Below are 57435 nucleotides of genomic sequence, written 5' to 3' on the forward strand. Positions count from 1 at the left end.
GTCTTTACAAGGGGTTCGAAGGATTTTAAGTCCATGCCACTAATCTATTTTAGTGGCAAATCTTTTACAATTCCCCTATTTTTTAAAGAATGATACAAAGGACAAAGGTTAATTGTCAAGGATTTTTTGCCACAACTCTCTGATTTCATTGGGAAATTTTGTATATTAGGGCTATTTTTGATTAAACGGAAACAGATTAATGGTTGATGTCGTTAAGATCTGGGCGCTGGAAGGCCTCGGCCAATCTTTTCTGGTTCATCACCTCTTTGGCTTTTTTATAGCCCATATCGACCATCTTTCTCATCCGGTCTGGGTCGAATTCGAGGGAGGATTCTAAGAGCTCTTTTTCTGGCCGGATCGTTACGATTTCTACAATCCTTCTGCCTTCGAAGGGGTTTTCGAGCCCTGTGAAAAGTCTTCGGATCTGTTTGTCGGACAAACCGAGTGCCTCTTTGGCATTCCTTCTGATTCGATCGAGATATCGGATGGCCTCGCTGTAGAGGTTGGCGACTTTTAGGTCGTTATCAACCACTTCGTCGGTCAGAAGCTCAAGGGTCCTTTTTAGAATATCCATTGAACTTTTGAATTCTTTCCGGGAAGGTGCCCGGTGTCTCGCATCGGGGGATAGGATGACCGAGAGGATATGCGTGGCCCCTTCCTCGATCGCCTTGCGGAACGGCGCGATCTCCTTGACCCCGCCGTCCACGTATTGATACCTCCCGATCTTGACCGGAGGCATCATCACCGGAACGCAGGCCGAGGCGAGGATCTTCTTGAGGAGGACGGGCTTGGGGTCCTGATGTGGGTTTCCGTATTCGACCTCTCCTGTCTGCATGTTGACGACGGTGACGAACATCTCGGTCGGTGAGTGGAGGAGCTTCTCGTAGCGGGTTCGGTCGCCGAAGAAATTCTGGATGAGCCTTTCGAGGGGTCGGGTATCGTTCAGGGCATCGGAGAAGAGGAAGGCCAGGAGATCGGGCCGGTCGGTGAGGATGTCCTGTTGCTCCACGTTCTCATAGAAATGGACGAGGTTGGCGATGTCACCCATTGCCACCAAGGGCGCGATCAGGGCGCCCGTGCTCGTCCCGACGACGAGATCGAACCTCAGGCCGAGCTCTATCATCAGGTATTTTACCGCGCCTGCGGCAAAGGCGCCTTTCGCTCCTCCGCCGCTCAGGACCAGGGCGAGCTTATCTGGCATCCCTTCCCCCTTTGACCTGGTCGAGGGCCCTCTTCATTCCTCCGAGGATGGCCGAGACGATCTGGCGCTGGATCTCTGGGGAGTTGAAATGGACTCTTTCGTAATGGTGTTCTGGTTTCTGAAGCTCGAACATCACATCGGTCTCGATGAGGTAGGCAAGGTCTCTGAGAAGACCGGTACCTTTCAGGATTTCCGTCAATTCGTTCATGGTCGAACCCTGTTCGAGGGCTGGAAGGAGGGCGCTGAGAAGTTGCTGTCTGGGAGGATGGTCTCGGAGCTGTCCCCTGACGGTGGTCGTCGTGAGGGCGGTGACCTTCTCGTAAAATCCCAACAGAGGTTGGGGGCTCAGGTCAGGGGAGTGCTCACAGGCTCCCCAATGGAGAAGGAGGCTAAAAAGGAGCAGACCCTTTATAAGAGATGGGGTCGCCTTTCCTGGGTTCATTTCAATCTCTAACGATTCGACCTTCCCCGGAGATGGAAGTCACCCTATCAAAACGGGAAAGGATTGTCAATGGATGGTTTTAGGAGGGCAAGGGGTTTTTATCGGAGGCGGGGAAATGAGGAGATAAATTAAAAAAGGGCTGGGCGGGCTCTTAACCTTACCCCCCAGCCCTTCTCCTTTACTTCCGGAAGGTTTCGATCACGTTTCCTTTTGAATCGACGATGGTGAGCTCGATTGCAAGACCGCCGTCCAGGCGGTGAATGGCGCAGCTGAGTCAGGGGTCGTAGGCACGTATGGCCATTTCTACCCTGTTGAGAATCCCCTGATCGTATTTCCCATCCTTGATGAAGGTTTTGGCGGTCTGGTTGACCGAAAGATTCATCGGAGCGTTGTTATGGGTCGTCCCGACGATCAGGTTCACCTTGGTCACGAAGCCATTTTCATCGCACGTATAATCATGGATCAGGGTGCCTCGCGGGGCCTCCACACATCCCACTCCCCTGCCCGCCTTGGGCGTGACCGGTGTCCTGACATTGGGATTGGTGATCTCGGGGTCGTTCAGGAGTTCCACCATGGTCTCGGCCACCTGAAGGAGCTCGATCAGCCGGGCGTAGTGGTAGAGGAGGGTGTAATGGGCGGGCCGGCCGAAGGCTGCCCGGAACTCCTCCAGTTCGGCCTGGGCGAGCGGGGTGGCCATCTTGTCGGCCACGTTGATCCGCGCCAGGGTGTTGGACCGATAGACGCCGACAGGATTGTCCAGGGAGAGGTTGAATTTGCCCCACTTCTTGGCATAGGGAAACTTCTGATAGGTCCAGGGCATGACCGCCTCGCCGATGTGGTCGAGGTACTGGTCGTAGGTGAAGTCGTCATAGGAGCCATCCGGTTTCATCAGACGGATCTTGCCGTCGTAAAACTCCAGCGCTCCGTCGTCCCTTACGGTGCCGATGTATCCCACCTTGATGACGCCGAGGGTCTTGATGGCGTCCATATACTTCGGAAAGACGTTCTCCTTGGCGAACTTCATCGTAAACTTCGAGAACTCCAAGAGCTCCTGGGCGGGGCCGAGGAGCTTCTTTCGCTCCGCTTCGGTCATGGGCTTGCTCACCCCGCCTGGCACCGAGAAGGTGGGATGGATGGCCCTTCCGGCAAAGCCTTCCAGCATCTGGGCGCCGAGGTGTCGCATATGGACGACCTGTTTGGCCAGATCGGGTGCGGCCTTGACGATCCCGACCACGTTCCTGACCGAGGGATCGGCATCTGGACCGAGGACGAAGTCCGGGGCGGCCAGGAAGTAGAAGTGGAGGATCTTGTCGCTGACATAGGCGATGCTCTGCATCAGGCGGCGAAGTTTGATGGCCGTGGGCGGCGGGGTGACGCCGAAACAGCCATCGGTCGCCTTGCTCGATGCGAGGTGGTGGGCCCAGGGGCAGATGCCGCAGATATGGCAGACGATCCGGGGCATCTCCTCGACGGGCCTGCCTTCGCAGAACTTTTCAAAACCTCTAAGGTTCTGACCATGGACTTTGGTATCGACCACGTTTCCTGTATCGTCCAGGGTGATCGTAACCCGCGTGTGACCTTCGATCCGTGTGATCGGCTGGAGATTGATGACTTTGCCCATAGATTCTACCTCCTCATTTGGCAGGACGCGGGGGGAGGACCTTCAGGACCCCGTGCGCCCCGATATAGCGATTCAAGGTGGCCCGTCTATCCACCACGGAGTTCGGATCCATGCCGACCGATGCGAGCGCCCCCATCATATCCATCAGGGGGTTGGTATCCTTCCGGATGGGTCCGAAGCAGCCCCGGCAGGGGGTTCTGGCCTGGATGCAGCGGGGAACTCCGCTTTTGCCGGCACAACCCGCAAGGGTGACCGGTCCCTGGCAGAGGAAGCCCATCTCGTTGATGCATCGCATCTTGTCGAGCCCCTCTTCGGGGTTGAAATCGAGATTCTGGAGAAAGCGTTTCACCGCCCCACCGCCGGATTTCTTCTCTCGGATCGTCGGACAGGTGTCGCAGACGCTCCGTTCCGGTAGGCTCCAGGACGTTGCGCCGCCGAGGAGGGCCAGAACCGCATCGGCGATCCAGTCGGGGTGGGGAGGGCAGCCTGGGATGTAGACATCCACCGGGACGAATTCGTCCAAGGCCTTACACGACGGGATGAGCTCAGGGACGTTGGGATCTTTGGGAGGGGGAGAAGGCTCTGTGGAGGGGCAATCGCGATAGACCTTCTCCAAGAGCTCCTCTTTCTTCCACATATTGGCCTGTGCCGGGATCCCACCGTGGCAGGCACAGGTGCCCAGGGCGACGAGAAACTTCGACTTCTTTCGAATCTCCTTCAATTCGTGGACCATCTCGTCGGTCCGGATGCCTCCCGAAATGATGGCCACGGGCGCCTCCGGGACCTCCATATCCTGTTTCTCCCCTAACTGGCCGAAGAGTTTGTTGTCGACCAGCGGAGGGATGTGGACAAAGTTGATGTGAGGCAGGAGGTCCACCAGGGGGTCTCCGATGTTGAGGATGGAGATTTCGCAACCTGAACATGCATTCAACCAGTCTTCAAAGACATTGACGGCCATATTAACCTCCTTTTGAGTCGGTATGCCGTGGCCCCATCCGATGCTTTCATCATCCATCCCCGGCATACCCCCAGTTTACCTGATCTATCGTTTCAAGAGGGCGCTGGAAATCCTTCTCAGGGATGGGCGTGGATTTCGGGCACCTCTTGGGAAATCGTTTTATAGGGGTTCGGTCCCAGCTTCTTGATCTGTTCGGTGAACTCGGTCACGATCTGGGCGAATCGGGGACCCTCGGCCGAGGAGACCCACTCCACCCGGAACCGTTCCTGTTCGATCCCGATGTCGTCGAGGACCAGGCGAATGGCCTCTGCTCTCTTTCCGGCGATCACATTACCATCCTGGTAATGGCAGTCGCCGATGTGTCAGCCACCCACCAGGACGCCATCTGCCCCTTTGGTCAGGGCATCGATGACCAACCGTGGGTGGATCATCCCGGAACACATGACCCGGATGATCCTCAGGCTGGGGGGATATTGCAACCTCGAGACGCCTGCAAGATCGGCGCCGGCGTAGGCGCACCAGTTACAGCAGAATCCGATGATCAGGGGTTCAAAGGTATCCTTCATACGGCGACCTCCAATGCAGCATTGAGTTGGGCTGCGATCTGTTTCAGTTTGAAACCGCGCACCACGATCCCCTCTTTCGGGCAGGTGGCCATGCAGACGCCACATCCTTTACAGAGGACTTCGTTGACCTCCACGAACTTCTTGATGGAATCTCCCCTCACATACTCCACCAGGTTGATGGCCTCGTATGGGCAGGGGCTCACGCAGTAGGCGCAACCGTCGCAGTTCTCGTCGATGACCCTCGAGATCGTCCCTTCCAGTTCGATCGAGTCTTTGGCCAGAACCGTAGCGGCCCTCGAGGATGCGGCCTGAGCCTGGGAGATGCTTTCTTCGACCGCCTTGGGGAAGTGGGCCATGCCGGCCAGGAAGACACCGTCGGTGGCAAAGTCGATCGGACGGAGCTTCATATGGGCCTCGAGGAAGAACCCATCCTTGTTGAGAGGAACCTTGAAGAGTTGACCCAGTTCCTTGTTGTCCTCGTTCGGAACCACTCCCGCGGAGAGGACCACCAGGTCGGCGTTCATGGTGAGGGGGATCCCCAGGGTCTGATCGAAGACGTTCACCTTCAGGCCGTTACCGCTTCGCACCACCTCAGGCTTCCGATCCTTCTCGAACCGGATGAAGGCAACGCCCTTCTGCCTCGCCTGGGTGTAGTACTGTTCTTTGAAACCGTAGGTCCTCACATCCCGATACAGGACGTAGACGTTGGTCTCGGGTGAGAGCTCCTTGATCTTCAGGGCATTTTTGACCGCCTCGTTACAGCAGAGCCTCGAACAGTAGGGTCTTTCCTCGTCGCGAGAGCCCACGCACTGGATCATCACGACGTTCTTGACCTCCCGGCCAAGGCCGCCCTGGGCCAGTTTCTGCTCGAGCTCCAATTGGGTCAGGACCCTCTGGTCCGAGCCATAGAGATACTCTTTGGGCTGGTACTCCTTCGAGCCGGTGGCGATGACGACGATCCCATGCTCCAGCTCTTTGGAGGTCCCATTGGAGGAGACGGTGGTCTTGAAATTCCCCACGAACCCGTCCACCTTTTCGATCTTCGCCTGGGTGAAGAGCTGAATGTTTTTGTGCTCCTTCACCTTCTTGATCAAGGATTGGAGTTCGTTCTGGGTTCGGGTCCCGTCGATGAGATAATGGATCTTCTTGAGGTTTCCTCCCAGTTCCTTCTCCTTCTCCAGGAGATAGACCTGGAAGCCCTGTTCCGCCAGATCGAGGGCGGAAGTCATCCCGGACAGACCGCCACCGATGACCATGGCGGCCTTGTTGACCGGGACCTTCATCATTTCGAGAGGCTCCAGGAGCCTCGCCTTGGCTACCGCCATCCGGACGAGGTCCTTGGCCTTTTGGGTGGCCTTTTCGCGCTCATTCATGTGCACCCAGGAGCATTGGTCGCGGATGTTGGCCATCTCGAAGAGATAGGGATTGAGCCCTGCCTTTCGGACCGTGCTCCTGAAGAGGGGTTCGTGCGTCCTCGGCGTGCAGGCCGAGACCACCACCCGGTTCAGGTCGTACTCTTTGATCTTCTCCCGGATCTTATCCTGGGTGTCGTTGGAGCAGGTATAGAGGTTGTCCTCCACATAGACGACGTTGGGAAGGGTCTTCGCATACTCCCTGACCTCGGGGACGTTGAGAAAGCCTCCGATATTCGATCCGCAGTTGCAGACGAAGACCCCGATGCGGGGTTCCTGGCCGAGGACATCCTTTTCGGGCGGGAACTCCTCTTTCTTGATCAGGGTGCCCCTGGCCTCCTTCAAAAGGGAGAGGACCCTTGAGGCTGCGCCGGAGGCCTCCATCACCGTTTCGGGGATGTCCTTGGGCTGGGTGAAGGCACCGGCCAGATAGATTCCTTCCCGTTTCGACTCGAGGGGCCGGAAGGGCGAGGTCTTGCAGAACTTGAACTCGTTCAGCTCGATGCCGAAGGTCTGGGCCAGGCGCTCCACGTCCTTGGGAGGCTGGGTGCCGATGGAAAGGACCACCATGTCGTACTCGCGGGAGGCTTTGACATCGCCATCCGTGAGATATTTAATGATCAGGTTCCGGGTCCCGGGCACCTCCTCGATGGAGGCCGGTCTGGACCGGATATAGTTGACTCCTAACTGTTTGGCCCTCTCATAATATTCATCGAACCCTTTGCTGAAGGCCCGCATATCCATGAAGAAGATGTCGCATTGGAGATCGGGCCCAAGGTGCTCCTTGGCGATGATCGCCTCTTTGGTGGCGAACATGCAGCAGAACGAGGAGCAGTAATCGTTCTCATGATCCCTCGAACCGACGCACTGGACGAAGGCGATCCGTTTCGGTTCCTTGTGATCCGAGGGCCGGACCACATGGCCCCCAAACGGTCCGGAGGCCGAGAGGATCCGCTCGAACTCGAGCGCTCCGATCACGTTGGGATACCGCCCGTAGCCGTATTCGGGTTTGCCCGTGGCATCGTAGAGCTGATATCCGGGCGAGAGGATGATGGAGCCGACGTTGAGCTCCACCCGCTCTTCCTTCTGGGTGTAGACCACGGCCTGGGCCTCGCAGCGCTTCATGCACTCTTCGCATTCGATACAGCCCTCGATCTGTCCCGCGAGGCACCTGGAGGCCTCTTTGACGGCCTGTTCGGGGGTGAATCCCAGGGCCACCTCCTTGAAATTCTTCACCCGTTCCGCCACGGGCAGTTCGTTCATGTGGACGCGGCTTGCGGCCGGGAAGCGTTGTTTCAGTTCCACGACCTTCTGGTCGCCCATCTTCTCGGGCTTCTTCACCTCTTTTTCGACCTTGATGGGCTGGCCCTTGAGGTAGCGGTCGATGGCCGCGGCGGCCTTCTTTCCCGCAGCGATCGCATCGATGACGTAGGCCGCTCCGGTGACCACATCGCCACCCGCAAAGACGCCTTCCACGTTGGTCGCCCCTGTTTCGGGATCGACCAGGATGGTCCCGTTCTTGGCGGTGTTGACGTTCAGCTCCTTTAAAAACCCGACATCGGTCACCTGACCGAGGGCGGCGATGACCGTATCGACGGGGACCCTGAACTCCGACCCTTTGATCGGGATGGGACGCCTTCGGCCGCTGGCATCGGGCTCCCCGAGCTCCATCTTGATGCACTCCATCTCGGCCAGTTTTCCGTTTTTGGCAAAGAACTTCTGTGGAAGGGTGAGGAAATCGAGCTTGACCCCTTCGGCCAGCATCGCCTCGATCTCCTCTTTGGCCGCAGGCATCTCAGCCCGGGTCCGTCGATAGACGACCCGAACCTCCTCGGCTCCCAATCGCAAGGCGGTCCGGGCACAGTCGATGGCCGTATTGCCTCCTCCGACCACGGCCACCTTCTTTCCCAACTCGACCTTCTTTCCGAGGTTGACGGCCTGGAGGAATTTGATCCCGTCGGTGACCCCGGGCAGATCGGCCCCTTCGCCCTCCAGTTTCATCCCACCCGGAGCGCCCATCCCGAGGAAGATGGCCTGATAATCCTTCTTCAGGGCGCTGATGGGGATATCCTTGCCGACCGCAACGCCGGTCTTGATCTCCACGCCCAATCTCTTGATGTAGTTGATCTCCTGGGCGAGGACCTTTTTGGGCAGACGGTATTCGGGAATGGCATAGCGCAACATCCCGCCCGGCTCGGGCAGGGCCTCGAAGATCGTGACCTCGTGACCCTTCAGGGCCAGGTCATTGGCCGCCGCAAGCCCGGCCGGCCCCGCCCCGATCACCGCCACCTTCTTCCCTGTTTTCGTGATCTGAGGAACGGGAAGCTCGTCGGGATTGACCTGGTCGGCCACGAACATCTTGAGCTCCCGGATGGCGATGGGCTCATCGAGCTCTCCCCGGTTGCAGTTGGCCTCACAGGGCGCGTAACAGACCTTTCCGCAGACGGAGGGGAGGGGGTTGACGGCCCGGTTGAGCTCGTAGGCCTCCTTGAACTTCCCCTGGGCGATCAATTTAATATATCCCAGGGCATTAGTATTGATCGGACAGGCATACATGCAGGCCGCCTTGCAGGGCCGTTCCTCGCGCTTGTCGATCGTCGCCTTGTTGGGGATGGATTGGGGAAAGAGGATATAGACGGCCTTTCGGTCCGAGAGCCCGACCTCGAACTCGTTCTTCATGAAGACCGGGCAGCCCGCAAAGCAGAGGCCGCAACCGGTACATTTGGTGATGTCGATATAGCGGGGCTTCTTTCGGATGGTGACCTGGAAGTTTCCTGGTTCTCCTTTGACACTCTCGATCTCACTTAACGTGATCAACTCGATATCTTTATGCCGGCCGACCTCGACCAGTCTGGGCGCGATCGTTCACATCGCGCAGTCATTCGTGGGAAAGGTCTTGTCGAGCTGGGCCATCACCCCGCCGATCGAAGGTTTGCTGTCGGCCAGATAGACCTTGATGCCCGCTGCGGCCAGATCGAGCGCAGCGGCCATCCCGCCAATCCCGCCGCCGACGATTAGGGCGGCACCTACTTTCTTACCGTTCGTCTTAGGCTGTTGCATATTTGGAAACCTCCTTCTGGGACCATTGGGGTTGTATCGTCCCCTTTTTGGGTTGTAAGGCGATGGCCAGTGGCCGATAGATCATATGGGTCCATTTGCCGAAAGGCATTTCGATGACGAGCATGGGCACGGCGATCAACAGGTGAATGGCATAAAAGTAACAGGTGGCCAGTTCGAGTCCGGAGATCCTGCAGATATGGAGGATGATCCCGCTCAGGGCCGTCCCGAAGAGGAGGAGCAGAAAGGTCCAATCCTGAAGCTCGGACGATTTATAGACCTCTTTCTCCTTCTTCATCCGGTCGATGAGGATGCTGCCGGTGCCATAGAGGAGGAAGAAGGTGGCCAGATACCCGATCCATCTCTGGGGATGGAAGATGGGGTGGATCTCCTCGGTCTGGAACCACCTCAGGGCAAAGACCTTGACGAAGAGCATCATCAGGCAGCCCAGGCCGATGAAGAGGTGTTCCACCCACCGGCTCTTCCCCGTCGGACACTCGGCCATCTTTTTATAGGTGAAGAAGTGGACGAAGAAGGTCGCGACGCGGGAGAGAAAGGAAGGGGCTTCTCCTCGGACCTGTTCGGCCCCTGATGAGACCATCCCGTACATCCGTAAGGCATTGGTCAAAAGGATCAGGAACGGAAGGAGAATCACCACCCATGTAAAATAGGTGATCATCGGAAACATATGGCCCACCCCCAGCCCCGTAGAGGCCAGTTCCGAGAGGCTCATCTTCGCCCCATAGATGTGGTAGAGGACGATGAGCAGAAAGACGATGGCCGCGACGATGGCGAGAGAACCGATGTACCACCCTTTGGAGCGGTTGATCAGGGAGGCGATGCCGGTCCAGTCGTAGGCCGAGACCAGATACCGTCGCAGGGTCATCATCGATTCCTGGGGTTTGGTCTCCCGGGGGCAGGTCGTGGAGCAGTCGCCACAGTCGTGGCAGACCCAGGGATCGATGCTCTGAAGGAGGGCCTGCTTGACGCCCGTGATGACCATACGCATCGGCCTTCTCGGGAAGGTAGCCTGGTCCTGCGAGAGTTCACAGGCCAGGGTGCAGCTGCCACAGTTGAAACATCCCTCCGCATCGAATTTCCCGTATTTGCGGACTTCGGACATCAGTTTCAAATCTGCTTCGTAGTAATTCATTCCCGCCACTCCTTTCTGAAGTTCTTGACCTCCGGGTTCATCCTCGACACGCCTTCAATACCTCCTGCGCAGCCAGGGGCAGGCTTTCTTGTAAGGGATCGGAGAGCCCTGGCTTCACCTCTTCGGGAAGGTGCGCGATCTGTCCGGCGATGATGAGGACCTCTATGTCGCAAAATTCCTTGAGCTCTTTGAGAAGATTGGAGGTTGGCATTTCGTGGAGGGTGAAGTCATCGATTTTATTCAGTGGCATCTCATCGATGTCGATCGGGAAGACCGTCCCGGGTTCCCTCCCGAGGTCGACGGCGTCTACGACGATGATCTTTTTGGGCCGATGGGACGAGAGGAGGATATCGAAGAGGATCCCTCGAACGCTGGTTCCTACATTGAGGAGGGAGACATTTTCCGGGACCCTTTCATGTTTCTGGAGATACTCGATCACGCAGGGGCCGAACCCGTCGTCTCCAAAGAGGATATTGCCACATCCCAAAACGAGGATGTCTCGATACTGGGTCTCGCTTTCGTTCCGATATTCGACCTTCAGGATGCTTTCGTGGAAGTTGGGGGCTGACTTCATGCCAGCTGGTTTTCCTCGTCCTTCAATCGGCGACGAAGTCCGTATGGATCTGCCAAAAGGCAATGGGGTGAGTTCCCCTTTTCAAAGGGCATTCATCCTTAACTCAAAAGGACCTCTCTCGCAACCCTCCGGGTATAGAGATAAAGTTTTCCGCCCTCTTCGAGGGTTTCTACCTCAAATCCTTCGCTCTTGTATTTTTTGGCCTTTTCGAGAGCGGTCTCCTTGTCCGGATATTCCATCCCATCCCAGACATACTTTTTATCTTTTTTCAAAACCTGAACTGGCATGACCGGCCCCCCCTACTATTATGAGGTAAAATCAATCAGGTGATATCGAGCTTTAATCTTTCAATGGTTCTATCAAAGCAGGTTCATTCTAAGAATTCACTTTCGAGGCAATGAGCAGAAGATGATGGCCAAGTTCACGAGATTTGTGAATAAATCCACGTGAAATGTAACACAAGCAAATTTTTTGTCAAGTCAAAAATGAGTACGTTGAAATCCATTGAGATATTAACGTGTTACCGATTTTTGGGGATTTCCCGAAGGGGCAAATTTTCTGACAAAGGATGTCCCGATTTTTATTTTGGGATCGTTTTGGTTATAATGTTGCACCAAATTTTCTGAAGAAAGGAAGAGAGGATGAAAGTCGTTAGACCGAGAGGTCCGGAAATTTTCGACATCGAGCTGGAGAAGGATCTGCTGGACAAAAATAGGCGCCTTGCAAGAGAGAACAGGAAAAGATTCGATCGGTACAAAATCACCGCCATCGACGTCATGGGCTCCATCGGTTCGGGAAAGACCTCCTTGATCAAAGCCCTTTTGAAGAAGCTGAAGATGGGCGAGGCGGTCGGCGTGATCGCCGGAGACCTCACGACCACGATCGATGCCGAGAGAATCCAGGAGGAAGGCGCACGGGTCATCCAGATCAACACCGGAAAGGAGTGCCACCTCGACGCCCATCTGGTTGGCCATGCCCTCGAGAAGATGGATCTCGACGGGATCCGGATCCTCTTCATCGAAAATGTGGGCAATCTCATCTGTCCTGGAGAATTTCCCCTGGGCACCCATAAGCGCATCGTCGTGACCTCGGTCACCGAAGGGCCCTACATGATCATCAAACATCCCTATATCTTCAAACAGGCCGATGTCATCGTCCTCAATAAGATCGACCTCGCCAAGGCGATGAACGTGAGCCCCGCTCAGTTGAAGGCCGATGCGGAAAGGGTCAATCCCCGGGCGGCCTTCGTCAAGGTCAATGCCCTCAGAGGGACGGGGATCGCCGAAGTGATCCGTCACCTGAATCTCTCTTGAAGCTCGAGGACATCGCCCCGATGGGATTCGAAACGGACCGATGCACGAATTTTCGGTCGCCTCCGACATCGTCGATCAAGTTCTCGAGGCAGCCCGAAAGAGAGGGGGAAAGCGGGTCCTCTCCGTCCGCCTCGACATCGGAGAGCTGACCCTCCTCAACGCGGAACAACTCCTCTTCTGGGTGAAGGAGCTCTTCAAAGGTTCGATCGCCGAGAATGCTGAGATTGCGGTCAAGATCATCAAGGCCAGGATCTCCTGCGCGGAGTGCGGCTACCGAGGAGGCACCCGAGAGGATCAATGCGATGCGATCGGCCACCAAATCCTTCCCCTATGCCCTCGGTGTGGTTCCCTCCAAGTCGAGATCGAAAGGGGAAGGGAGTGTCTCCTCAGAGGGATTCGGGCCGAGAGGTAAAGGCAGAGGTCTCGTTCCCTCAGCAGATCCTCGGATACTGGGTGCCAGTGAGCATATCGAGGATGCGGTGGCCTCCGATGAGGGTATGGAGGACGACCTTCCCGGGGTGGTCCGCCACGACCCTCCCGATGATCCGGCTCTCCCTGCCCAGAGGATGGGCTCTCATCGCCTCAAGGAGGCGCTCCGCATCTGATCTCGGGCAGAGGGCAATCAGTTTCCCCTCGTTCGCGAGATAGAGCGGATCGAGCCCCAGCAGTTCGCAGATCCCTTTTACGGATTCCCTCACAGGGATCTCTCTCTCCTCGAGGACGATCCCGACATTAGACTTTGAGGCGATCTCGTTCAGCGTCGTCGCCAGCCCGCCCCGGGTGGGGTCGCGCATACATCGGATCGACGGGCAGGCCCCGAGCATCATTTGGACCAGGTCGTTCAAGGGAGCACAATCGCTCTTCAGATCACCCTCGAAGCGAAATCCCTCCCTCTGGGAGAGGATGGCAAGTTCGTGGTCTCCGAGGAAGCCGCTGAGCAGGATCGCATCTCCGGGTCTGGCCTTCATCCCCGAGAGTTCGAGGCCGGGTTTAACCCATCCAATTCCTGCCGTATTGATGAAAAGCTTATCTGCCGCGCCATGCTCGACCACCTTGGTGTCGCCGGTAACGATCTCGACCTTCGCCTCTTCCGCGGTCTGGCGGATGGAAGAGAGGATCCTTTTCAGGTCGGAGAGAGGAAAACCCTCCTCGATGATGAAGGAGAGGCTGAGAAAGGCGGGGATGGCCCCGAGCATGGAGAGGTCGTTGACCGTGCCACAGACCGCAAGCCTTCCGATGTCTCCTCCCGGGAAAAAGAGGGGGTTGACCACATAGGAGTCGGTCGTAAAGGCGATCGGTCCGCTTCGGGGGTCGATCCTTGCGCTGTCATCGAGGAGACGGAGCATGGGATTGGAGAACTCCGGCAGGAAGAGCTGTTCGATGAGATCGTGCGCAAGCTTTCCGCCACTTCCGTGGGCAAGGAGGATCTTCTCATCGGACATAGGGCTTCCTCATTGGCTCCTTTCCGGAGGAAAGCGATAGTAGGTATGGCAGGTGCCTTCGAAGGAAACCATACATGGGCCAACAGGCTCCTCAGGATGGCAGACCGTCCCAAAGAGACGGCACTCCAGAGGAGAACGGACCCCCTGAATCACCTCTCCACAGAGGCACTCGGGATGCTCGATCGAGGGTTCCACTTCAATGTCGAAGCTTCGGGCATCCAGATCGGCATAGGCCTCTTTGAACCGATACCCGCTCTCCGGTATCGGTCCGAGACCCCGCCAGAGGGCGCCGTCCACCTCGAAGACCTCGGCGATCGCCTCCCTCGCCCGGGCGTTTCCGTCCTCCTCGACGACCCTCCGGTATTGGATCTCGACCTCCGGCCTCTCCTCCTCGATCTGGCGGAGGAGCATATAGATCCCCTGGAGGATGTCGAGGGGTTCGAAGCCCGCGATGACGCAGGCCTTGCCGAACTCCTTTACAATGAACCGATAGGGGTTGACCCCAAGGATGGTGGAGACATGGCCGGGAAGGAGGAACCCGTCGACCTTCACCCGGTTCGATTTTAGGAGGGCCGAAAGGGCAGGGGGAATCCGCTTCTGGCTGTTGAGGATAAAGAGGTTTCGGATCCCCTCCTCCTTGGCCTTCCGGATCGCCACCGAGATCGTAGGGGTCGTGGTCTCGAATCCGATGGCGAAAAAGACCACCCTTCGCGTCGGGTTCTCCCGGGCGATCCGGATGAGGTCGAGGGACGAGTAGATCATCCGGATGTCCCTTCCCTCGGCCTTCTCCTTCTGGAGGCTCGACCGCGAGCCCGGGACCTTCATCATGTCGCCGAAGGTGAGGAGGATCGTCCCGTTCTGCCGGGCCAGGGCGAGGCCGAGATCGATATCCTGATTGGGGGTGACGCAGACCGGGCAGCCCGGACCCGAAAGGAGCCTCACCTGCTCCGGCAAAAGGTTCCTCAGCCCCGAACGGAAGATGGAAACGGTATGGGTCCCGCAGACCTCCATGAGTTGTACAGGCCGTTTGGAGGTCTTCTCGATCCTCTTCAGGATTCCCCTGGCCAGGTCCCCATCCCGAAATTCATCGATGAACTTCATGCCGACTCTGCAAGCTCGTTCAGAATCCTTAAGGTCTCCTGCGCCTCGGCCTCGTCCACTTTATGGATGGCAAATCCGGAGTGGATGAGGACATAATCTCCGACCGAGACATCGGGGCAGAGCTCGATGGAGATCTCCCGGGTCACGCCTCCCACGTCAACCTTGGCCACATCCTTTTCGATTTCGACGATCTGTCCGGGGATGCCTAAACACATGAGAACAACCTCGCCTGGGCGATGACCGCCTGGCCGAGCGAGAGGCCTCCGTCGTTGGCCGGGACCTGATGGTGGAGGAAGGTCTCGAATCCTTCCTTTTTTAGGGCTTCTGTGGTCAGGCTGAGGAGGAAGATGTTCTGGAAGACCCCTCCGCTCAGGACGACCCGATGAAGCCCCTCCTGGGCTCGAAGGGCCTTGCAGGTTTCGACGATCATCCGGCCCACCGTTCGATGGAATTTGCCCGAGATTTTAGATGGGGAAATCCCCTCTGTCAAATCGGCCACCACCCCCCGGATCACGGGAGAGGGATCGATCACAAAGGGCCGCTCCTCTCCCAAAAGATGGAAGGGGTAATCCTCCTCGACCTCTTGGTCCGCCATCGACTCCAGTTCGATGGCCGCCTGGCCTTCGTAGTTGACCTCGTCCCTCACCGAAAGGAGCGAGGCGATGGCATCGAAGAACCTTCCCATGCTCGAGGTCAGGGGGGTATTGACCTTTTTGTGGATGGCCTCTTGCAGAATGGCCCACTTCCCAAGGTCGACCCTGTCCATCAGATCGATCTTCAAGGAGGCCCACTCCTGGCCGAAGGCCTCCGAAAGGTAGACCATGGCCATCCTCCAGGGCTGTCGGATCGCCTTCGACCCTCCGGGCAAGGGGACCTTCTTCAGATGGGCCAGCCTTTTGAATTCCTTCGGACTGACCTTCAGGAATTCGCCTCCCCAGATCGTGCCGTCAGTTCCGAATCCGGTCCCGTCGAAGGCCACGCCGATCACCTCTCCCTCGATCCCATTTTCGGCCATGCAGCTGACGATGTGGGCGTGGTGGTGTTGGACTCCCACTTTGGGAAGGTCCGGGATGGCAAGGGCGTATTTCGTGGAGAGGTAGTCGGGATGGAGGTCGTAGGCCACGGCCTTCGGCTCGATGTTGAAGAGCCGTTTGAAATGCTCGATCCCCTCTTCGAAGGAGGAGAGGGTTTCGAGGTTTTCGAGGTCTCCGATGTGGTGGCTTAAGAAGGCGTAGGGCCCACGGGTGAGGCAGAAGGTGTTCTTCAGCTCTCCGCCGCAGGCCAGGATCATCTCGAGAGAGAAAGGGAGCTTGATGGGAAAGGGGACATATCCCCTCGATCGTCTAAGGAAGTAGGGCCTCTTGCCGAAGACCCTCAGGACCGAATCGTCACACCGGATATGGATCTCCCTGTCGTGAAGAAGGAAAAAGTCCGCGATCTCCCTGAGCCGGTTTATCGCCTCCTCGTTTTTGTAGGCGATCGGCTCTTCGCTCTTGTTTCCGCTCGTCATGACAAGGGTCCTAAGGTTCCCGCGGAGGAGGAGATGGTGAAGGGGGGAATAAGGGAGCATCACCCCCAGGGTGTTCTGATAGGGGGCCACAGAGGGAGCAATCGGAATGTTCCTTTTTCTCTTTAAAATCACGATAGGCCTTTCCGTCCCCTTAAGGAGCCTCTCCTCCTCGGGGTCGACCTCGCAATACCTTTTGACCTCTTCGAGATCCCGGCACATGAGGGCGAAGGGTTTGTCTTCTCGAAACTTTCTGGATCGGAGGGTGGAGACCGCCTCTTCGTTGGTCGCATCGCAGGCCAGGTGGAAACCTCCGATCCCTTTGACGGCAAGGATGGCCCCTTTCTCGAGAAGGTCGAGGGCTGTCTCTATCGGATCGCCCGGGAGTTGGTGACCCTGTCGATCCCTCAGTTCGATGCGAGGGCCACAGGAAGGGCAGGCATTGGGCTGGGCATGGAAACGCCTGTCGGAAGGATCCTCATACTCTTTCTGACAAGAAGGGCACATGACAAATGCCGTCATGGTCGTCTTGTGCCTGTCATAAGGGATGTCCTGGATGATGGTGAACCTTGGGCCGCAGAGGGTGCAGTTGATGAAGGGGTATCGAAACCTGACGTTTTCGGGCGAAAAGAGCTCCGCCAAACAGGCCTCGCAGGTGGCAAGATCCGGGGAGATGAGGGTGAATTTTTCCGGGGCCTCCTCGCTCTGCCGGATCTCAAAATCGGAGTAGCCTACGGGCGGTAGGTAGTTGACCTCAAAGGTCTCGATCCGGGCAAGAGCGGGGGCCAGGGCTGGGATGTCCCGAATGAACCGCTCGAGATTTCCATCCCCGCTTTCGGCCTCGATGAAGACCCCTTGCTCGTTATTGAGGACCCATCCACGGATCTCGCGACGTTTCGCCAGGTTGTAGATGAAGGGCCTGAACCCAATCCCCTGGACGATCCCGGTGATTCGGATGGTCGCTCGCCTAAGCCTCATACACCTATACTAACCTTTTTTAGAGGGTTTTTCTAATGGGGGACCTGGTGGCAAAAAAAGATTGATCTTCCCCACCCTTCTATGATATGGACAGAGAAGGGCGCAGCAAGAAAGGAGAGAGCCTATGGAGAAGGAGCGAATGGAACTCTTCGAACAGAAGTTATTCAGTATTGCCAGGCGGGACGACGTGGAGAGGATGAGGCAGGAGTTCCTCGCCCTTATCCGAAGGTTAAAGGAGGAGCAGAAAGAGTCGGCCCTCAGGTGGCTGGAGGGGGTTCAGTCGGAGCTTGAGGGATTGAAAAGGGAGGCCAAGGTCGACCTCGGCCCGATCATGGACGGGATGAACGAACTTGGTTCGAAGATCGAGGCCCTCCTTTTCCAAATGTTCCAATCCCTGGAGCCCAAGATCAAAGAGGTGGTGGCAAGTGCCATCCGGGCAGGCTTGGAAGAGGTATCCCTCGGTCATCGGGAATTGAAGGAGGAGATCCGCTCTGGCCTCTTGAAACAGGAAGGACAGCTGACCTCCTCTTTCCGTTCCATCCAAGAGGAGGAGAGGGCGACCCTCCATCGATTCGGCACCGAGCTGAAGACCGAGATCCTCCAACGGACGGAGGGGTTCGATCAGTTGAAGGGCCTCCTTCAAAATGTGTCCGGCGAGATTGAAAGCCTGAACGAAAGGGTGAGGGATGGATTTCTGGAGGTTCGGGAGGAACTGGGCGCGATGATCAAGTTCTCTTACGCCGACCTCGATAAAAGGATCACCGCCCTGGAGGCCCGGGTCAAGGCCCTCGAAAAGAAGGTATTGCCTTCAGGGAATCTATGAACGATTCGATTTTCTTAACATTTGTTTGGCTTTCAAAAGGTATTCAATATCCTGTTGATCTTTGACGTTCGGCTTTCTAACTTTTTTTAGACGGACCAGATCATCAATTGAAGGGATTCGAAAACTGACTTTTGCTCTTTTATCCTCCTTGAGAACCGAATTGCCATAACACCCTTCAAATTCAATCGTCTCATTCTCAGTGTTCTTAACGCTCTTCTGGAAAAAGAGATCATACTTTTTAGTTCCCGAGTATCCTGTGACGATGGGGCTCTTGGTGTCAGGAGAATGGGAAAGGTCAAAATCGAGTTTTTCCGAAAGAAGGGATAATACCTTTTTCTTATCTTCCGGGTGGAACCAAAGATCATGGTCTGCTGTCAGGACCGGCCCTCCATAAAGAATTACCGCTCTCCGACCAATGATGAGGTATCGAACCCTCAGGCGATTCAATTCACGAAGGAGTTTGAAAAAATCAACCTCTTTTTCGAGTTTCATGCTTTTTCAGGCCAAACTTTCTAATAAACTCCTGAATCTCTTTCCATTCCCTATCGACGCATTCCAGTCTCTGGGCAGGAGAGAATCTGAGAAACCAGCGAAGATCTTCCTCAAGCTGGCGCTGTCGCCATAAAGGGATATCTTTAAGGGTTTTTGGGTATTTGATTTTTAAAGGTGCCATCCTATTGGACCCCAAAACCATATTATCATTTTTATTGGAACTTGTGAATATTTTGTTGGTTTGATAAAAATGAGGAAGAGCCGCTTCTTGACTGGTCTTAAAATAAGGCATTGACGAAGTCGGTAGCGTTAAAGGCTTTGAGGTCGTCGATGGCTTCGCCCACCCCGATATAACGGATGGGAATTTTCATCGCTTCGGTGATGCCCACGATGATCCCTCCTTTGGCCGTCCCATCCAGTTTGGTCAGGGCAATGCCGGTCACCCCGACGGCCTCGTGGAAAAGCCTGGCCTGGGAGATGGCATTCTGACCGGTGGTCGCATCGAGGACGAGGAGGATCTCGTGGGGCGCTCCCGGACACTGTCTGCCGACGATCCGCTTGATCTTTTTCAACTCCTCCATCAGGTTGACCTTGGTGTGTAGCCTGCCCGCGGTATCGATGAAGACGAGGTCGACGTCCCTGGCCAGCGCAGCCTGGATGGCGTCGAAGGCCACGGCGGAGGGGTCCGAACCCTTGGACTGCTTGATGAAATCCGCTCCGACCCGCCTGGCCCAGATCTCGAGCTGCTCCACGGCCGCAGCCCGGAAGGTGTCGGCCGCTCCGATGAGGATCTTCCTCTTCTGAGCGGCGTACTGGTGGGCGAGCTTGCCGATCGTGGTCGTCTTGCCCGTCCCGTTGACCCCCACGACCATGAAGACGAAGGGCCGGGTCTGATTGAAGTCGATGAGAAGAGGCCGTTCTGCCGTCCGGAGGATTCGCAGGATCTCCTCCCGGATGTAGGCCTTGACCTTTTCCGGATCCTGAAGGTCGCCCCTTTTGAGCCCTTGGCGGACGCCCTCGATCAGATCGGTCGTGGTTTTGACCCCGATGTCGGCCTCATAGAGCAAGGCCTCCAGTTCATCGAGGAGGTCTTGGTCGATCGTCTTCTTCCCGAGGAAGAGGCGGTCGATCTTCTCCACGAATCCCTGATGGGTCTTGGAAAGCCCTTTTTTTAACTTTTCGAAAAAACCGAACATCGCGGTCTCCGGACGGCCTTAACGGTAACACCCGCGGGCCGTAAAATCAAATGGGCAATAAAAAAGGCGAGGAGAACCTCGCCTTTTCTGAAATCCGGGGACTTCTACTTCTTCACTTCTTCGAAGTCAGCGTCCACGACATCTTCTTGCGCTTTGGCCCGGGGACCTTCTTGGCCGCCTCCTCCAGGACCGGCTCCTGCTGCCGTCTTCTGGGAGGCTTTGGCGTACATGGCCTCGGCCAGCTTATGGGAAGTGCGGGTCAGCTCGTCCTGGGCGGACTTGATCGTCCCAAGGTCGTTGGAATCCATCGCCTTTTTGGCCTTGGCGATGGCGTCCTCGATACTCTGTTTCTCAGAGGCATCGATCTTGTCCGCATACTCCCTGAGGGACTTCTCCGTCGTGTAGATGAGCGTATCGAGGTGGTTCCGAGCCTCGGCAAGCTCCCGCCTCTTCTTGTCCTCCGCGGCATGGGCCTCGGCATCCTTGATCATCCTTTTGATCTCATCCTCGGTGAGGCCACTGGAGGCGGTGATCCGGATCGACTGCTCCTTGCCCGTCCCCAGGTCCTTGGCCGAGACGTGGACGATGCCGTTGGCATCGATGTCGAAGGTGACCTCGATCTGGGGAACCCCGCGAGGCGCCGGAGGGATCCCGACCAGCTCGAACTGGCCTAAGGTCTTGTTGTCGGCCGCCATCTCCCGTTCGCCTTGGAGCACATGGATCGTCACCGCCGGCTGGTTGTCCGTGGCGGTGGAGAAGATCTGGCTCTTTTTGGTCGGGATGGTCGTGTTCCGCTCGATCAGCTTGGTGAAGACCCCGCCGAGCGTCTCGATGCCGAGGGAGAGTGGCGTGACATCGAGGAGGAGGACGTCCTTGACCTCGCCCTTGAGGACACCCGCCTGGATGGCGGCTCCGATGGCCACCGCCTCGTCCGGATTGACGCTCTTGTTCGGCTCCCGTCCGAAGATCTCCCTGACCTTCTCCTGGACCTTGGGCATCCGGGTCATGCCGCCCACCAGGATGACCTCATCGATATCCCTCGGAGAGAGGCCAGCGTCGGCCAGGGCCTGGCGGCAGGGACCCTCCACGCTGTTGATAAGGTCTTCGGTCAATTTCTCCAGCTTGGCCCGGGTCAGCTTCATGTTGAGGTGTTTAGGACCCGAGGCATCGGCCGTGATGAAGGGGAGGTTGATATCGGTCTCCATCATCGTGGAGAGCTCGATCTTGGCCTTCTCGGCCGCCTCCTTCAGCCGCTGGAGGGCCATCCGGTCTTTCCGGAGATCGATCCCCTGATCCTTTTTGAATTCATCGGCCAGGTAGTCGATGATCCGTTGGTCGAAATCATCCCCACCGAGGTGGGTATTGCCGTTGGTTGATTTGACCTCGAAGACTCCATCCCCCAGCTCGAGGATCGAGATGTCGAACGTCCCGCCTCCGAGGTCGAAGACCGCGATCTTCTCGTCCTTCTTTTTGTCGAGGCCGTAAGCGAGGGAGGCCGCGGTCGGCTCGTTGATGATCCGGATGACGTTGAGCCCAGCGATCCGGCCCGCGTCCTTCGTCGCCTGGCGCTGGCTGTCGTTGAAGTAGGCCGGGACGGTGATGACCGCATCGGTCACCTTTTCGCCGAGATAGGCCTCGGCCGTCTCCTTCATCTTCTGAAGGATGAAGGCCGATATTTCAGGAGGACTATAGTCCCTGTCCCGGATCCTCACCCAGGCATCGCCGTTTTTGTTTTCGATGATCTTATAGGGAAGGATCTTGATGTCCTTCTGGACCTCGGGGTCGCTGAACTTCCTTCCCATCAGTCGTTTGATGGAGAAGATCGTATTTTCGGAGTTGGTGATGGCCTGTCGTTTGGCGATCTGGCCCACCACCCGTTCCCCTTTGTCTGTGAAAGCGACGACGGAAGGCGTCGTCCGGCTTCCTTCGGGATTGGCGATCACCACCGGATCTCCTCCCTCCATCACCGCCACCACCGAGTTCGTCGTTCCTAAATCGATTCCTATCGTCTTTGCCATGGCCGTTCTCCCTTCTTATAAAAATTGATGTTTTTCGATTGGAGAGATCATTGCTCCTTCGCGAGGGGTTTGGACACGGAAACGGTGGCCGGTCTCAGCAACCTCTCGTTCAGGAGATACCCTTTTTGAAATTCCTCGACCACCCGGTTGGGTTCGTGCTGATCCGTCTCCACCATGAGCATGGCCTCGTGCCGCTCCGGATCGAAGGGTTGTCCCACGGAGTCGAAGGCCGTGAGACCAAAGCGGTTCAAGGTTCGGTGGATCTCTTTCAGCGTCAGCCGAACCCCCTCGATCAGAACCCCTGCGTCGGCCACCTTTTCAGCATGGTTGACCGCCCTTTCGAGATTGTCGATGAAGGGCAGGATCGCACGGATCAGATCCTCGTTGGCAAATTTGGTCCACTCCTCTCTCTCCTTGACCGTTCTCTTTTTATAATTTTCGAAATCGGCCGCAACCCTCAACAGCCGATCCAGGTTCTCCTTGGCCTCCCTCTCCTTCTCCTCGAGACGCCTCTTCAGCTCCTCGATGTCGAGGTCCTTCCCGTCGCCCTGGTCTGGCGATGCACTAAGTGCCGACGGGCTTTCGGCAACACCGCTTCCCTCCTTACCCTCCGTTACGGGTTTATCCTCTTTTTCCGATCTGCTCATCGTAGGGACTCCAGATCATTGGTTATAGGTATCGAGGATCTCGTTCAAGAGTTTGGCCGAATAATCGACCAAGGGAACGATCCTCGCATAATTCATCCTCCGGGGGCCGATGACGCCGAGGGCTCCCCAAACCCTGCCCTCACACCCATAGGCCGATGTCACCAGGCTGCAGGCCCCCATCTCCTGCACCTGGCTCTCCGAGCCGATGGCGATCCTGACCCCTTTGGGGGCCAAACACTTGTCGAGGAGTTTGACCATGGTGGCCTTCTCCTCGAAGGCCCGAAAGAGGTCGGTCATGTCCGATCTTTTCGAAAATTCGGGTTCGGACAGGATATTGGTCCTTCCGTCGATGAAGACGTCGACCTCCTCGAAGGAAGCAAAGGCCTTTCCGCCCAATTTAATCGCCTCCTGAAAGAGACGGTCGAAGGCGGCCTTCTCCCTCCGCATCCGATCGAAGAGCTTCTCCCTTACCTGTTGAAGCGTCAGACCTGCCAGGTGTTCGTTGAGCCCATCCGAGAGCCGGTCGAGCTCGGCCTGGGAGAGATCCTCGTCCATTTCGATGATCCGGTTCTGGACGATCCCTGTGGTGCTGACAAAGATCACCAGGGTCAGATTCCTCCTCAATTTGACAAATTCGATATGTTGGAGGATGAGCTCGCTCAGCCTGGGGGCCCAGACGACGCCCAAACAGTTCGAAAAGGAGGAGAGGACCCGGCTGACCTCGCTGAAAAGGTCTTTCCACTCCGATCTGGAGTGAACATACCGCGATCGGATCTCTCGCTTTTCCTCGCTGCTGAGGTCGTGGAGGTCGAGGATCGAGTCGACGTAGAGCCGGAGCCCTTTCTCCGTCGGAACCCTTCCCGCCGAGGGATGGGGCTGGAAGAGAAGCCCGTACTCCTCGAGGTCGGCCATGATGTTACGGATCGTCGCCGAGCTGAGGCCGAGTTTTGACTTCTTCGAGATGGCGATCGAACCCACCGGTTCACCCGAATGGATGTAATCCTCGATGACCGCCCTCAAGACCTCTTTCATTCGGTCGGTTAAATAAAACATCCGCCTGCCCCTCCCTGCGAACGACCTAAAGATAATTACGGGGGTGGGGTTTGTCAAGCCTTCAACCGAAGGGGGGCATCAAAAAAAGATTAAAGATATCAAATAGTTGTTTGATAACCGGGTAAAGGCGCCAAAATGGCGAAGGCCCCACCTCCTCCGGGGACTATTTGAAATGGTCAAAGCCAGGGCGAGGCAGAGAAACCTCTTTGCCAGATGGGTCGATGAGCTCAAGCCCCGCCTGTTTTGGAAGGATCTCCCCAATGCGGGTGATCGGCAGGTTTAACGTCTTTGAAAGGCGGGCAAGAGCAGGCCTCCATCTTCGCGGGGACGTGAAGAGGAGCTCGTAATCCTCTCCCCCGTTTAGGCCGAGGTGGCATGGATCTTCGGAATACCGGCGAGCCCACTTCCGGAGGAGAGGGGAGAGAGGAAGGCGATCGGTCCAGATCCGTGCCCCCACGTTGCTCTCTTCCAGGATATGTCCGGCGTCGCTTACCAGACCATCGCTCACGTCGATCATGGCCGAGGCGATTTTCATCTTTGCCAAGGCCCTGCCCAGTTCGACCCTCGGGGTCGGGCAGAGATGCCGCTCAAGCAACCCTTTGGGTTTCCGGATGCGGTTTTGGTCCTGGAGAATCTTTAGGCCCAAGGCAGAATCCCCTAAGGTTCCGGAAACATAGAGGTCTTCCCCAATCTTTGCGCCGCTCCTGAAGAGGAGGTGGTCTTTCTTGCCTTCGCCGATGAGGCAGATATTAATGACGATTCGATCCGAGAGAGAGGTGTCTCCGCCCACCAGTTCCACCTGGAAACGCTTGATCATCTCTTTAAACCCTCGGTAGAGTGAAGAAACAAAGGCGACCGGGAGATCCTTCGGAAGGCCAAGGGTGACGAGAAAGTATTTCGGAGTCCCTCCCATGGAGGCGATATCGCTGAGATTGACCGCAAGGGATTTTTTCCCCAATCGGTAAGGGTCGATCCAGACCCTCTTGAAATGGATCTCCTCGATCAGGATGTCTGTCGTCAAAAGGAGGGCCTTTTTACCCTGATCGATCACCGCGACATCATCGCCGATGCCCAGAACCACCTCGGGATGGACCGATCTTCCCCATCTGCGAATCTTTTCAATGAGTCCGAACTCCCCGATGTCTTTCAGGGTTTTCATCAAGAGAGCCTGCCCCGAGGCCTAAATTGCGCCCTTAAACCTCTCTTTTCGACCAGGGCGATCCGAAGGACCTCGTCCATGTGTTTGACCGGAATGAATTCGAGCCGTTTGCGCAGGTAGGAGGGAAGCTCCATCAAATCCTTCTGGTTACGATGGGGGATGATGACCTTTTTGATATTGGCCCGAAGTGCGGCAAGGGCCTTCTCCTTCAGCCCTCCCACCGGCAGGACTCGTCCCCTTAACGTGATCTCTCCGGTCATTGCCACATCCTTCCTTACCGGGATGCTCGACAGAGCAGACAGAAGGGAGACGGCCATGGTGATCCCGGCAGAGGGCCCATCCTTCGGGATGGCCCCTGAAGGGACATGGATGTGGACATCTTTTTCGTTCAGTTCCTTCACGTTGAACCGATAGGCCTTGGCCTTCGAGCGGGCATAGGTAAAGGCGGCCTGGGCAGACTCCCTCATCACCTCGCCCAGGTGGCCGGTGAGGATGAGCGAGCCCTTGCCAGGGGTGGTGGAGGACTCCACATGGAGGACCTCGCCGCCCGCCTCTGTCCAGGCCAGCCCGGTGGCCACCCCCACTTCATTTTTCTCCTGCTCCTCGTCGAGGAGGTACTGGGGCGGACCGAGGAATTGATGGAGGTTCCTCGAGGTAATTCTCGTCTTCTCCTTCCTTCCCTCGGCGACCTTCTTGGCGACCTTTCGGCAGATGGCCGCAAGCTCCCTCTCCAGATTCCGGAGGCCGGCCTCTTGAGTATACTGGGAGATGATCTGGAGGATGGCCTGATCAGAGATCTCTATCAATTCCGGTCCGATGCCGTTCTCCTCCATCTGCCGGGGAAGGAGGTAAGCCCTGGCGATCTTCAGCTTCTCAAGGTCTGTATAACCGGGGATTTCGATCACCTCCATCCGGTCCCTCAGGGCAGAGGGGATGGCGTCGGTGACGTTCCCGGTCGTGATGAACATGACCTGGGAGAGATCAAAAGGGACGTTAAGGTAGTGGTCGCTGAAGGCATTGTTCTGCTCGGGGTCGAGGGCTTCGAGCAGGGCCGAGGCAGGATCTCCACGGAAATCGACGCCGATCTTGTCGATTTCGTCCATCATGAAGACAGGGTTGTTGGTCCCCGCCTGCTTGATCGACTGGATGATCCTGCCGGGCATGGCGCCGACGTAGGTCCGGCGGTGCCCCCGAATCTCCGCCTCGTCCCGGATGCCGCCGAGAGAGATCCTGACAAACTTTCTTCCAAGGGCCCTGGCGATCGATCTTCCCAAGGAGGTCTTTCCGACCCCTGGGGGGCCGATGAAACAGAGGATGGGGCCTTTCATCTTCTTCTTCAATTTATGGACGCTCAGATATTCGAGGATCCTCTCCTTGACCTTTTCAAGGTTGTAATGGTCCTCGTCGAGGACCTTTTTGGCCTTTTTGATATCGAGGTTGTCGGCGGTCGATTTCGACCACGGCATCTCGATCAACCAGTCGAGGTAGGTCCGCACGATGGTGGCTTCCGCGGAGTCAGGGTGCATCTGGTCGAGCCGTTCAAGCTCCTTGAAGGCGATCTTCTCGACCTCTTTGGGCATCTTGGCCTTTTTGATCTTTTGCTTGAGCTCTTTGAACTCCTTGGTCTGTTCGTCCGTTTCCCCAAGCTCACTCCGGATGGCCCTCATCTGTTCGCGCAGGAAGTACTCTTTCTGAGATTTCGTCATCTCCTCCCTTGCCCGGGACTGGATCTTGGCCTGCATGGTGAGGACCTGGAGCTCTTTGGCGAGAAGGTCGTTCACCCGCCTCAACCGCTCGATGGGGTCGAAGATCTCGAGTAGTTCCTGGGCCTTCTCCACCGGAAGCTCAAGGTTGGAGGCCACCAAATCCGCAAGCCTTCCGGGATCGTCCACCCCCTCCAGGACAAACATCAGGTCGGGCGAGATGAATCTCCCATACGAAGCGATCCTCTCGAGCTGCTCCCTCACGCTCCTCATCAACGCCTCGATCTCGAGCGTGATTTCGGTAATAAAAGGGTCGGTGATGTTCTCCACCTTGGCAATCAGGTAGGGAGTGACCTGGACCATCTCCTTCAGCGTGGCCTTGGAGAGGCCCTGAACGAGGATCTTGATCTTTCCGTCAGGCAGTTTGAGCATCTTCATCACGAGGGCGATGGTCCCCACCCGGTAGAGGTCCTTGAGGGTGGGTTCGTCCTCCGAGGGATTCTTCTGGGAGACGAGAAAGATGAGCCGGTCTTTGGCCAGGGCCTCCTCGAGGGATTTGATCGATCTCTCCCGGTTGATAAAGAGGGGGAGGATCATATAAGGAAAGACGACCACGTCCCTCACCGGGAGGAGAGGAAGTTTGTCTGGAGGGGTAATCGGATCTTTGTCACGATTTTTTTTCATGGCGCTTCAAGATGGTTTCGATGATCGCAGAGGTTGACCACCCTTCCGTGAGAGGAAGGACGATGACCTTGCCGCCCGAGGCCTCCACGACCTCCCGGCCGACGATGGTTTCTTTCGTATAATCGCCGCCTTTCACCAGGATATCCGGCCTCAGCAGATCGATGAGGGTGAAGGGGGTGGGCTCGTCGAACAGGGTGATGAAATCGACGCACCAGAGCCCGGAAAGGATCTCGGCCCTCACCTCCTCCGGAAGGATGGGACGGAGAGGGCCCTTGATCCTCTGAACGGACCGATCGGTATTTAAACCGACGACCAGGACGTCGCCGAGCGCGCGGGCTTGCTCCAGATACCGAATGTGACCTGCATGGAGGAGGTCGAAACAACCATTGGTGAAGACAACCCGTTTCCCCTTAGCTTTAAGATCTTGAAGGATCCCTTTAAGCTCTTCTTTTCCTTTGATCTTTTCCTTCATCACCTTCCCTAATCCATTCGTACCAGATTTGCTCTTGAGAGTCAACAGCGACCGGATCCCCTGCCCTTTGGCGATCCAAGAGGATCCCTCATCCAGGTGATCCTCCTCAGGGGCCTAATTTGCAAAAAGATTGGTTTTGGGTCATGATGAATTACCTAAGAGGTTGAAGGTTCTACGGATAGGAGGGCGCCATGGAATGGGGATTTAGGCCCTTACGGTTTTCTCTGGGTTTATTTCTCCTCCTATTTTGGCTTTCGGGCTGTGTGGTGGGTCGATACTACGAAGGCTCTCAGATCTCCTCCGAGAAGGTCCGGGAGATCCGGCCAGGTATAACCACCAAGGAGGAGATCATCCGTTGGTTTGGGCCACCCCAGAATTACATCAGCCCAACCCTCTTCAATCAAATCCTGAGAGAGTTGGACGTGACCAGAGAACCCTTGACCCACTACCCCTTTGCCAACGTCCTCTCCTACCAATATAATCGGGGGAATATCCGGGCGATGATCCTCGTCCTGTTCAATTTTGTTGAAGCGAAGGTCAAAACAGACCACCTCGTCATCTTCCTCGACGAAAACGATCGGGTCCAATACTACGGGTTTCATAGGGGGACCGATGAGCTGCGTTAAGGTCGGCCTTATTCTTCTTCTTCTCCTGATGACCTGGGGGTGCAGCATCGGACGGGTCTACATCGGTTCTGAGTTCCGGTCGGATCCCGGCGAGACGATCAAGCCTGGCCTTACCACCAAGAGCCAGATTCTCCAAATCTTCGGCCCTCCGGACCGCATCCAAAGGCAGTACGACGGCGACATCTTCGTCTATACCTTCCTCCGGAAAAATTCAACGAAATTTACCCTCGAGGAGCCGTACTTTACCAATATCACCCTCTTCCACTACTCCAAGGTGCAGCAAAAGAGCGACTCCTTGGTCATCCTCTTCGATAAAGAGGGGACCGTGAAGAATTACGGCTTTCGAAAAGGCACCTCCGAACTCTCCCCTTTTTAGGTCCCCCTATTTTAATCCGCGAAATTTATAAAAAAATCATTCCTGCCCTCCAGCGGAAAATCCCCTAAAAATTTTTTCTTGACAAGGGGGTTCGAATGTGGTAATGGTATCTCAAAAAAATATTTAAAATATATTTCTCATATTTTTTGTCGAATGAGAGCAAAGGTCTCCCGGAAATTGAAAAACCAGTCGAAAAGCAAAAAGGCCATGGTCTATGAGGAGCTGAAAAACAGGATTATCCATAACCTCCTCAAGCCAGGGGAACCCTTGAACGAGGGCGTCCTTTCTGAAGAGTTTAAGATCAGCAAAACCCCAATCCGGGAGGCATTGCAGCAACTCGAAAGGGAAGGATTTATCGAAAATATTCCAGTGAAGGGCGCCTTTGTTTCCCAGTTATCCATCCAAGACCTCCGGGAGCTGTTCGACCTCCGGGAAATCTTAGAATGTGAGGTGATCAAACGGGCCGCCCTAAAAGTCGATCCTGAAGCGGTCGAGGCTTTGAAGGAAAAGTTCGTCTCTTCGGAGAATCATGGGAAAGGCTCTTCAACGGGCGGATTTAAATCGGGTGACGAGATTCACTCCTTTATCTTCGAGACGTACGGAAATCAGCGGCTGTTGGGAATCTACAAGAGGATTCAAGACCATATCGTCAGGAGTCGGATCCATTTCTTCAATCATTCGAGTCCCTCCCATCCCGATCGATCCGAGGAGTCCTACCGGGAGCATTTGGAGATCCTGGAGTCCTTGAAGGCGAAAGATCCCCTGGCGGCCGAACAGGCCATGAGGAATCACCTTCGAAACTCGATGGAGTATTTGAAAAAGGTCATCTGAGCCCCTGAAGAAGGGGAAGGAGTTGGTGGAATGATTCATGTCATCAAGGAAATCCAAAGGCCCCCAAAGGAATTGATCGAATCCTTTAGGAGGATAGGAACCGCGACGGTCCACGAAGCCTCCGGGAGGAAGGGGGCCGTGGATCATCGGATTAAACCCATTGCCTCGGGGTTACGCCTCTGCGGCCCTGCCTTTACTGTTCAGTGTCACCCCGGAGACAATTTGATGCTTCATAAAGCCCTTGAACGGGCCCAACCCGGGGACATTTTGGTGACCGCCACCGGCGGGAGCTATGAGTATGGCTACTGGGGAGGACTGATGGCCACCTCTGCAGTGGCCAAACAGTTGGGCGGTTTGGCCCTCGATGGTTGCATCAGGGATTCGGCAGAAATCATCCGGATGGGTTTCCCCATCTTCTGCAGGGGGTTCTGCATTCGGGGAACGACCAAGACGGTCCTGGGATTGATCAACCATCCCATCCTCTTCGGGGGCGTCCTGGTCCAACCGGGGGACTTGATCCTCGGAGATGAGGATGGTCTTGTCGTCGTGGAGCGCACGGAGTGCGAGGCCGTCTTGGAAAAGTCGATTAAGAGGCTGGAGGCTGAAAGATTGAAGTCGGAAAGGCTCAAAGCAGGAATTTCGAGCGTGGAGCTCAACCAATTGCAGAAGGTTTTTGAGTTCTTGGGATTACAGGAAGGCTGACGGGATGAAGGTAAAGCCCCACCGGTTGAAGGAGATTGCCATCGAGATTTTAAAGGGATTGGGCGCGACCGATGAGGAGGCCCTTGTGGTGGCCGAGTGTCTGGTTCTTGCTGATATGAGGGGGATCGACACTCATGGGGTTCATTTCCTCAAGCTCCTTGCCGACCGGGTAGAGGCAAACATGATTCAGATCCCGACACAACTGAGGGTCCTCAAGGAAGACGGATCTCTTTCTCTCCTTGATGGAGGCAATGGGCTCGGCCAGGTTGCGGCCCATCGGGCGATGCAGATGACCATCAAGAAGGCGAAAGAATTTGGAGTGGGGGTGACCCTCATCCGCAAGACCAATCACATCGGAATCCTCGCTTACTATACCCTGATGGCGGCAAAAGAGGGGATGGTGGGGATCGTGATGAGCAACTCAGCTCCCTCGATGTCCCCATGGGGAGGGGCCGAACCCTTTCTGGGAACCAATCCCCTTTCCATCGCAGTCCCGGGGGGGGCGGATGGCCCTGTGGTCCTCGACATGTCCTCCAGCGTCGTGGCAAGAGGGAAGATCAGGCGTGCCGAACGAATGAGAGAGGAGATTCCTCTTGGATGGGCCCTCGACGAGAACGGCTTGCCTACGACCGATCCAACGGCCGCCCTTAGGGGGACCCTTCTCCCCATCGGTGGGCCGAAGGGCTACGGTCTCGCCCTGATGGTCGATGTGCTGGCCGGAATGCTCTCGGGATCGAGCTACGGTCCAATGGTCAAGACCTTTCATCAGCCCGTGGGTCCGACAGGCATCGGGGTCTTGACGATGGCCATTGACATCGACCGGTTGATGCCCCTCGATCAGTTTGGACAACTCATGAAATCCTACGTCACGTCGATCAAACAGTCGAGGAAGGCCAAAGGCGTCTCCGAGATCTATCTCCCAGGAGAGATCGAAAGGGAGAGGGAGAGAAGCTCTCTCATAGAGGGAATCCCCTTGAGCAATTCCCTCGTGGACCAATTGAATGGGCTTCTGGAGAAAGTCAGGAGTCCTTTGAGATTGAAGGAGGAATAGGGAGAAATGAGATGGATCGTCCGGATCAACACCCGCACGGGAGAGGTTCTCAGGAGCGAAGCGTCCGAAGAAGAGATGAGGTGGGGAGGACGTTATCTCGTCTCCAAATTCCTATTGAGGGAAGTCCCACCCACCTCCGATCCCCTCGGCCGATTCAATAAGTTGATCATCGCTCCGGGCCTTCTGGGGGATACGACGATCACCACGACCGGAAAGTTCTCCGTGGGAGGGAAGAGCCCGCTTACCAACGGGGCCAAAGAGAGCGATGTGGGAGGAGAGGCCGGAAAGAAGCTCGCAAGGCTCGGCATCAAGGCCCTGGTGATCGAGAATCTTCCCGAACGGGAGGGAATAAAGGTCCTTCATATATCAGGGAACAAGGTCAATCTCCTGGAGGCTCCCGAATTAAAAGGGAAGATGGTCTCAGAGACGATTCAAATGCTGAGGAGACGATTTGGCTCCCAGGTCGGGATCCTTTGTATTGGCCCTGCAGGCGAGATGAAGATGGCAGGGGCAGGGGTGGCGGTCTCTGATGCCAATGACATCCAGGTCCGGTATGCGGCTCGCGGCGGGCTCGGAGCGGTCATGGGTGCCAAAGGGATTAAAGCCATCGTGGTGGATGATACCGAAGCCTCCCCGCCTCCGGTTTACGATGAAAATCTCCTCCGAGAAGCCGGGAGGGCGTTCACCCAGGCGATCCTCGAGGATCCAAAGACGGAAAACCGACATCAATATGGAACTCCCGCGATCCTGATGGTGGCCAATGAACTCGGCCTTCTCCCGACGAGAAATTTCAGCGCGGGCCAATTTGAGCGGGCAGAAGAGATCTCGGGTGAGCGAATTGCGGACGTGATCGCCACCCGAGGAGGAGAGGGGCGAACCGGCACCCCCTGCCTCCGGGGCTGTGTCATCTCCTGTTCCAATGTCTTCCCAGACCCTTCGGGTAAGAAGACCGTAGCCTCTATTCAATATGAGAACATCACCCTCCTCGGCCCCAATTGCGGAATCGGGGATCTCGACGACATCGCCGAGCTGAACCATCTCTGCAACGAGGTGGGCGTCGATACGATCGAGACCGGCGCGGCCATCGGCGTGGCCATGGAAGCGGGTGTGATCCCCTTCGGCGATGCCCAGGGTGCAAAGGATCTCATCCGCCAGATCGGCCAGGGGACCCCTCTGGGAAGGATCCTCGGAAACGGCGTTGTCGTCACAGGTCGCGTTTTCGGGGTGAGGCGGGTTCCCGCGATCAAGGGACAGGCCATCCCTGGCTACGACCCCCGGGCTCTTAAAGGGAACGGGGTGACCTATGTCACCTCGCCCATGGGGGCGGATCACACCGCCGGCAATGCCTTCGAGACTGCAAAGACCATAAATCCCATTGGGAAAGAGAACCAGATCGAAAACTCCCGCAGGCTCCAGATCCGTGCGGCCATCCTCGACACCATGGGGCTCTGTCTCTTCACCCGGCCCCCCTTCGTCAAGAACCCAGAACTCTTCGCCCAGTTCCTGAGGGGTCGCTACGGCTGGAAGGTGACGTACGAGGACGTTCAGCGGATGGGGATAGAGGTTCTGGAGACCGAACGGGAATTCAACCGGAGGGCGGGGGTCTCGGAAGAATTTTTCGACATTCCCGAGTTCATGCGGGAAGAACCCCTTCCTCCGAGAAATGTAGTCTTCGACCTCTCCCTCGAAGAAATGGAGCAGATCTGGGAGGTGAAGATACCGAAGGACGTCTTTTGAGAAAAAGAGAGGAGATCGGAGGAAAGGATGTCAGAGCTCAAGGTGATTCATATTAAAGATGTGAAAGGGGAGAGGAGAGACCCTCCTCGGATGTCGTGGATCCTAGTTTCAGAAAAGACGGTTGGATCCCAAAATCTGGCCATGGGCGTCAATGAGACCTATCCCGGAGGGATGGTCCCCGAGCACAAGCACGACAGCGAAGAGGAGGTGATGTTCTTCGTGGCCGGGAGAGGGATGTTTGTGACCGAGGGCAGGGAGATTCCTCTTGAGCCCGGGGTGTGTATCTACAACCCCCCGGGCAAACTTCATAAGATTATAAACACCGGGGATGAGGTCTTAAGATTTATCTGGATCTACTCGCCCCAGTTGCCGAGCCATCGGAAATGAAACCCGACTCGATGAAAAGGATTTACATTTGATCCTCAGGAGAAGGAGGTAAAGGCATGGGAAACTGGAAGCTGCCGCCGGAAGGTGGGCACATGGACAAACCGCATAAGATTTATTTTCAGACGATGACGAAGAAGGATGTGGAAGAAAGACTTCAGAAGAACGACCTCATCATCATTCCCCTCGGATCGACCGAGAACCATGGGGCGGCGGGTCCCTATGGAGAGGACATCTTTGTGGTGACCCGGATCGCCGAGGAGGTGGCCAAGGCAACGGGCTGCACCGTGGCCCATCCCGTGGTCTATGGGTCGCATCCCTACCATCATCTCGGCCAGCCAGGGACGATCGTCATCCCGGACGATGTCTTCTCGGCCTATCTCAGGGCCATTATGGCCGGGTTCTGGAACACCGGGTTCCGGAAGCAGATCTTCATCAGCCTCCATGGCCAGGAGTATATCGTCCCCTCTGCCATCAACGAATTCGGAAAGAAGTATCAGGTCCCGGCCATGATCATCTTCGTCGATATTCCGAGGGTGATGGGCCAGACGTTGATGGATAAGGCTCATGGTGGGCCCTATGATTATCCCTTCCAGCATGCCTGTGAGGCAGAGACTTCGCTTTCAATGGCGCTTTTCCCCGAGATGGTCCAGCTCGAAAATGCCGAAGACAATACGCCATGGGGCTTTCTCCCGCCGGGACATCTCGATCGGGGGGGCGACATCTACGGCAACCCCATCCCCGGCCACTGCGCGGTCGGTTGCGGCGGCATCGAATGCGTGATCTATCCCGAGGGTGTGATCGGAAAGCCTTCGCTGGCCGATCCCAAAAAGGCTTACAAAAGCGTAGAAGTAACCCTGGACTACTTGAAGAGGCTCCATGACGACATCATGGAGCGTTTCCCTCCGGGGAAGTTGCCCGAGACAAAGTATCTGACCCAGCGACCCGAGGAGGAGATCGAAGCCCTGCTGAAGGGCCCCCTGAAGGGCGGACGACATCTCTACACCATCGCCTTTCCACCGTAAACGGAGCCAGAGAGACGGGGACGAGGTTTTCAGAAAGACATTTCTTTAAATGGCCCATCAGGGCGAGGGGTCGAAAATGGAGAAAGTGTTCGATCGATTGTGCAAGGGCCTGGAGTATATCATGGCCTTACTCCTTGCGCTCATGGTGATCTTGGTCTTCGGAAACGTCGTCCTCCGCTATGGTTTCCGCTCTGGCATCGTCATCTCGGAAGAGCTCTCCCGCTGGCTTTTCGTCTGGATGACCTTTTTGGGCGCGGTGGTGGGTCTCAATTACGGGGCCCATCTTGGCACAGAGGTGCTCGTCAAGCGCCTCAAAGGGACCGTGAGGAAGGTCGTCCTCTCGGTCGCCTACCTCTCCATGCTCTTTGTCTGCGGGTTGGTCTTTTCAGGCGCATGGGTCCAAAGCAAAATCAATCTCACGACGACCAGCGCTGCGATGGAGGCCCCCGTGGCCATATTCTACGCCTCGGGGGTCGTCTTTGCGATCTTGGCAGGCCTGATCCTGGTTCGAGACCTAGTTCGTCTCTGGATGGGCAAGGAAGCACCCCAGACGCTGCAGACCTCTCAGGAACCATAAGGATTTTGGAGAGAGGTGTATGATCATCGCGATCTTTTTAGGTTCGTTGCTCCTCGCCATGGCGGTCGGCGTTCCCATCGCCTTCTCCCTTCTGATCAGCGGCGCGGCCCTGATGTGGCATCTCAACATGTTCGACCCGCAGATCGTGGGCCAGAATGTCATCGAGGGGGCAAACAGCTTCCCTCTCCTCGCCGTCCCCTTCTTCATGTTGGCCGGAGAGTTGATGAACGCCGGCGGGCTGTCCCGCCGAATCGTCCAATTTGCCATGGTCCTGGTGGGCCACATCCGGGGGGGCCTGGGATATGTGACGATCGTAGCCGCCTGTAGCATGGCCGCCCTGTCCGGATCGGCGGTTGCGGATGCGGCGGCCCTGTCGGCCCTGCTCCTGCCGATGATGACCACTGCGGGCTATGACCGGGCAAGGTCTGCGGGATTGATCGCCTCGGCAGGGATCATCGCCCCGATCATCCCGCCCAGCATTGGCTTTGTCATCTTCGGGGTGGCGGCCAACGTCTCGATCATGAAGCTCTTTCTGGCCGGTATCTTCCCGGGAATCCTGCTCGGGGTCGCCCTTTGGGTTACCTGGTGGTGGTTGATCCGAAAGGAGAAGATCCCCGTGACCCCTCGGGCAACAGCCCCAGAGATTCTCAGTGCCACCAAAGGGGCGGGATGGGCCATGGGGCTTCCGGTCATCGTAGTGGGAGGGCTCAAGTTCGGCGTCTTTACGCCGACCGAGGCCGCGGTCGTGGCAGCGGTCTATGCCCTGGTCATCTCTCTGGTCGTTTACCGGGAGATCAAGATCAAAGACCTGGTTCCCATCTTTATCGCTGCCGCCAAGACAAGTTCGGTCGTGATGTTTCTCGTAGCCGCCGCCATGGTTTCGGCCTGGATCATCACGGTCGTCGATCTGCCCAGCCAGGTCGTGGGGCTTCTGGAGCCCTTTCTCGACAACCCGAAACTATTGATGTTCGCCCTGATGGTTTTAGTGATGATCGTGGGCACGGCCCTGGATATGACGCCCACCATCCTGATGTTGACTCCGGTGTTGATGCCCCTGGTGAAGGCGGCCGGGATCGATCCGGTCTACTTCGGCGTGCTGTTCATGATCAACAATGCGATCGGTCTGGTCACCCCACCGGTCGGAACCGTTCTCAACACGGTCGCGGGCGTGGGCAAGGTCCATATGGACGAGGTGACCAAGGGGGTCTTACCCTTCATGATGGCCCAATTTGCCATTATGTTTCTGATGGTGCTCTTTCCCCAGCTCGTCACATGGCCGGCCAAATTGCTCATCGGCTAAAATACCGGCTGGGGGGAATCCCGGAGGCGATCTGTACGCCACGCCTCCGGAGCTTCGAAGGTGCGTACTAACAACAAATTTCTTAAGGGAGGTGTGCCATGAGGAAGGGAGTTTGGTGTCTTAGTATCGTGGTGGCGATGGTCACGGTCTTGGGTCTTTTCGGGATGGCCTCAGCGCAGGATGTCAAGGAAAGGACGCTCAAGTTTGCCACCCAGAACCCCAAGGGACATCCCATCGTGGCGGGGATGGAGAAGTTCGCCGAAATCGTGAACGCGAAGACGGGCGGAAAGATCAAGGTCAACCTTTTCCCGGGAGGGGTGTTGGGAAGCGATCAGCACAATGTCTCAGCCCTTCAGGGTGGGACCATAGAGATGGTCTCGATGAATGCGGGCATTTTAGCTGCGCAGGTGAAGGAATTTGCCATCTTCGATTTCCCCTTCATGTTTGGCGGCGGTGCAGAGGCCGATGCCGTGGTGGATGGTCCCTTCGGCCAGATGATGATGGACAAATTGACCGACAAAGGCATTATTGGGTTGGCCTACTTTGAGCTGGGGTTCCGCCATATCACCAACAGCAAGCGGCCGATCCACCGCCTCGAGGACATTGCCGGGCTGAAGATCCGGGTCATCCCCAATCCCATCAACGTCGATTGGGTCAGCGCTTTGGGCGCCAGCCCGACTCCGCTTCCCTTCCCGGAACTCTATGCGGCCCTCGAGCAGAAGGCGGTCGATGGACAGGAGAACCCTTTCACCGTCATCCTGGCCAACAAATTTTACGAGGTCCAGAAATATCTGGCGATCACGAATCACCAGTACAACCCCCAGGCCGTCATGATCAGCAAGAAGTTCTGGGATACACTCACGGCCGACGAGAAGAAGATCCTCCGAGATGCTGCGAGGGAGGCCGCCATCTTTCAGCGGAAATTTAACCGTGAGCAGATGGGGGCGGCCCTCGATGCCCTGAAGAAGCACGGGATGCAGGTGACGGAATTCGGCCCCGCGGAGATGGCCAAATTCCGCGAAAAGATGAAGCCGGTGGTGGAGAAGCACGGGGCCATTGTGGGGCCGGAGGTGGTGAGCGCCCTTCAGGCTGAGCTGGCGAAAGTTCGGCGATAAAAAAGGTGATGAATCCGGGCCTGGGCGGTTACGTCCAGGCCCTTTTTTAGGGAAGAGGAAGGCCGATGGAAAAGGTGCGACTGGGTTTGATCGGGATGGGGATGATCGGGAAGGTCCACGCCGAGACGATGAGCCGGATGAAGGAGGTGGAGTTCGTGGCCGCCTCCGACATAGACCTCAAACATCGAAACACGGCGGAGGGGTTGGGGGTCCGATTCTATCCCTCTTACGAAGAGATGATCTCCAAAGAACGATTGGAGGGTGTGGTGGTAGCCGTGCCCAACGAACTTCACCTTTCGGTGGGCGCGGCCTGTGCCCAAAAGGGGCTTCACATCCTCATGGAGAAGCCCATTGCGGCCGACCTCGAATCGGCCGACCGACTGATCCAGGTGGCCAGGGAGAATAAGGTGCACCTGATGGTGGGCCACCATCGAAGGCATAACCCCCTCGTCGAGGAGCTTCGGAACATCGTCAGGGGAGGAAAGATCGGAAAGCTGGTGGGGGTGACGGTCCTCTGGTCCCTATACAAGCCAAGGGATTATTTCCAAGGCCCCTTTGCCTGGAGGGCGAAACCCGGTGGGGGACCGATCCGGATCAACCTGATCCATGAGATCGACAATATCCGCTATATCTGTGGCGAAGTTAAGCGACTCTACGCAGAGGTGAGCAACGAGGCCCGTAAATTTCCCGTCGAGGATACGGTGAGCATCAACCTCAGGCTGGACAATGGCGCGGTGGCCAACATCTTCTTTACCGACACCGCTCCGGGAAATATCGGATACGAGGCCAACACAGGAGAGAATCCCTTCTTCTATCACAGCCCGGAAAACTGCTATCTCTATTATGGGACAGAGGCGGTGATCGTTTTCCCGAGGATGAAGAAACTCTTCTACCGGGACCCGGAAAGGACGGGTTGGCAGTATCCGCTTTCGGAAGAGGGGATGAAAATCGACCGGGAGGATCCTTATACCCGACAGATCCGGAACTTTTGCGGGGTCATCCGGGGCACGGAGATGCCCAAGATCGATGGAGAGGATGCCCGAAAGACCCTCGAGGTGACCCTGGCGATTCAAAAGTCAGGGGAGACGGGCCAGCCGATCCTTTTTGACTGAAAGGCCTTTCGACCAGGGGGAACATGGAAAGGGTGCGGCTCGGGTTGATCGGTTTGGGGCTCATGGGGGCTCCCCATGCCAGGACCTTGTCCAGGATTCCGGAGTGTCAACTTGTGGCCGCCTCGGACATCGACGAAAAACAGAAGGCGGTGACCGAGGAGATCGGGATCCGATTCTACCTCCATTATGAAGAGATGATCGAGAAGGAGGACCTCCAGGGGGTCGTCCTGGCCCTCCCCAACCCCCTCCATGCGCCCGTGGGGATCGTTTGTGCCCAAAAGGGGCTTCACCTCTTTGTGGAGAAGCCCATCGCTCAGAGCCTCTCCGAGGCCGATCGACTCATCGAAGCGGCCAAGCAGAACGGGGTTCGTATCCTCGTCGGACATCAGCGGAGATTTAGCAGCCTTGTCGAGAAGGCCCGGGAGATCGTCGCCGGAGGCGAGCTCGGAGGGTTGGTAGGGGTGACGGTGACTTGGGCCTTATTGAAGCCGGCATCTTATTTCGAGGGCCCCCTCTCTTGGAGAAAGGAGAAGGGCGGGGGACCGATTCTCATCAACCTGATCCACGAGATCGACAACCTCAGGTATATCTGCGGCGAGATCGATCAGGTCTTCGCCCTCGTGAGCAACGGGGTGAGAAATTTCCCCGTCGAAGACACCGCTGCCATCGCCCTCCGTTTCAGGAATGGGGCCCTCGGAACCATCTTCCTCTCGGATTGCACGCCTTCCCTCACCTCCTGGGAGGGGACGACCGGAGAAAACCCGCTCCTTTATCACGACTTCGGAAACTGCTACGAGTTTTTCGGGACAGAGGGCTCCTTGCTCTTTCCCCAGATGAAGAGGCGCTACTACTCTGACCCTTCGAAAGTCGGTTGGAATTATCCCATCACGGAGCAGGGGTATAAAGTGGTCCGGGAGGACCCTTACGTCAAAGAATTCAGACATTTTTGCAGGGTCGTCCAGGGCCTGGAAGAGCCCCGGATCTCGGGAGAGGACGGAAGGAGGACGCTGGAGGTGACCCTGGCCATCCAGAGATCGGGGGAGACCGGCCAGCCCGTACAGCTTTAGCCCTTCGGGAAGGAGACGGAAGAGAGTCGGAGGAGATGGAAGGAGGACCTTGGATGAAAGCCCTTGTGAAGACCGCTCCGGAGGCGGGGGCCTTCGAGGTGAAGGAGGTTCCCATGCCGAAGCCGGGGCTAGGAGAGATCCTGGTCGAGGTGAAGGCGGCAAGCCTCTGCTACACGGACGTAGCCATTTTGGAAAACAAGTATAAAGGGCGAAAGCCCGTGCCCATCCCCATCGTCCTGGGCCACGAGGGAGCCGGCGTGGTGGCAGCCCTTGGCGAGGGCGTGGAGAACGTCTCCGTGGGGGACAGGGTGGGGATGGAGGCCGTCTATGGGTGTGGGATCTGCGTCAATTGCCTCAACGGAAACACCAACATGTGTCCCAACTGGAGGCATGTGGGGATCACCTATGACGGAGTCTTTGCCGAATATGTGGTGGTCCCGGCCCGCGCTGCCCATAAACTTCCCGATCATGTCTCCTTCATCGACGCAGCCTGCCTGGAACCCATCAGCCTGACGGTCCGGACGATGGAACAGGTGAAGCCGATGGTCGGGGATACGGTGGTGATCTTCGGTCCCGGAGCCATCGGCCTCTTCCATCTCCAGGCCTTTAAGGCCGCAGGGGCCAGCCAGGTGATCATGATCGGGATCGATCAGGATGCGAACCGGTTCGAGAAGGCAAAGGAACTTGGCGCCGATCATATCCTCAACGTTCAAAGGGAAGATGTGGTCCAGCGGGTTCGCGAGCTGACCGAAGGCCTTGGAGCGGATATCGTCGTCGAAACGGCCAGCTCTCCTGCCGTGATTCCCCTGACGATCGAGGTGGCGGCTGCAAAGGGGAGGGTTTCCTTTTTCGGTCTCTATCCCGAAGCCACCCTAAGCCCCCTCACGATCGCCCGCAGCGGCCTGAGGATTTTCGGAGATGCGGGGTCGTTGCCCCGCTACTTCGTCAGAGCGGTCCGTTGGCTGAAGGACCGAAAGGTCCAGGCCGCCCCCCTCGCTACGAGGGTCTTTCGCCTTGAAGAGGCGAAGGAGGCCTTGGAGGCTTCTCGGAGGGGTGAGGTGGCAAAGGTGATCTTCGAGATTTAGGGGAGGAGGGTCTCGCGAGGGAGCTTCCGATGTTTGAGCTCTTTCTCGAAAAGCCCCAGGACTTAGAGATGAGGAAGGCCGCTTCGGCCCCTCCCCCAGGGGACCATGAGGTGAAGGTCAGGGTCCTCTACGGGGGGATCTGCGGATCCGACCTGAGGGTTTTCAGAGGCGCCATCCCCTATGCAAAATATCCCTGCCGTCCTGGCCACGAGATCTTGGGGACCGTGATCGAGGCGGGTATGATGTCTCCCCATCCTGTCGGGAGCCGGGTTGTTTCGTATCCAAACACCTATTGCGGAAGTTGCGAATTCTGCCTAAAGGGCAAGACCAATCTCTGCAAAGAAAAACGCTCCTTCGGGGTGACCTGTGACGGTCTCTTCGCCCAGGAGATCACGATCGATTCCGAATTCGTCGTGCCCGTCCCCCCCGACCTGCCTGATGAACGGGCGATCCTGGTGGAACCCTTTGCTGTCAATGTCCACGCCTTAAATCGAACCCCGATTCATAAGGAGATGTCGGTCGCCGTGATCGGTTGTGGCACCGAGGGGCTGCTCGCGATCGCCCTGCTCAACCATCTGGGCGTGGAGATCACGGCGATGGACATCGTCCCGGAAAAGATGGAAAGGGCCAAGGGCTTCGGAGAGAGGATCCAGACCCTACACCCTGAGAGGGTTAAAGACGAGATGTTCGATCTCGTCGTGGAGGCCGCCGGCGTGAAGGCCTCGATCGAACAGGCCTTCGAGATCGTAAAACCGGGGGGCGTCGTCATCTCCCTCGGGATCATCGGAGAGGAGGTTCGATACCCTGCCCTACGGATCACCCGGGGCGAGATCACCATTTGCGGCACGATCATCTACACGAAAAGGGATTTTGAGGAAGCCATTGCACTTCTTCGAAATCCTGGGTTCGATATCGGCCCCGTTCTTTCGAAGATCGTGCCTCTGGGTCGATACCGGGAGGCCTTTTCCGATGCCTTAAGCGGAAAATTCGTCAAAATCGTTCTTGACTTCAGGGACGTGTGACCTATTTTTCGAGCCCTCGCCTCGTCGTCTCCTTCTTTCTTCACCGCTCCAGATTCTTGACAATCCCTCGAAATTACCTTAGCCTTTTTGAGGATGAAGCCCAGGTTGATCCTTGCCTCTGCCTCTCCAAGGCGGTTCGAACTCCTGAGGCAACTGGGCCTCGATTTCGAGGCGGTCCCCAGCGAGGTCGAAGAGGAATCCCTTCCCGGCGAATCCCCCCGCGATCACGTGACCCGGCTGGCCGGGGCGAAGGCCCTCGAGGTGGCCAAGCGCTTCCCGGAGGCCTGGGTGATCGGGGCGGATACCATCGTCTTCATCGACGGTCTCATCCTGGGAAAACCTAAGGGCAGGGAAGAGGCCATAAGGATGCTCAGGCTTCTCAGCGGGAGGGAGCATCGGGTCCTTTCGGGCCTATCGGTCCATCACCTTCTGAAAGGGAGGTCTGCGACCGAGGTTGTGGAATCCTCCGTCAGGATCAAAAGGCTCAGGCCCGAAGAGATGGAGTGGTATGTGGACACCGGCGAGCCCTTCGACAAGGCCGGGGGCTATGGCGTTCAGGGGATCGGGGCGTTTATGATCGAGGCGGTAATGGGTTCCTATACGAACGTGGTCGGCCTACCCCTGTGCGAGTTGATGGAGATGTTGCTGGGGCTTGGGGCCCTGACCATTTCGGAACAAGGATTCCGGATTTTGGATTGACGATCCGACCCCGTCACGAGGTTCGACGACCGAAGAGGAATCCCGACGAGGTGACGTCAATCCCAGAGAGACGATGTCCACAATAAGGGAAAACTATTTACGGGTCCTGGAGAGGATCGAGAAGGCGGCCCGGAAGGCGGGAAGGGATCCCGGCGAGGTCAAGTTGGTTGCCGTTTCTAAGACGGTAGAGGTGGCCCGGATCCGGGAGGCGATCGAGGCCGGGGTGACCATCCTGGGCGAGAATTATGTCCAGGAGGCCCAGAAGAAGATCGAGGAGATCGGCAAAGCCGTCTCCTGGCATTTCATCGGCCACCTCCAGTCGAACAAGGCAAAATATGCCGTTCGACTTTTCGACCTGATCCACTCGGTCGATAGCCCGTCTCTGGCCGAGGAACTGAACCGGAGGGCAGAAAAGGAGGGTCGGAGGGTCGAGGTGATGATCGAGGTCAACCTCTCCGGAGAGGCAACCAAATTTGGGACCGAGGAAACGAAGGCCATCGAGCTTGCAGGCAGGATCCTCTCTCTGAACCATCTCGCCTTGGTAGGTCTGATGACCATGCCCCCCTATTTTGAGGATCCCGAACGGAGCCGGCCTTATTTCATCCAGCTCAGAGGGCTCGGGGAGAGGATGGCCCGCGAGGGAATCTTCCTTAAAGAGCTCTCCATGGGCATGTCGAACGACTTCGAGATCGCCATCGAGGAGGGGGCGACCTATGTGAGGGTGGGCACCGCCATCTTCGGTCCCCGAAAATAACATGGAGCTATTTCAGAGGAGTTACCGTTGAAAAAAAGGACCCTATTCCTTCTCTCGATCATGCTTTTTATAGGCGCGGGTTGCGGGCGGAAGGCGCCTCCTGTCCCGTGGTCTTCGATCGTCCCCAAAAGGATCGTCGATCTGGAAGCGAGGTCGAGGGAGGAGCGACTTCTTCTCGAATGGACCCTTCCCAAAGAGAACACCGACCGGTCCCCCCTGACCGATCTTGCCGGTTTTCGGGTCCTACGCTCCGAAGGGGACCTGTTCGGAGACCAATGCAGGGGGTGTGGAGAGAGATTTAACGTGGTGCACGAAGCCAAACTCGACCCGAAAGGAGAGGATAAAGGGAAGAGGATATCCCTCCTCTTCGAGGGCCTTGAGCCAAGAAAGGTCTATGTCTATCAGGTGGTGAGCTTTAACCGCAGGGGACATCCGAGCGCCCCATCGAATCCGGTGACGGTCTTCTGGGATCACCCCCCCCATCGTACCAGCGTGGTGAGAGGAGAACGGGGGGATAAGAGGGTCGATCTAAGCTGGGAGCCTGTCTTGGGGGCCACCGGTTACAATGTCTACCGGAAGGCCGAAGGCGAGGAATTTCCTCTCCAGCCCATCAACCGGGAGGTATTGACCACGACCCAGTTTACGGATCTCACCGTCGAGAACGACAGGCAGTATATCTACTCGGTCAGGGCGGTAAAGAGGGTCGTCAAGACCGATGTCGAGGGGAAAAGCTCCCTGAGCCTCCCCATCACCCCTACCGACCTCGTCCCTCCCTCCGCCCCTGTCGGCCTGGTCGCCATTCCCCTCAAGGACGGCATGGAACTGAACTGGAGGAGGAACAGGGAGCCAGACCTCCTGGGGTATTACGTCTATCGGAGGAGGATCGGCGAGGAGGCGATGAGGAGGATCCATCCCGACCCCCTCCCCAAAGAGACCTATCTTGATAAGGACGTTCAGATCGGGCAAGAATACGAATATGCGGTGACGGCCGTGGATCGCTCGCCCCGCCGAAACGAAAGCCCCCTCTCCGAAGAGGTGAGGGTGAAGTACCTTTATTGATGTGGGAAGGTATAATGCGTGGTTCGGAGCAAATGGTCATAGAATTTTAAGGCGACGGACTCCGAACCGATCAGGAGCGCCAGATGCACTACTTCGAATACAAAAACGGAGAACTTTATTGCGAGAGGGTTCCCGTGAGCCGGATCGCCCAGGAGGTCGGAACCCCCTTCTACCTTTACAGTTATCGGACCCTGGTCAGGCATTATAAGGTCTTCAACGAGGCCTTCGAAGGGATCCCTCATCTCGTCTGCTACTCGATGAAGGCCAACTCCAACCTCTCTCTCATCCGGCTCTTCGTCAACCTCGGAAGCGGCGTCGATGTGGTCTCCGGAGGCGAACTCTACCGGGCCCTCAAGGCAGGAGCCGATCCGAAGAAGGTCGTCTTTTCAGGGGTGGGAAAGAGAGAGGACGAGATCGAGGAGGGTCTCGAGGCCGGCATCCTCATGTTCAATGTCGAATCGATGATGGAGCTCGAGAAGATCGACGAGGTGGCCGGCCGGATGAACACAAAGGCATCGGTGGCCATCCGGGTCAACCCCGACATCGATCCCAAAACCCATCCCTACATCACCACGGGCTTGAAGCAGAACAAGTTCGGCATCGACATCCAGCGGGCCGCCCTGGCCTACCGCCGGGCCTCGGAACTGCCCAACCTGAAGGTCATCGGGATCGACTGCCATCTCGGGTCTCAACTGCTCGAGGTGGCCCCCTTCGTGGAGGCCCTCCGGAAGCTGAAGGACTTGGTCGATCAGTTGAGGAGAGAGGGGATGGAGATCCGCTACCTCGACCTGGGCGGCGGCCTTGGCATCACCTACAATGACGAGGAGCCTCCCCATCCCTATGAATATGCCTCCAACATCCTCGACGAGATCCGCCATTTCGACTGTACCCTCATCCTCGAACCCGGCCGGGTGATCGTCGGCAATGCCGGCATCCTCGTCTCGAAGGTCCTCTACTTCAAGGAGAACGAGGAGAAGCGCTTTCTCATCGTCGATGCGGCCATGAACGATCTGGTCCGGCCCAGTTATTATGGCTCCTTCCACCAGATCCTTCCCGTGAGGCAGGAGGCGCGGGAGGAAATCGCGGCCGATGTGGTGGGCCCGGTCTGCGAGTCTGCCGACTTTTTGGCCAAGGGGCGGAGGCTTCCTCATTTGAACCCCGGAGAGTTGATCGCGGTGATGAGCGCAGGGGCCTACGGGTTCGCCATGTCGTCGAATTACAATTCGAGGCCTCGCGTGGCCGAGGTCCTCGTCCGGGACGACGAGATCCACGTGATTCGGAAGCGGGAGACCTACGAGGACCTGGTCAGGGGAGAAGAGATCCCGGAGTTTTTGAGAGGATGAATCGGAGGTTCCGGGTGAAGATTCCCTTCATGAAGATGAGCGGAAGCGGAAACGACTTCATCCTGATCGACCACCGGAAGCCCCTCATCGAGTCCCCTCAAATGGCCGAGTTCGCCCGGAAGGTCTGTCAGAGAAGGGTCTCCGTGGGCGCCGATGGGCTCATCTTTGTCGAGCCATCGGAGCGGGCTGACTTCAAATGGCGTTTTTTCAACTCGGACGGAAGCGAAGCCGAGATGTGCGGAAATGGGGGCCGGTGTGTCGCCCGATTCGCCGTCCTCAAGGGGATCACGGGGCCGACGTTAACCTTCGAAACCCTCGCCGGAATCCTCACCGCGAGGGTCGATGGAAAGAGGGTGAAGCTGGAGATGACCCGACCCCACAGCCTCAAACTGGACGAACCGCTCCGGGTGGATGGACAGAGCCTGACGCTCTCGAGCCTCAATACCGGTGTTCCCCATGCGGTGATGTTCGTAGAGGACATCGAGACGATCGATGTCCTCCGACTGGGGAGGGCGATCCGAAACCATCCCCGATACGCCCCTTCAGGAACCAATGTGAATTTTGTCCGTTTGGAGGGGGAAGGGTTGTTGATCCGCACCTACGAGAGAGGGGTCGAAGATGAGACCCTCGCCTGCGGCACCGGCACCGTGGCCTCGGCCTTGGTCGCCGCCTTTAAAGGCCTGGTCAGCTCCCCGGTCCGGGTCAGGACCCGGGGCGGGGAGATCCTGACCGTCCATTTCGAAAAGGAAGGCGAAGAGGTGAAGCGGGTCTTTTTTGAAGGGGACGTCCACGTCATCTTTGAGGGAGAGATGTGGGAGGAGGCTTATCAATGAGCGAATCGATCAAAGCCATCGTAGTTGGAGCGGCAGGCAAGATGGGCAGCCGGATCCTTCACGTCCTGAGGGAGACATCCGGCATCGAACTCTCCCAGGCCATAGAAAGGCCCGATCACCCTTCCATGGGAGCCGATATCGGTGAGGTGGTGGGTTTAGGGAGGATCGGGATCCCCTTGGAAGGAAAGATCAAGAAGGGGATAGGGGACGTCATCATCAACTTCAGCAGTCCTACGGCGTCCCTTGAGAGCTTAGAGTTTGCCAAGGAGAACGGGCTTGCCATCGTCATCGGGACTACCGGGTTCAACCCCGAGCAGATGGGAAGGATCAGGGAGATGGCCGGAAGCGTTCGCTGCGTGCTTGCCCCCAATATGAGCGTGGGGATGAACCTGATGTTCCGCATCGTTCAGGACGTGGCCAGGGTCTTGGGCCAGGAGTACGATATCGAGATCCTCGAGGCCCACCACCGTCTGAAGAAGGACTCCCCGAGCGGGACGGCCTTGAAATTGGGGGAGGTGATCGCCGGTGCCGTCGGACGCAACCTCGAACAGGTGGCCGTCTATGGACGAAAGGGGATGACCGGCGAACGAACCCGGACGGAGATCGGGATGCAGGTGATCCGGGCGGGGGACATCGTGGGTGAGCACACGGTTCTCTTCGGAGGGATCGGTGAGCGCCTGGAGATCACCCACCGCGCCCACAGCCGGGACAACTTTGCCCGGGGCGCGGTCAAGGCCGCCCTCTGGGTCGTGAAGCAACCCAATGGCCTCTATGACATGCAAGATGTCTTAGGATTGAAGAGATAATCGATTGGAGAACGAAATGAAGATCGTCAGGTACCAGGATAAGGAGGCAACGGGATGGGCGGTCCTCGAAGAGGGGATGATTCGCCCGATGGAGGGCGACCCTTTCGGGCCGCTCCGCCTTTCGTCCAAAGTCATGAAGCTCGAAGACGTTAAGCTCCTCGCCCCCTGCCTCCCCTCGAAGATTGTCGCTTTAGGGCTGAATTACCGGGATCATGCCGAGGAGGTGAAGCTCCCCATACCGGAAAAGCCCCTCCTCTTCCTGAAACCCTCGACCGCGGTGATCGGTCCAGGAGAGGGCATCGTCCATCCGAAGATGTCGAGGCGGGTCGATTACGAGGCTGAGCTTGCGGTCGTGATCGGCAAGAGGGCAAAGGCCGTCCCCGAAGAGAAGGCCAAGGAGTATATCCTCGGTTACACCTGTTTCAACGATGTGACTGCAAGGGATCTCCAGCCCAAAGATGGTCAGTGGACCCTCTCCAAGAGCTTCGATACCTTCGCCCCCATAGGCCCCTGGATCGTAACCGATGTTGATCCGAGCGAATTGGAGATTTCGGCCTACCTCAACGGCCAGAGGCGGCAGCATTCCAATACGAAGAACCTCATCTTCAATCCCTTTCAGCTGGTGAGCTTCATCTCCCAGGTGATGACCCTTCTGCCAGGAGATGTCATCGCCACGGGCACGCCCTCCGGGATCGGGCCGATGGCGGTGGGCGACAGGGTGGAGGTGGTGATCGAGGGGATCGGCACGCTTGCCAACACGGTGGTCTCAGAAGGAGGAACGGGAGTCTAAATATGAACCGAAAAAAGTCGCTCACCTATTATAGAAGGTCCCTGGAGTGCATTCCTGGCGGGGTGAACAGTCCGGTTCGGGCGTTTAAGGCGATCGGCATCCCGCCCGTCTTTATCGACCGGGGCCGGGGGTCGAGGCTCTGGGATGTGGACGGAAACGAGTACATCGACTACGTGGGATCGTGGGGCCCCATGATCCTCGGCCATGCCCATCCGAGGATCGTCAATGTGCTGAAGAAGACCGCCCCTAAGGGGACGAGCTTCGGTGCCCCCACCTCTCTCGAGGTCGAGTTGGCGATGAAGGTGAAGAAGGCCTTCCCCTCCATCGAGATGGTGAGGATGGTCAGCTCGGGCACCGAAGCGGTGATGAGCGCCATTCGAGTGGCCAGGGGCTTCACGGGCCGGGAGAAGATCCTCAAATTCGAGGGGTGCTACCATGGCCATGGAGATAGCCTGCTGGTCAAGGCGGGCTCAGGTGCAACGACCTTGGGCATTCCCGATAGCCTCGGCGTTCCGGAGGATCTTGCCAAGCACACGCTGACCGCTCCCTATAACGACCTGGAAAGGGTGAGGGCCCTGGTCGCTCAATACCCGAACGAAATCGCCTGCATCATCGTAGAGCCCATCGCCGGAAATATGGGGGTCGTTCTTCCGGAGAAGGGTTTCTTAGAAGGCCTGCGGGCGATCTGTGACGAGAAAGGGATCGTCCTCATCTTCGACGAGGTCATCTCGGGCTTTCGGGCCGCCTACGGCGGTGCCCAGGAGGTCTACCGGGTCCGGGCCGATCTCACCTGCTTAGGAAAGATTCTCGGCGGTGGGCTTCCTGTGGGCGCTTATGGAGGTCGAAGGGAGATAATGGAGAAGGTGGCCCCCCTCGGAGGGGTCTATCAGGCAGGGACCCTCTCCGGAAATCCCCTCGCCATGGCCGCTGGGATCGAAACACTGGAGATCTTGAAGGCCAAGAAGGTCTATCAAGACCTCGAAACGAAGACCTCCTATTTGGCCGAAGGGATCACGGAATGTGCCGAAGATCGAAACCTTCCGGTGACCGTCAACCGGGCCACGGGCATGCTCACCCTCTTTTTCACATCGGGCCCAGTAAGGGATTACGCCTCGGCCAAGGCGAGCGATACAAGGCGGTTTGCCAGGTTTTTCATCGAGATGCTCAACCAGGGGATCTACCTTCCGCCCTCCCAGTTCGAGGCGTGGTTCATCTCGATGGCCCACACCCAGAAGGATCTGGATCGGACGATCGAGGCCTGCGATCACGCCTTCAAAAAGATCTGAACCCCCCGTCGCGATGAGGTTCCCCTTTTTCCCTTCTCGTTGGCTCAAGGTATTTCTCCCTCTGTCCGTATTGTGGAAAGTACCCTCGAACCTCCTCCCGATCGAGTCCTGGCCGCTTCACTTCAAAAGATACTGAAGGTCGGCCATCTCCTTCAAAGATCGATCGGGATCGTTTTAAGGTTCAAGGCGATTTTAATTTGCCCAAAAAGAGGCGAAGCGTCAAACCGAAACGGCCTCTCTTCGTGCCCTTGCGGAGAATGGGAGAAAAGGTTTAGATTAATAAAACAACGTTCATGTTGTGCCATGGCGAGGGGCATCGCGACGAAACAATCTCAAGGGATTGCCCCGCTGCACTCGCAATGACTGAAGAAGAATGCCTCCAATGACGGCTACAATAATTGTTTCGTTTGCATTGGTTTGTCCGAAAAGATGATCCCTGGAGGGATGTTCCGTTGATTCGGATCTTCATCGCGAGGCATGGGGAGACGACCTGGAATGCGGAGGGGAAGATCCAGGGCTGGAGCGATCCAGACCTAAGCCCCCTCGGCTACTGCCAAAGCCTCGCCCTTTTGGAACACCTCAAGGACCGTCCGCTCAAGGCGATCTACAGCAGCCCGCTGCGGAGATCCTATCTCACGGCCCAGCCCATCGCCGATCACCTCGGCCTTCCTGTATTGAGACAGCCCGAGCTGAAGGAGATCGGGTTCGGGATCTTGGAGGAGAAGAACCTCTTTCAGTTCGATGAGACCCTGAAACAGGAGTGGAATCGATTTAAGCAGGACCGTTTCTCCTATCGGATTCCGGGAGCGGAAAACTATTCCGACGTGGCCAATCGATTGAGGCCTTTTGTGGAGAGGGTATTGCGCCAGCACCAGGAAGAGGAGATCCTCATCGTCGGCCACCGGGTCGTCAACCGCCTCCTCATCGGGATGTTCTTGGAGATTCCCCTTGAAGAGACGGTCAAGATCGAACAGACGAACGACTGCCTCTATCTGGTCGAGCGGAATGGCGAAAAAAGGGTTTTTCACTACCTCGACGGAGAAGTGAGAGAAGGCTTTCTTCCCGTAAGACACGACGTCAGCCTGTAACGGGGAACGATGGGCGAAGAGGGAAAAGCAAAAGTTCGGTGCGTGATCTACGACTGCGACGGCGTCCTCTTCGACTCCTTCGAGGCCAACAGCCGGCTCTATAACGATCTGTGCGCGAGGGTGGGAAGGGAGCCCCTTGGGGAGGATGAGAGAGCATATGTCCATTCCCACACGGTCTATGAATCGATCCGCTTCCTCTTCGGTAAGGGCGACGACCTGGAGAGAAAGGCGCTGGAGGCGCTCAAAGAGGTCGACCTGAGGGATTACATCGCCTACCTGAAGATGGAGCCCCATCTGTTGGAGACCTTGAACCGGTTGAAGAAGGACGGGGTCCTTCGGGCCATCAACACCAACCGGACGACCTCCATGAAGCATATCATGGATCGCTTCGGCCTCTGGCCGGTCTTCGATATGGTTGTCACCGCCCTCGATGTGAAGCATCCCAAACCCCATCCTGAATCGATCGAAAAGATCCTGCGGCAGCTCCATCTGACCAGGGACGAAGTGGTCTTCGTCGGGGATACCGAGGTGGACCAGCAGACGGCTCGCGCCTCGGGGATCCCCTTCATCGCTTACAAGAATGGGGCGCTCGAGGCTGACTTCCATATCGACGACCACCTCGATCTCTTCCGCTACCCGGGGCTTCGATCATGATGGAGACGAAAAAGGAGAAAGACCTATGGAACCGTGGCAGAGATGGTTTCAGGAGAAACAGGTGGAGAGGACGATCGGGGCCTTGAAGAAGAACAACTTCGAGGCCCTCTATGTTCCGGATTCAAAAGCGGCCCACGAGGAGGTGATGAGGCGGATCCCGGACGGAGCGGTTGTGGCCGTAGGGGGCTCGGTCACCTTGACCCAGATCGGTTTGATCGACGCCCTCGCCCAACGAAAGGTCCGCTTCCTCTGGCCCATGCGCCAGGGGAAGACCCAAGAGGAGGTCCTCGATCTCATCCGGGTCTCCTTCTCGGCCGATGTCTTCCTCTCCAGCGCCAATGCGGTGACCGAGGATGGAAAGTTGTTCAACATCGATGCCTCGGGGAACCGTGTGGCCGCCATGCTCATCGGGCCAAAAAGGGCAATCATCGTCTGCGGCGTGAACAAGATCGTAAAGGATCTCGAGGCGGCTGAGAGGAAGCTAAAAGAGTGGACCGCCCCTCAGAATGCGAAGAGGCTGGGAAGAAAGACGCCGTGCGCCGAGACCGGCGTGTGTTCCGATTGCAACTCCCCGGATCGGATCTGCAACATCTACGTCACCCTCGCCAAGCGGCCGAGCCGGATCGAGATGGCCGTCCTGCTCGTAGGAGAGCCGCTGGGGATATAGGGTTTTGGTGGATCCACTTCGTTTGATCCACCCTCCGGGAGGATTTTCTATTTGTTTAGGAGGATGCGGGCATCCACCGCGACCGCCCCTCTTTCGAGGGCCATCACGGGATTGATGTCGATCCCCTCAATCTCCGGAAGATCGGTCACCAGCTGAGAGAGCCTGAGAAGCATCTCGATGAGAGCCTCCATGTCCGATGGTTTCTCCCCCCGAACCCCTTTGAGGAGGGCCGAGCCCCTCAGCTCGGCGATCATCTCCGCCGCCTCGGAACGGTTGATGGGAGCCACCCTCAGGGAAAACTCCTTAAGGACTTCTACGTAAATGCCTCCCAAGCCGAGGAGGATGACCGGACCGAAAGAAGGATCCTTTTTCGCCCCGAGGATCACCTCTTTCCCACCAGGGACCATCCTCTGGAGAAGGACGCCCCTGATCTTCCCTGGAGCGAGGTTCATCATCCGATCGAAGGCCTCTTCTGCCCTCTTCAGAGAATCGATGTGGAGGATCACGCCACCCACATCCGATTTGTGGGAGATCTCCGGCGAGAGGACCTTCATGGCCAGAGGAAAGGGTATGGCTTCAAGGGCCTTCTCCAGGTCTAACCTGTTCGGGACGACCTGGTAGGGAGGGACAGCAATCCCGTAGGCCTGAAGCACCTCTAAGGCCTCCGAAAGCAGGGGGTCTCGTTTCTCCTCGATCGCTTTTCGAAGGACCTCGGCCGCCCGGTTCCGATCAACGGGATAACGGGGTGGGGCTTCCTTCAAGGCGGTCAGCCGTCGATAATAGTCCCGGGAGATGGCGAGGGCGGTCAGGGCATCTTCGGGTTCCGTGAAGATGGGATAGCCGAGGGCCCTCTTGATATAGGCAAGCTCCTCCTCGTCGGTATTGTATTGGAGGGCGACCGGTTTCTGATACTTGAAGGCGAGGTCCTTGACCGCCTGAACAAATCTCCTGGAAGGCTCCTTCTCCTCGGCCGTCGCGCCGTGCTGGAAGAGGACGGCATGGACCACCTGGAACCGGAGGGCCTGGTCGAGGATCGTCGTATAGAGATCGAAATTGAAAAGGTCTCCCAGGTCGAGGGGATTGGTGGGCTGGATCACCTTGGCCCTGAAGAGGCTGTGGAACTGCTCCTGGAGTTTGGGGTCCGGGGGAAGAAGGCGAAATCCATGTCGCTCTGCGGCATCTGCGGCCACGACCCCGATCCCGCCGGAACGGGAGATGATCACCAGGTTCTTTCCTTTACAGGGCGGGATGGAGAGGATCTTCACGGCGTTGACAAAGGACCGGAAGTCCTTTGTGCGGATGATGTCGGCCTGCTTCAGGGCGGCCTCGACGACCCGATCGTCGTTGGCCAGGGCGGCGGTATGGAGCCTGGCGATCTGGTGGCTTCCTTCTCCGGTGTTGGCCTTATGGAGGATGATGGGTTTGGAGGTGGAACGGGCGATCTCCATGAGCTCCCTTCCCCGCTCCAGGCTTTCGAGGTAGAGGCCGATGATTTCGGTTTCGGGGTCGTTGACGAGATACTTCAGGTAGTCGATCTCGTTGAGATCGAGCTTATTGCCCATGCTCACCATCTTGGAGAGGCCGACGTTGGCGCTGATCAGGTGGTTGGCGTAAGAGAGCAGAACCCCGCCGCTTTGGGCCAGGATGGAGAGTTTCCCCTTCGTGAGGGGACCTCTCTTGACCTTCACAAAGGGGACGACGAATCCGTTGTCGATGTTGAAGACCCCGATGCCATTTGGGCCCACGATCCGGATCCCCCATTTCCTTGCGATCTGGAGGACTCTCCTTTCGAGTTCGGCGCCCTCTTCGGAATATTCCCGAAACCCGCCTGTTTCGATGATGACCCAGAAGATCTTCTTCCGGCCACAGGCCTCCACCAGATCCGGGACGGTGTGGGCAGGGGTGAGGATGACGGCCACGTCGATTCCATCCGGGAGCTGGTCCAGGGAGGTGAGGATCCTCCGGCCGAAGAGGACCCCTTCCCTTCGGCCCACCAGATGGATCTCACCGTTGAAGCGGAATTCGAAGAGGTTTTCGACGATATGCCTTGCGAGGTTGTCCTCCCTCTCCGAGACGCCGACCACGACCACCGATTTCGGGTAGAAGAGTTTATCCATCGTCCTGCCTCCTCCTCAAAGCTCCAGCCCAGGTGGAGTTTGGATGTTTATAACCCCTTTCGCCTGACGAATTCAAACGACCTAAGTTAAAATAGAACCGTGCACGATGAAGATCCTCCTGCTTCAACTTCCCCTTCAGGGCCACGATTTCTTCTTCAGTGGTGAGAATATCCCCCTGGCCACGGCCGGCCTCTGCCTCTTGGCCAGAGAGGCAGGCTTCGAAGCCGAGCTCCTGGCCGAGCCTTATATGAGCTATGGAAACGACCGTTCCATCCTCCACACCCTCTTCGATTTCAAACCCGACGTGGTGGCCATGAGCTGCTACCTCTGGAACATCGAGCGCTCCCTCTTCCTTGCTCGGGAGATCAAGAGGTCGCTTCCCTCCTGCATCGTCGTCCTGGGGGGGCCGGAGATCACGCCCGAGAATCCCTTTCTCAGGAGCTGTCCAGACTTCGACATCGGGGTCGTGGGAGAAGGGGAATGGGTCTGGAAGGCCCTCCTCGACTCCTCCTTTGAGGCCAAAACGATCCCGGGCTTAATCCTTCCAGGAGGCGACAAGAGAGGGCTATTCACCGGATATTCCCCTTCCCCCGTAGACTTAAATCGACTCTCCTCCCCTTTTCTCGGAGGGGTCCTCGATTCCCACCTGAAGAAGGTGCTCTGGGTGGAGTCGGTCCGGGGATGTGTCCATCGTTGCGCCTATTGCTACTATCATAAGCGTTTCTCCGGGGTGAGACCCTTTCCCCTCGATCGCCTTCGAGAAGAGATCGGAAGGGCCCGGGAGAGAGGGATGGAGGAGATCGTCTTTCTCGATCCCTGCTGGAACAGGCATCCCCGGAGAGGCGAGCTCCTCCAGCGCCTTTTAGTGATCAACCCGGATCGGCGTTTGAAACTTTATGCCGAATGCGAGGCAGAGGAGATCGACCCCCAAACCGCCAGGACCATGGCCAGGGCAGGGTTCGTCGAACTGGAGGTCGGGCTTCAGAGTATCCACCAGGGAACGCTCCGCCGGATTCACCGAAGGCTCGACCTTCATCGCTTCCTTGAAAGGGTCCGATCCCTTCAAGAGGCGGGGATCGAGCTAATGGTCGATCTCATCGCGGGATTGCCCGGAGAGACCCTCCAGGACATCCTGAATAGCCTCTATTGGGTCCTCGATCATGAGGCTTACGATTCCCTGATGCTCTATCCCTTGAGTCTCATCCCTTCCACCGAACTCTATCGGCGTTCTCAATCCCTCGGTTTGAAGGCCATGGCCCAGCCTCCCTACCTGGTCACCCGGACTCCCCATCTCCAGGCCGAAGAGATCCATCAGGCCTTCCTCGAATACGAGAAGGAGATGGGAGAGGAGGTCGCTCCCCTCGAAATGCCTCCCGGTCTCGATGAGGGAGGAAAGGACCTTTCGTTTTTAAAAGGGCTATCCCATCTGGTCGATTGGACCTCCCTCGAAAAGATGGCTGCTTTTCCCTCCCTCGAAGATCGTCTTGCCTACAGCCTCACCATCCGGATGGGCCAAGAGGTGATCGAGAGGCCGGAGCATTGGTCCCAGTTGCTGAGAAACTACCTCGAAAGAAACCCTTTCAGCCTCCTTTCGGTCGAGGTTCCGAAAGAGGCTTCTCCTGAACAACTCCTTCCCCTTTGGGAACTTGCCTCGAACCATTCCCATCCCATCGAACGGGACTATACGGTCCCCCACAGCCCCTATCGGAGCCTCTTGACCTTCTCGAGGTGGGAGGGAGTGATTTGGAAATGGCCGGATCCGAGGGAATGGAAACCGCTTGGGCTTTTCGATGGCCAGAAGGTTTTCTTCCAGCCCACCCTGGTCGTGAAGTCTTCGAGCCGGGAGACTCCTCGGTGGTTTCAGAGGTGGATCGCCGAGCGGTACCCCGATCCGCCGGCGGTCAAACCTTGGGACGTTCCCCGCGATTGAATCGGGAGGTTATAGGCCTAGGTAGGTCTTCCGGAGGACTTCATCTTGAAGGAGCTGCTCGGCCGTGCCTTCGGCGATGATCCTTCCTGCGGAGAGGACATAGTTGCGGTTTGCCATTTTGAGGACAATGCTCACCTCCTGTTCGACGAGGAGGACGGTGAGCCCGGAACGGCTGATCTCGGAGATCTTCTGAAAGACCTCGGTCCTCAGAAGGGGGCCCAGGCCTGTGGATGGCTCATCGATACAGAGCAGTTTCGGCCTCGCCATGAGCGCCCTGCCGATGGCGAGCATCTGCTGCTCGCCGCCCGAAAGGGTCCCAGAGATCTGGAGGGATCGATTCTTGAGGATGGGAAAGAGTTGATAGACCTTGTTCAGGTTGGTCTGGATCTCCTGCCGGTCCTTGAGCAGGTAGGCTCCGGCCAGGAGGTTGTCGAGAACGGTCATCTCTCGGAAGGGCCTTCGCCTCTCCGGGCAGAGGATCAGGCCACGGCGGGCGATCTCGTGGGCGGGGATCGGGTCGATTCGTTCTCCCTCGAAGGTCACGGCGCCTTCGATCCTGATCTCGCCACTTGCCGACCTTCGCGTGACCTCCCTTTCCCATGCCACCAATCCCGTGATGGCCCTAAGCAGGGTCGATTTTCCAGCCCCGTTAGGGCCGACCAGGCTCACCAGCTCTCCCCTTTCGACGGCCATGCTCAAACGGTTGAGGAGCAGGGCCTTGTCGTACCAGACGGAGAGATCGGCCACTTCGAGCAGCACGCCTAAACTCCTTCCTTGCCGAGGTAGGCCTCGATCACGCGGGAGTCTTTGATGACCTCCTCCGGCGGCCCATCGGCGATGAGGGTCCCGAAATTGAGGACGAGGACCCGGTCCACGATCTTCATCAGCCACTGGAGCTTATGCTCCACGATGATCATGGCTGGCCCCTCGCTGTGGAGCCGGCCGAAACGGCCGCCCTTGTGGAGCCGTTTGATCGACTTGGCCATCAGGTCGGTCTCGGCCGGGCTGAGGCCCCCGAAGGGCTCATCGAGGAGGAGCAGTTCGGGTTCGGTGGCGATGGCCCTTGCCACCTCGAGCCTCTTCAGATCGCCCTGGGAAAGGGTGGAGGCCTTCTCAAGGGCCATGTCGGAAATCCCCGCAAACTCGAGGGCGTCCATGGCCTTCGCCTCGAGCCTTTTTACCCACTCCCCCCGTTTCATGGCGCGGGGGGAGAGACAGGGGACCATCACGTTGGCGATGATCGGAAGGCGTCGGAAGGGCCTCATGTTCTGAAAGGTGGAGGCGATGCCGAGGTTGACGATCTCCCAGGTCTTTCGGCCCACGATCTCCTGGCCCATGAAGGTGATGGATCCCTCGTCCGGTTTCAGGATGCCGGTCATCAACCTGAGGAGGGTGGTCTTCCCCGCGCCATTGGGCCCGATCAGGCCGAGGATCTCCTCCCTTTCCATCGAAAAGGAGACCCGGTTGACCGCCCTCAGCCCGCCGAAGGTCTTCGTGAGATTTTTGACTTCGAGAAAGGGTCTGGGCATCTCAGGCCTCTTCCTCCCTCAACTCCCTCCGGGAGACCTTTCCCACATCGGTCTTGGGAAGCTCGCCCCGAAATTCGATCACCTTCGGGACCTTGTAATGGGCGAGGTTCTCCTTGCAGAAGTTGATGATGTCCTCCTCCGAGACCTTTCCCCTTGCCTCGCTTTCGAGGACGACGTAGGCCTTGATGTACTGGCCCACTTTGGGATCGGGCACGCCCACCACGCCCGCGGCCTTGATCATGGGATGCTTGTAGAGGACCTCTTCTACATGCCTTGCGAAGACCGAATAACCCTTGTA

At 57.2% G+C, this 57435-nt stretch carries 55 protein-coding genes (1 of these 55 only partly in view); 30 read left to right on the forward strand and 25 right to left on the reverse strand.

The annotated features are described in order from the left end of the window. Positions 1 to 196: 196 nt before the first annotated feature. The 9 genes from N3G78_03645 to N3G78_03685 form a co-directional block, all read right to left on the reverse strand. Entirely contained in the window at positions 197 to 1201 is a 1005-nt protein-coding gene (locus N3G78_03645; GenBank protein MCX8117015.1) for a patatin-like phospholipase family protein, read from the reverse strand. Further along, positions 1191 to 1643, reverse strand: a complete 453-nt coding sequence (locus N3G78_03650) for a hypothetical protein (protein ID MCX8117016.1) — start codon at positions 1641 to 1643, stop codon at positions 1191 to 1193. Before N3G78_03650 ends, N3G78_03645 begins: the two co-directional genes overlap by 11 nt. 178 nt (positions 1644 to 1821) lie before the next feature. Beyond that, positions 1822 to 3264 carry a Ni/Fe hydrogenase subunit alpha gene (locus tag N3G78_03655; protein MCX8117017.1) on the reverse strand — a complete coding sequence of 481 codons (1443 nt, stop codon included), beginning with the start codon at positions 3262 to 3264 and terminating at the stop codon, positions 1822 to 1824. Positions 3265 to 3277: 13 nt separating this feature from the next. Then, entirely contained in the window at positions 3278 to 4222 is a 945-nt protein-coding gene (locus N3G78_03660; protein ID MCX8117018.1) for a methyl viologen-reducing hydrogenase, read from the reverse strand. A 116-nt stretch (positions 4223 to 4338) separates the two neighbouring features. After that, complete coding sequence (locus N3G78_03665; GenBank protein MCX8117019.1) at positions 4339 to 4788, reverse strand: hydrogenase iron-sulfur subunit; 450 nt, start codon at positions 4786 to 4788, stop codon at positions 4339 to 4341. After that, positions 4785 to 9260, reverse strand: a complete 4476-nt coding sequence (locus tag N3G78_03670) for an NAD(P)-binding protein (protein ID MCX8117020.1) — start codon at positions 9258 to 9260, stop codon at positions 4785 to 4787. The genes N3G78_03665 and N3G78_03670 overlap by 4 nt, the downstream gene beginning before the upstream one ends. Beyond that, positions 9247 to 10410, reverse strand: a complete 1164-nt coding sequence (locus N3G78_03675; GenBank protein ID MCX8117021.1) for a 4Fe-4S dicluster domain-containing protein — start codon at positions 10408 to 10410, stop codon at positions 9247 to 9249. Before N3G78_03675 ends, N3G78_03670 begins: the two co-directional genes overlap by 14 nt. A 37-nt stretch (positions 10411 to 10447) precedes the next feature. Further along, positions 10448 to 10984, reverse strand: coding sequence for a hydrogenase maturation protease (locus tag N3G78_03680; GenBank protein MCX8117022.1), 537 nt, complete (start codon positions 10982 to 10984; stop codon positions 10448 to 10450). A 98-nt stretch (positions 10985 to 11082) separates the two neighbouring features. Then, the gene (locus tag N3G78_03685; GenBank protein MCX8117023.1) at positions 11083 to 11271 is read right to left on the reverse strand and encodes a hypothetical protein; all 189 of its coding nucleotides are present in this window, start codon (positions 11269 to 11271) and stop codon (positions 11083 to 11085) included. A gap of 354 nt (positions 11272 to 11625) precedes the next feature. Between N3G78_03685 and hypB the strand changes: the two genes are divergently transcribed. Beyond that, entirely contained in the window at positions 11626 to 12297 is a 672-nt protein-coding gene (gene hypB / locus N3G78_03690) for a hydrogenase nickel incorporation protein HypB (GenBank protein MCX8117024.1), read from the forward strand. Between the two features lie 40 nt (positions 12298 to 12337). Further along, the gene (locus N3G78_03695) at positions 12338 to 12709 is read left to right on the forward strand and encodes a hydrogenase/urease maturation nickel metallochaperone HypA (protein MCX8117025.1); all 372 of its coding nucleotides are present in this window, start codon (positions 12338 to 12340) and stop codon (positions 12707 to 12709) included. A gap of 19 nt (positions 12710 to 12728) precedes the next feature. Here N3G78_03695 and hypE read toward each other — a convergent pair whose 3' ends face one another. The 4 genes from hypE to hypF are packed head-to-tail and all read right to left on the reverse strand — an operon-like array spanning position 12729 to position 17325. Then, positions 12729 to 13739, reverse strand: coding sequence for a hydrogenase expression/formation protein HypE (gene hypE / locus N3G78_03700; GenBank protein ID MCX8117026.1), 1011 nt, complete (start codon positions 13737 to 13739; stop codon positions 12729 to 12731). A gap of 9 nt (positions 13740 to 13748) precedes the next feature. Continuing rightward, positions 13749 to 14840 (reverse strand): hydrogenase formation protein HypD, encoded by a 1092-nt coding sequence (hypD, locus tag N3G78_03705; GenBank protein ID MCX8117027.1) that lies wholly within the window; start codon positions 14838 to 14840, stop codon positions 13749 to 13751. Next, positions 14837 to 15055, reverse strand: coding sequence for a HypC/HybG/HupF family hydrogenase formation chaperone (locus N3G78_03710; protein ID MCX8117028.1), 219 nt, complete (start codon positions 15053 to 15055; stop codon positions 14837 to 14839). Before N3G78_03710 ends, hypD begins: the two co-directional genes overlap by 4 nt. Further along, on the reverse strand, positions 15046 to 17325 hold the full coding sequence (gene hypF, locus N3G78_03715) for a carbamoyltransferase HypF (protein MCX8117029.1): 2280 nt from the start codon (positions 17323 to 17325) through the stop codon (positions 15046 to 15048). The genes N3G78_03710 and hypF overlap by 10 nt, the downstream gene beginning before the upstream one ends. Before the next feature lie 124 nt (positions 17326 to 17449). Between hypF and N3G78_03720 the strand changes: the two genes are divergently transcribed. Next, entirely contained in the window at positions 17450 to 18148 is a 699-nt protein-coding gene (locus N3G78_03720) for a hypothetical protein (GenBank protein MCX8117030.1), read from the forward strand. On the opposite strand, the gene N3G78_03725 is transcribed toward N3G78_03720, so the two are convergent. The 8 genes from N3G78_03725 to rfaE2 form a co-directional block, all read right to left on the reverse strand. After that, complete coding sequence (locus N3G78_03725) at positions 18143 to 18640, reverse strand: hypothetical protein (protein MCX8117031.1); 498 nt, start codon at positions 18638 to 18640, stop codon at positions 18143 to 18145. The genes N3G78_03720 and N3G78_03725 overlap by 6 nt on opposite strands. Positions 18641 to 18918: 278 nt before the next feature. Then, positions 18919 to 19836 carry a signal recognition particle-docking protein FtsY gene (gene ftsY / locus N3G78_03730; GenBank protein ID MCX8117032.1) on the reverse strand — a complete coding sequence of 306 codons (918 nt, stop codon included), beginning with the start codon at positions 19834 to 19836 and terminating at the stop codon, positions 18919 to 18921. Positions 19837 to 19940: 104 nt separating this feature from the next. Then, positions 19941 to 21854, reverse strand: coding sequence for a molecular chaperone DnaK (gene dnaK / locus N3G78_03735; GenBank protein MCX8117033.1), 1914 nt, complete (start codon positions 21852 to 21854; stop codon positions 19941 to 19943). A 47-nt stretch (positions 21855 to 21901) separates the two neighbouring features. Then, a complete protein-coding gene (gene grpE, locus N3G78_03740; GenBank protein MCX8117034.1) occupies positions 21902 to 22501 on the reverse strand; it encodes a nucleotide exchange factor GrpE in 600 nt (199 codons plus the stop codon). 15 nt (positions 22502 to 22516) lie between these two features. Next, positions 22517 to 23554 (reverse strand): heat-inducible transcriptional repressor HrcA, encoded by a 1038-nt coding sequence (gene hrcA, locus N3G78_03745; GenBank protein ID MCX8117035.1) that lies wholly within the window; start codon positions 23552 to 23554, stop codon positions 22517 to 22519. Between the two features lie 163 nt (positions 23555 to 23717). Next, on the reverse strand, positions 23718 to 24713 hold the full coding sequence (thiL, locus tag N3G78_03750) for a thiamine-phosphate kinase (GenBank protein ID MCX8117036.1): 996 nt from the start codon (positions 24711 to 24713) through the stop codon (positions 23718 to 23720). Further along, entirely contained in the window at positions 24713 to 27100 is a 2388-nt protein-coding gene (gene lon, locus N3G78_03755; protein MCX8117037.1) for an endopeptidase La, read from the reverse strand. Before lon ends, thiL begins: the two co-directional genes overlap by 1 nt. Beyond that, on the reverse strand, positions 27084 to 27572 hold the full coding sequence (rfaE2, locus tag N3G78_03760; GenBank protein MCX8117038.1) for a D-glycero-beta-D-manno-heptose 1-phosphate adenylyltransferase: 489 nt from the start codon (positions 27570 to 27572) through the stop codon (positions 27084 to 27086). The genes lon and rfaE2 overlap by 17 nt, the downstream gene beginning before the upstream one ends. A gap of 191 nt (positions 27573 to 27763) precedes the next feature. Here rfaE2 and N3G78_03765 point away from each other — a divergent pair, with 191 nt between their 5' ends. From N3G78_03765 to N3G78_03890, 26 genes are all read left to right on the forward strand, one after another. Next, positions 27764 to 28198 (forward strand): hypothetical protein, encoded by a 435-nt coding sequence (locus N3G78_03765; protein ID MCX8117039.1) that lies wholly within the window; start codon positions 27764 to 27766, stop codon positions 28196 to 28198. After that, positions 28185 to 28574, forward strand: a complete 390-nt coding sequence (locus tag N3G78_03770) for an outer membrane protein assembly factor BamE (protein ID MCX8117040.1) — start codon at positions 28185 to 28187, stop codon at positions 28572 to 28574. Before N3G78_03765 ends, N3G78_03770 begins: the two co-directional genes overlap by 14 nt. A 153-nt stretch (positions 28575 to 28727) precedes the next feature. Next, positions 28728 to 29405 (forward strand): GntR family transcriptional regulator, encoded by a 678-nt coding sequence (locus tag N3G78_03775; protein MCX8117041.1) that lies wholly within the window; start codon positions 28728 to 28730, stop codon positions 29403 to 29405. 30 nt (positions 29406 to 29435) lie between these two features. Further along, positions 29436 to 30107, forward strand: coding sequence for a 4-carboxy-4-hydroxy-2-oxoadipate aldolase/oxaloacetate decarboxylase (locus N3G78_03780; GenBank protein ID MCX8117042.1), 672 nt, complete (start codon positions 29436 to 29438; stop codon positions 30105 to 30107). A 4-nt stretch (positions 30108 to 30111) separates the two neighbouring features. Continuing rightward, entirely contained in the window at positions 30112 to 31158 is a 1047-nt protein-coding gene (locus N3G78_03785) for an Ldh family oxidoreductase (GenBank protein ID MCX8117043.1), read from the forward strand. Between the two features lie 6 nt (positions 31159 to 31164). Next, a complete protein-coding gene (locus N3G78_03790) occupies positions 31165 to 32895 on the forward strand; it encodes an aldehyde ferredoxin oxidoreductase (GenBank protein ID MCX8117044.1) in 1731 nt (576 codons plus the stop codon). A gap of 27 nt (positions 32896 to 32922) precedes the next feature. After that, positions 32923 to 33282 carry a cupin domain-containing protein gene (locus N3G78_03795; protein MCX8117045.1) on the forward strand — a complete coding sequence of 120 codons (360 nt, stop codon included), beginning with the start codon at positions 32923 to 32925 and terminating at the stop codon, positions 33280 to 33282. 56 nt (positions 33283 to 33338) lie between these two features. Then, positions 33339 to 34304, forward strand: coding sequence for a 3-dehydro-scyllo-inosose hydrolase (iolN, locus tag N3G78_03800; GenBank protein MCX8117046.1), 966 nt, complete (start codon positions 33339 to 33341; stop codon positions 34302 to 34304). Positions 34305 to 34380: 76 nt separating this feature from the next. Further along, positions 34381 to 34881: a TRAP transporter small permease gene (locus N3G78_03805; protein MCX8117047.1), complete on the forward strand. Its 501-nt coding sequence runs from the start codon at positions 34381 to 34383 to the stop codon at positions 34879 to 34881. 19 nt (positions 34882 to 34900) lie between these two features. After that, positions 34901 to 36181, forward strand: a complete 1281-nt coding sequence (locus N3G78_03810; GenBank protein ID MCX8117048.1) for a TRAP transporter large permease subunit — start codon at positions 34901 to 34903, stop codon at positions 36179 to 36181. Between the two features lie 98 nt (positions 36182 to 36279). Then, complete coding sequence (locus tag N3G78_03815) at positions 36280 to 37296, forward strand: TRAP transporter substrate-binding protein (GenBank protein MCX8117049.1); 1017 nt, start codon at positions 36280 to 36282, stop codon at positions 37294 to 37296. A 65-nt stretch (positions 37297 to 37361) separates the two neighbouring features. After that, complete coding sequence (locus N3G78_03820; GenBank protein ID MCX8117050.1) at positions 37362 to 38408, forward strand: Gfo/Idh/MocA family oxidoreductase; 1047 nt, start codon at positions 37362 to 37364, stop codon at positions 38406 to 38408. 23 nt (positions 38409 to 38431) lie between these two features. Then, positions 38432 to 39475, forward strand: a complete 1044-nt coding sequence (locus tag N3G78_03825) for a Gfo/Idh/MocA family oxidoreductase (protein MCX8117051.1) — start codon at positions 38432 to 38434, stop codon at positions 39473 to 39475. 53 nt (positions 39476 to 39528) lie between these two features. Then, on the forward strand, positions 39529 to 40560 hold the full coding sequence (locus tag N3G78_03830; protein ID MCX8117052.1) for an alcohol dehydrogenase catalytic domain-containing protein: 1032 nt from the start codon (positions 39529 to 39531) through the stop codon (positions 40558 to 40560). Between the two features lie 29 nt (positions 40561 to 40589). Then, entirely contained in the window at positions 40590 to 41582 is a 993-nt protein-coding gene (locus N3G78_03835; GenBank protein ID MCX8117053.1) for an alcohol dehydrogenase catalytic domain-containing protein, read from the forward strand. Between the two features lie 93 nt (positions 41583 to 41675). Then, complete coding sequence (locus tag N3G78_03840; protein MCX8117054.1) at positions 41676 to 42281, forward strand: Maf family protein; 606 nt, start codon at positions 41676 to 41678, stop codon at positions 42279 to 42281. 73 nt (positions 42282 to 42354) lie between these two features. Beyond that, positions 42355 to 43035, forward strand: a complete 681-nt coding sequence (locus N3G78_03845) for a YggS family pyridoxal phosphate-dependent enzyme (GenBank protein ID MCX8117055.1) — start codon at positions 42355 to 42357, stop codon at positions 43033 to 43035. A gap of 27 nt (positions 43036 to 43062) precedes the next feature. Continuing rightward, positions 43063 to 44094, forward strand: coding sequence for a hypothetical protein (locus N3G78_03850; GenBank protein MCX8117056.1), 1032 nt, complete (start codon positions 43063 to 43065; stop codon positions 44092 to 44094). A gap of 83 nt (positions 44095 to 44177) precedes the next feature. Next, positions 44178 to 45437 carry a diaminopimelate decarboxylase gene (gene lysA, locus N3G78_03855; GenBank protein MCX8117057.1) on the forward strand — a complete coding sequence of 420 codons (1260 nt, stop codon included), beginning with the start codon at positions 44178 to 44180 and terminating at the stop codon, positions 45435 to 45437. After that, the gene (gene dapF, locus N3G78_03860; GenBank protein MCX8117058.1) at positions 45434 to 46270 is read left to right on the forward strand and encodes a diaminopimelate epimerase; all 837 of its coding nucleotides are present in this window, start codon (positions 45434 to 45436) and stop codon (positions 46268 to 46270) included. Before lysA ends, dapF begins: the two co-directional genes overlap by 4 nt. Further along, a complete protein-coding gene (gene dapB, locus N3G78_03865; protein MCX8117059.1) occupies positions 46267 to 47076 on the forward strand; it encodes a 4-hydroxy-tetrahydrodipicolinate reductase in 810 nt (269 codons plus the stop codon). Before dapF ends, dapB begins: the two co-directional genes overlap by 4 nt. A gap of 16 nt (positions 47077 to 47092) precedes the next feature. Beyond that, positions 47093 to 47866 (forward strand): fumarylacetoacetate hydrolase family protein, encoded by a 774-nt coding sequence (locus N3G78_03870; GenBank protein ID MCX8117060.1) that lies wholly within the window; start codon positions 47093 to 47095, stop codon positions 47864 to 47866. Between the two features lie 2 nt (positions 47867 to 47868). Next, the gene (gene hemL / locus N3G78_03875) at positions 47869 to 49152 is read left to right on the forward strand and encodes a glutamate-1-semialdehyde 2,1-aminomutase (protein MCX8117061.1); all 1284 of its coding nucleotides are present in this window, start codon (positions 47869 to 47871) and stop codon (positions 49150 to 49152) included. Between the two features lie 452 nt (positions 49153 to 49604). Next, positions 49605 to 50240, forward strand: coding sequence for a histidine phosphatase family protein (locus N3G78_03880; GenBank protein MCX8117062.1), 636 nt, complete (start codon positions 49605 to 49607; stop codon positions 50238 to 50240). 9 nt (positions 50241 to 50249) lie between these two features. Continuing rightward, the gene (locus tag N3G78_03885) at positions 50250 to 50894 is read left to right on the forward strand and encodes an HAD family hydrolase (protein MCX8117063.1); all 645 of its coding nucleotides are present in this window, start codon (positions 50250 to 50252) and stop codon (positions 50892 to 50894) included. Between the two features lie 25 nt (positions 50895 to 50919). Then, complete coding sequence (locus N3G78_03890) at positions 50920 to 51561, forward strand: lactate utilization protein (GenBank protein MCX8117064.1); 642 nt, start codon at positions 50920 to 50922, stop codon at positions 51559 to 51561. 47 nt (positions 51562 to 51608) lie between these two features. On the opposite strand, the gene N3G78_03895 is transcribed toward N3G78_03890, so the two are convergent. Next, positions 51609 to 53678, reverse strand: a complete 2070-nt coding sequence (locus N3G78_03895) for an acetate--CoA ligase family protein (protein ID MCX8117065.1) — start codon at positions 53676 to 53678, stop codon at positions 51609 to 51611. A gap of 106 nt (positions 53679 to 53784) precedes the next feature. Between N3G78_03895 and N3G78_03900 the strand changes: the two genes are divergently transcribed. After that, positions 53785 to 55608, forward strand: a complete 1824-nt coding sequence (locus N3G78_03900; protein ID MCX8117066.1) for a B12-binding domain-containing radical SAM protein — start codon at positions 53785 to 53787, stop codon at positions 55606 to 55608. Positions 55609 to 55617: 9 nt separating this feature from the next. On the opposite strand, the gene N3G78_03905 is transcribed toward N3G78_03900, so the two are convergent. The 3 genes in view from N3G78_03905 to N3G78_03915 are tightly spaced (at most 5 nt apart) and all read right to left on the reverse strand, a layout consistent with a single transcriptional unit that may run on beyond the window. After that, positions 55618 to 56364: an ABC transporter ATP-binding protein gene (locus tag N3G78_03905; GenBank protein MCX8117067.1), complete on the reverse strand. Its 747-nt coding sequence runs from the start codon at positions 56362 to 56364 to the stop codon at positions 55618 to 55620. Between the two features lie 5 nt (positions 56365 to 56369). Next, positions 56370 to 57137 carry an ABC transporter ATP-binding protein gene (locus tag N3G78_03910; GenBank protein MCX8117068.1) on the reverse strand — a complete coding sequence of 256 codons (768 nt, stop codon included), beginning with the start codon at positions 57135 to 57137 and terminating at the stop codon, positions 56370 to 56372. Between the two features lies 1 nt (position 57138). After that, positions 57139 to 57435, reverse strand: the 3' end of a protein-coding gene (locus tag N3G78_03915; GenBank protein ID MCX8117069.1) for a long-chain fatty acid--CoA ligase. 1428 nt of this gene lie beyond the right edge of the window; only the last 297 of its 1725 coding nucleotides appear in the window; its start codon lies off the right edge, out of view; its stop codon occupies positions 57139 to 57141.

The sequence above is a fragment of the Thermodesulfobacteriota bacterium genome (genome assembly GCA_026415035.1).
Taxonomy (GTDB): domain Bacteria; phylum Desulfobacterota; class BSN033; order BSN033; family UBA1163; genus RBG-16-49-23.

Coding starts and splice junctions, on each gene's coding strand:
- N3G78_03645 (MCX8117015.1), bottom strand. CDS start 1,201: ATGCCAGATAAGCTCGCCCTGGTCCTGAGCGGCGGAGGAGCGAAAGGC.
- N3G78_03650 (MCX8117016.1), bottom strand. CDS start 1,643: ATGAACCCAGGAAAGGCGACCCCATCTCTTATAAAGGGTCTGCTCCTT.
- N3G78_03660 (MCX8117018.1), bottom strand. CDS start 4,222: ATGGCCGTCAATGTCTTTGAAGACTGGTTGAATGCATGTTCAGGTTGC.
- N3G78_03675 (MCX8117021.1), bottom strand. CDS start 10,410: ATGAATTACTACGAAGCAGATTTGAAACTGATGTCCGAAGTCCGCAAA.
- N3G78_03680 (MCX8117022.1), bottom strand. CDS start 10,984: ATGAAGTCAGCCCCCAACTTCCACGAAAGCATCCTGAAGGTCGAATAT.
- N3G78_03685 (MCX8117023.1), bottom strand. CDS start 11,271: ATGCCAGTTCAGGTTTTGAAAAAAGATAAAAAGTATGTCTGGGATGGG.
- hypB (MCX8117024.1), top strand. CDS start 11,626: ATGAAAGTCGTTAGACCGAGAGGTCCGGAAATTTTCGACATCGAGCTG.
- N3G78_03695 (MCX8117025.1), top strand. CDS start 12,338: ATGCACGAATTTTCGGTCGCCTCCGACATCGTCGATCAAGTTCTCGAG.
- hypE (MCX8117026.1), bottom strand. CDS start 13,739: ATGTCCGATGAGAAGATCCTCCTTGCCCACGGAAGTGGCGGAAAGCTT.
- hypD (MCX8117027.1), bottom strand. CDS start 14,840: ATGAAGTTCATCGATGAATTTCGGGATGGGGACCTGGCCAGGGGAATC.
- N3G78_03710 (MCX8117028.1), bottom strand. CDS start 15,055: ATGTGTTTAGGCATCCCCGGACAGATCGTCGAAATCGAAAAGGATGTG.
- hypF (MCX8117029.1), bottom strand. CDS start 17,325: ATGAGGCTTAGGCGAGCGACCATCCGAATCACCGGGATCGTCCAGGGG.
- N3G78_03720 (MCX8117030.1), top strand. CDS start 17,450: ATGGAGAAGGAGCGAATGGAACTCTTCGAACAGAAGTTATTCAGTATT.
- N3G78_03725 (MCX8117031.1), bottom strand. CDS start 18,640: ATGAAACTCGAAAAAGAGGTTGATTTTTTCAAACTCCTTCGTGAATTG.
- ftsY (MCX8117032.1), bottom strand. CDS start 19,836: ATGTTCGGTTTTTTCGAAAAGTTAAAAAAAGGGCTTTCCAAGACCCAT.
- dnaK (MCX8117033.1), bottom strand. CDS start 21,854: ATGGCAAAGACGATAGGAATCGATTTAGGAACGACGAACTCGGTGGTG.
- grpE (MCX8117034.1), bottom strand. CDS start 22,501: ATGAGCAGATCGGAAAAAGAGGATAAACCCGTAACGGAGGGTAAGGAG.
- hrcA (MCX8117035.1), bottom strand. CDS start 23,554: ATGTTTTATTTAACCGACCGAATGAAAGAGGTCTTGAGGGCGGTCATC.
- thiL (MCX8117036.1), bottom strand. CDS start 24,713: ATGAAAACCCTGAAAGACATCGGGGAGTTCGGACTCATTGAAAAGATT.
- lon (MCX8117037.1), bottom strand. CDS start 27,100: ATGAAAAAAAATCGTGACAAAGATCCGATTACCCCTCCAGACAAACTT.
- rfaE2 (MCX8117038.1), bottom strand. CDS start 27,572: ATGAAGGAAAAGATCAAAGGAAAAGAAGAGCTTAAAGGGATCCTTCAA.
- N3G78_03765 (MCX8117039.1), top strand. CDS start 27,764: ATGGAATGGGGATTTAGGCCCTTACGGTTTTCTCTGGGTTTATTTCTC.
- N3G78_03770 (MCX8117040.1), top strand. CDS start 28,185: ATGAGCTGCGTTAAGGTCGGCCTTATTCTTCTTCTTCTCCTGATGACC.
- N3G78_03775 (MCX8117041.1), top strand. CDS start 28,728: ATGAGAGCAAAGGTCTCCCGGAAATTGAAAAACCAGTCGAAAAGCAAA.
- N3G78_03780 (MCX8117042.1), top strand. CDS start 29,436: ATGATTCATGTCATCAAGGAAATCCAAAGGCCCCCAAAGGAATTGATC.
- N3G78_03785 (MCX8117043.1), top strand. CDS start 30,112: ATGAAGGTAAAGCCCCACCGGTTGAAGGAGATTGCCATCGAGATTTTA.
- N3G78_03790 (MCX8117044.1), top strand. CDS start 31,165: ATGAGATGGATCGTCCGGATCAACACCCGCACGGGAGAGGTTCTCAGG.
- N3G78_03795 (MCX8117045.1), top strand. CDS start 32,923: ATGTCAGAGCTCAAGGTGATTCATATTAAAGATGTGAAAGGGGAGAGG.
- iolN (MCX8117046.1), top strand. CDS start 33,339: ATGGGAAACTGGAAGCTGCCGCCGGAAGGTGGGCACATGGACAAACCG.
- N3G78_03805 (MCX8117047.1), top strand. CDS start 34,381: ATGGAGAAAGTGTTCGATCGATTGTGCAAGGGCCTGGAGTATATCATG.
- N3G78_03810 (MCX8117048.1), top strand. CDS start 34,901: ATGATCATCGCGATCTTTTTAGGTTCGTTGCTCCTCGCCATGGCGGTC.
- N3G78_03815 (MCX8117049.1), top strand. CDS start 36,280: ATGAGGAAGGGAGTTTGGTGTCTTAGTATCGTGGTGGCGATGGTCACG.
- N3G78_03820 (MCX8117050.1), top strand. CDS start 37,362: ATGGAAAAGGTGCGACTGGGTTTGATCGGGATGGGGATGATCGGGAAG.
- N3G78_03825 (MCX8117051.1), top strand. CDS start 38,432: ATGGAAAGGGTGCGGCTCGGGTTGATCGGTTTGGGGCTCATGGGGGCT.
- N3G78_03830 (MCX8117052.1), top strand. CDS start 39,529: ATGAAAGCCCTTGTGAAGACCGCTCCGGAGGCGGGGGCCTTCGAGGTG.
- N3G78_03835 (MCX8117053.1), top strand. CDS start 40,590: ATGTTTGAGCTCTTTCTCGAAAAGCCCCAGGACTTAGAGATGAGGAAG.
- N3G78_03840 (MCX8117054.1), top strand. CDS start 41,676: ATGAAGCCCAGGTTGATCCTTGCCTCTGCCTCTCCAAGGCGGTTCGAA.
- N3G78_03845 (MCX8117055.1), top strand. CDS start 42,355: ATGTCCACAATAAGGGAAAACTATTTACGGGTCCTGGAGAGGATCGAG.
- lysA (MCX8117057.1), top strand. CDS start 44,178: ATGCACTACTTCGAATACAAAAACGGAGAACTTTATTGCGAGAGGGTT.
- dapF (MCX8117058.1), top strand. CDS start 45,434: ATGAATCGGAGGTTCCGGGTGAAGATTCCCTTCATGAAGATGAGCGGA.
- dapB (MCX8117059.1), top strand. CDS start 46,267: ATGAGCGAATCGATCAAAGCCATCGTAGTTGGAGCGGCAGGCAAGATG.
- N3G78_03870 (MCX8117060.1), top strand. CDS start 47,093: ATGAAGATCGTCAGGTACCAGGATAAGGAGGCAACGGGATGGGCGGTC.
- hemL (MCX8117061.1), top strand. CDS start 47,869: ATGAACCGAAAAAAGTCGCTCACCTATTATAGAAGGTCCCTGGAGTGC.
- N3G78_03885 (MCX8117063.1), top strand. CDS start 50,250: ATGGGCGAAGAGGGAAAAGCAAAAGTTCGGTGCGTGATCTACGACTGC.
- N3G78_03890 (MCX8117064.1), top strand. CDS start 50,920: ATGGAACCGTGGCAGAGATGGTTTCAGGAGAAACAGGTGGAGAGGACG.
- N3G78_03895 (MCX8117065.1), bottom strand. CDS start 53,678: ATGGATAAACTCTTCTACCCGAAATCGGTGGTCGTGGTCGGCGTCTCG.
- N3G78_03900 (MCX8117066.1), top strand. CDS start 53,785: ATGAAGATCCTCCTGCTTCAACTTCCCCTTCAGGGCCACGATTTCTTC.
- N3G78_03910 (MCX8117068.1), bottom strand. CDS start 57,137: ATGCCCAGACCCTTTCTCGAAGTCAAAAATCTCACGAAGACCTTCGGC.